This is a genomic window from Streptomyces inusitatus (genome assembly GCF_014651115.1).
Lineage (GTDB): Bacteria > Actinomycetota > Actinomycetes > Streptomycetales > Streptomycetaceae > Streptomyces > Streptomyces amakusaensis.
The window spans coordinates 678,840-736,169 of the sequence record NZ_BMWG01000001.1; the positions used below are offsets into that span (position 1 = coordinate 678,840).

The 57,330-nt window shown below is 68.3% G+C and carries 52 protein-coding genes and 1 tRNA gene; 21 read left to right on the forward strand and 32 right to left on the reverse strand.

Translation table 11 applies throughout. The features are described from left to right. Positions 1-111: 111 nt before the first annotated feature. The 10 genes from IE247_RS34135 to dnaA form a co-directional block, all read right to left on the reverse strand. Positions 112-246, reverse strand: coding sequence for a DLW-39 family protein (locus IE247_RS34135; protein WP_003958712.1), 135 nt, complete (start codon positions 244-246; stop codon positions 112-114). A 192-nt stretch (positions 247-438) separates the two neighbouring features. After that, positions 439-512 (reverse strand) — tRNA-Ile (locus IE247_RS03030). 82 nt (positions 513-594) lie between these two features. Then, the gene (locus tag IE247_RS03035; RefSeq protein ID WP_190121235.1) at positions 595-1,242 is read right to left on the reverse strand and encodes a DUF3566 domain-containing protein; all 648 of its coding nucleotides are present in this window, start codon (positions 1,240-1,242) and stop codon (positions 595-597) included. A 4-nt stretch (positions 1,243-1,246) separates the two neighbouring features. Further along, complete coding sequence (gene gyrA / locus IE247_RS03040) at positions 1,247-3,895, reverse strand: DNA gyrase subunit A (protein ID WP_190121236.1); 2,649 nt, start codon at positions 3,893-3,895, stop codon at positions 1,247-1,249. A gap of 41 nt (positions 3,896-3,936) precedes the next feature. Next, entirely contained in the window at positions 3,937-6,000 is a 2,064-nt protein-coding gene (gene gyrB / locus IE247_RS03045) for a DNA topoisomerase (ATP-hydrolyzing) subunit B (protein ID WP_308433184.1), read from the reverse strand. A gap of 380 nt (positions 6,001-6,380) precedes the next feature. Further along, positions 6,381-6,962, reverse strand: coding sequence for a DciA family protein (locus IE247_RS03050; RefSeq protein ID WP_190121238.1), 582 nt, complete (start codon positions 6,960-6,962; stop codon positions 6,381-6,383). Beyond that, positions 6,959-8,131 carry a DNA replication/repair protein RecF gene (gene recF, locus IE247_RS03055; RefSeq protein WP_190121239.1) on the reverse strand — a complete coding sequence of 391 codons (1,173 nt, stop codon included), beginning with the start codon at positions 8,129-8,131 and terminating at the stop codon, positions 6,959-6,961. The genes IE247_RS03050 and recF overlap by 4 nt, the downstream gene beginning before the upstream one ends. A gap of 31 nt (positions 8,132-8,162) precedes the next feature. Beyond that, positions 8,163-9,041, reverse strand: a complete 879-nt coding sequence (gnd, locus tag IE247_RS03060) for a phosphogluconate dehydrogenase (NAD(+)-dependent, decarboxylating) (RefSeq protein ID WP_190121240.1) — start codon at positions 9,039-9,041, stop codon at positions 8,163-8,165. 126 nt (positions 9,042-9,167) lie between these two features. After that, a complete protein-coding gene (dnaN, locus tag IE247_RS03065) occupies positions 9,168-10,298 on the reverse strand; it encodes a DNA polymerase III subunit beta (protein ID WP_190121241.1) in 1,131 nt (376 codons plus the stop codon). 1,028 nt (positions 10,299-11,326) lie between these two features. Beyond that, positions 11,327-13,084, reverse strand: coding sequence for a chromosomal replication initiator protein DnaA (gene dnaA, locus IE247_RS03070; protein WP_190121242.1), 1,758 nt, complete (start codon positions 13,082-13,084; stop codon positions 11,327-11,329). A gap of 379 nt (positions 13,085-13,463) precedes the next feature. Here dnaA and rpmH point away from each other — a divergent pair, with 379 nt between their 5' ends. The 9 genes from rpmH (at position 13,464) to IE247_RS03115 (ending at position 20,144) form a co-directional block, all read left to right on the forward strand. Further along, complete coding sequence (gene rpmH / locus IE247_RS03075) at positions 13,464-13,601, forward strand: 50S ribosomal protein L34 (RefSeq protein WP_190121243.1); 138 nt, start codon at positions 13,464-13,466, stop codon at positions 13,599-13,601. Positions 13,602-13,619: 18 nt separating this feature from the next. Next, positions 13,620-13,991, forward strand: coding sequence for a ribonuclease P protein component (gene rnpA / locus IE247_RS03080; RefSeq protein WP_190121244.1), 372 nt, complete (start codon positions 13,620-13,622; stop codon positions 13,989-13,991). Then, positions 13,988-14,347, forward strand: a complete 360-nt coding sequence (gene yidD, locus IE247_RS03085) for a membrane protein insertion efficiency factor YidD (protein WP_190121245.1) — start codon at positions 13,988-13,990, stop codon at positions 14,345-14,347. Before rnpA ends, yidD begins: the two co-directional genes overlap by 4 nt. 3 nt (positions 14,348-14,350) lie before the next feature. Then, positions 14,351-15,598, forward strand: a complete 1,248-nt coding sequence (gene yidC / locus IE247_RS03090) for a membrane protein insertase YidC (protein ID WP_190121246.1) — start codon at positions 14,351-14,353, stop codon at positions 15,596-15,598. Between the two features lie 14 nt (positions 15,599-15,612). Continuing rightward, entirely contained in the window at positions 15,613-16,140 is a 528-nt protein-coding gene (locus IE247_RS03095; protein ID WP_190121247.1) for a Jag family protein, read from the forward strand. A gap of 114 nt (positions 16,141-16,254) precedes the next feature. Then, a complete protein-coding gene (rsmG, locus tag IE247_RS03100; RefSeq protein ID WP_190121248.1) occupies positions 16,255-16,971 on the forward strand; it encodes a 16S rRNA (guanine(527)-N(7))-methyltransferase RsmG in 717 nt (238 codons plus the stop codon). 329 nt (positions 16,972-17,300) lie between these two features. Then, positions 17,301-18,377, forward strand: a complete 1,077-nt coding sequence (locus IE247_RS03105; RefSeq protein ID WP_190121249.1) for a ParA family protein — start codon at positions 17,301-17,303, stop codon at positions 18,375-18,377. Positions 18,378-18,391: 14 nt separating this feature from the next. After that, entirely contained in the window at positions 18,392-19,384 is a 993-nt protein-coding gene (locus IE247_RS03110) for a ParB/RepB/Spo0J family partition protein (protein ID WP_190121420.1), read from the forward strand. A gap of 142 nt (positions 19,385-19,526) precedes the next feature. After that, the gene (locus tag IE247_RS03115) at positions 19,527-20,144 is read left to right on the forward strand and encodes a GNAT family N-acetyltransferase (RefSeq protein ID WP_190121250.1); all 618 of its coding nucleotides are present in this window, start codon (positions 19,527-19,529) and stop codon (positions 20,142-20,144) included. A gap of 91 nt (positions 20,145-20,235) precedes the next feature. Here IE247_RS03115 and trxA read toward each other — a convergent pair whose 3' ends face one another. The 7 genes from trxA to IE247_RS03150 all read right to left on the reverse strand — a co-directional run bounded on the left by trxA (position 20,236) and on the right by IE247_RS03150 (position 29,900). Further along, positions 20,236-20,571, reverse strand: a complete 336-nt coding sequence (gene trxA, locus IE247_RS03120; protein WP_190121251.1) for a thioredoxin — start codon at positions 20,569-20,571, stop codon at positions 20,236-20,238. A gap of 45 nt (positions 20,572-20,616) precedes the next feature. Beyond that, the gene (trxB, locus tag IE247_RS03125; protein WP_190121252.1) at positions 20,617-21,591 is read right to left on the reverse strand and encodes a thioredoxin-disulfide reductase; all 975 of its coding nucleotides are present in this window, start codon (positions 21,589-21,591) and stop codon (positions 20,617-20,619) included. A 126-nt stretch (positions 21,592-21,717) separates the two neighbouring features. Continuing rightward, positions 21,718-22,620 carry an RsmA family anti-sigma factor gene (locus IE247_RS03130; RefSeq protein ID WP_190121253.1) on the reverse strand — a complete coding sequence of 301 codons (903 nt, stop codon included), beginning with the start codon at positions 22,618-22,620 and terminating at the stop codon, positions 21,718-21,720. Next, positions 22,617-23,318 carry an RNA polymerase sigma factor SigM gene (sigM, locus tag IE247_RS03135; RefSeq protein ID WP_190121254.1) on the reverse strand — a complete coding sequence of 234 codons (702 nt, stop codon included), beginning with the start codon at positions 23,316-23,318 and terminating at the stop codon, positions 22,617-22,619. The genes IE247_RS03130 and sigM overlap by 4 nt, the downstream gene beginning before the upstream one ends. Positions 23,319-23,342: 24 nt before the next feature. After that, positions 23,343-25,055, reverse strand: coding sequence for a protein kinase family protein (locus IE247_RS03140; RefSeq protein WP_190121255.1), 1,713 nt, complete (start codon positions 25,053-25,055; stop codon positions 23,343-23,345). 117 nt (positions 25,056-25,172) lie between these two features. Beyond that, positions 25,173-27,494 carry a murein biosynthesis integral membrane protein MurJ gene (gene murJ, locus IE247_RS03145; RefSeq protein ID WP_190121256.1) on the reverse strand — a complete coding sequence of 774 codons (2,322 nt, stop codon included), beginning with the start codon at positions 27,492-27,494 and terminating at the stop codon, positions 25,173-25,175. A 45-nt stretch (positions 27,495-27,539) separates the two neighbouring features. Next, positions 27,540-29,900, reverse strand: coding sequence for a DUF6049 family protein (locus tag IE247_RS03150; protein ID WP_190121257.1), 2,361 nt, complete (start codon positions 29,898-29,900; stop codon positions 27,540-27,542). Positions 29,901-30,126: 226 nt separating this feature from the next. Between IE247_RS03150 and IE247_RS03155 the strand changes: the two genes are divergently transcribed. Beyond that, positions 30,127-31,575, forward strand: a complete 1,449-nt coding sequence (locus IE247_RS03155) for a CCA tRNA nucleotidyltransferase (protein WP_190121258.1) — start codon at positions 30,127-30,129, stop codon at positions 31,573-31,575. Positions 31,576-31,671: 96 nt separating this feature from the next. On the opposite strand, the gene IE247_RS03160 is transcribed toward IE247_RS03155, so the two are convergent. The 3 genes from IE247_RS03160 to IE247_RS03170 form a co-directional block, all read right to left on the reverse strand. Then, positions 31,672-32,940, reverse strand: a complete 1,269-nt coding sequence (locus IE247_RS03160; protein ID WP_190121259.1) for an MFS transporter — start codon at positions 32,938-32,940, stop codon at positions 31,672-31,674. 102 nt (positions 32,941-33,042) lie between these two features. Beyond that, positions 33,043-34,125: an inositol-3-phosphate synthase gene (locus IE247_RS03165; protein ID WP_190121260.1), complete on the reverse strand. Its 1,083-nt coding sequence runs from the start codon at positions 34,123-34,125 to the stop codon at positions 33,043-33,045. Positions 34,126-34,176: 51 nt separating this feature from the next. Continuing rightward, positions 34,177-34,893, reverse strand: coding sequence for a PadR family transcriptional regulator (locus IE247_RS03170; protein ID WP_190121261.1), 717 nt, complete (start codon positions 34,891-34,893; stop codon positions 34,177-34,179). Between the two features lie 359 nt (positions 34,894-35,252). Between IE247_RS03170 and IE247_RS03175 the strand changes: the two genes are divergently transcribed. After that, positions 35,253-38,039 carry a transglycosylase domain-containing protein gene (locus IE247_RS03175; RefSeq protein ID WP_190121262.1) on the forward strand — a complete coding sequence of 929 codons (2,787 nt, stop codon included), beginning with the start codon at positions 35,253-35,255 and terminating at the stop codon, positions 38,037-38,039. A 151-nt stretch (positions 38,040-38,190) separates the two neighbouring features. Then, the gene (locus tag IE247_RS03180) at positions 38,191-39,711 is read left to right on the forward strand and encodes a glycosyltransferase family 87 protein (protein WP_190121263.1); all 1,521 of its coding nucleotides are present in this window, start codon (positions 38,191-38,193) and stop codon (positions 39,709-39,711) included. Here IE247_RS03180 and IE247_RS03185 read toward each other — a convergent pair. The 3 genes from IE247_RS03185 to IE247_RS03195 all read right to left on the reverse strand — a co-directional run bounded on the left by IE247_RS03185 (position 39,708) and on the right by IE247_RS03195 (position 42,379). Beyond that, positions 39,708-40,745 carry an alanine racemase gene (locus tag IE247_RS03185; protein WP_190121264.1) on the reverse strand — a complete coding sequence of 346 codons (1,038 nt, stop codon included), beginning with the start codon at positions 40,743-40,745 and terminating at the stop codon, positions 39,708-39,710. The genes IE247_RS03180 and IE247_RS03185 overlap by 4 nt on opposite strands. Positions 40,746-40,819: 74 nt before the next feature. Continuing rightward, positions 40,820-41,938, reverse strand: a complete 1,119-nt coding sequence (locus tag IE247_RS03190; protein WP_190121265.1) for a lipid II:glycine glycyltransferase FemX — start codon at positions 41,936-41,938, stop codon at positions 40,820-40,822. A 132-nt stretch (positions 41,939-42,070) separates the two neighbouring features. Then, the gene (locus IE247_RS03195) at positions 42,071-42,379 is read right to left on the reverse strand and encodes a hypothetical protein (protein ID WP_190121266.1); all 309 of its coding nucleotides are present in this window, start codon (positions 42,377-42,379) and stop codon (positions 42,071-42,073) included. Between the two features lie 279 nt (positions 42,380-42,658). Here IE247_RS03195 and rpsF point away from each other — a divergent pair, with 279 nt between their 5' ends. The 4 genes from rpsF (at position 42,659) to rplI (ending at position 44,381) form a co-directional block, all read left to right on the forward strand. Next, positions 42,659-42,949: a 30S ribosomal protein S6 gene (gene rpsF, locus IE247_RS03200; RefSeq protein WP_006604399.1), complete on the forward strand. Its 291-nt coding sequence runs from the start codon at positions 42,659-42,661 to the stop codon at positions 42,947-42,949. Positions 42,950-43,023: 74 nt separating this feature from the next. Then, complete coding sequence (locus tag IE247_RS03205; protein ID WP_190121267.1) at positions 43,024-43,623, forward strand: single-stranded DNA-binding protein; 600 nt, start codon at positions 43,024-43,026, stop codon at positions 43,621-43,623. Between the two features lie 57 nt (positions 43,624-43,680). Then, on the forward strand, positions 43,681-43,917 hold the full coding sequence (gene rpsR, locus IE247_RS03210) for a 30S ribosomal protein S18 (protein WP_003956534.1): 237 nt from the start codon (positions 43,681-43,683) through the stop codon (positions 43,915-43,917). A 17-nt stretch (positions 43,918-43,934) separates the two neighbouring features. After that, positions 43,935-44,381 (forward strand): 50S ribosomal protein L9, encoded by a 447-nt coding sequence (rplI, locus tag IE247_RS03215; protein WP_190121268.1) that lies wholly within the window; start codon positions 43,935-43,937, stop codon positions 44,379-44,381. 116 nt (positions 44,382-44,497) lie between these two features. Here rplI and IE247_RS03220 read toward each other — a convergent pair whose 3' ends face one another. Then, positions 44,498-45,835: an MATE family efflux transporter gene (locus IE247_RS03220; RefSeq protein ID WP_190121269.1), complete on the reverse strand. Its 1,338-nt coding sequence runs from the start codon at positions 45,833-45,835 to the stop codon at positions 44,498-44,500. Positions 45,836-46,277: 442 nt separating this feature from the next. Between IE247_RS03220 and dnaB the strand changes: the two genes are divergently transcribed. Then, entirely contained in the window at positions 46,278-47,744 is a 1,467-nt protein-coding gene (dnaB, locus tag IE247_RS03225; RefSeq protein ID WP_190121421.1) for a replicative DNA helicase, read from the forward strand. Between the two features lie 187 nt (positions 47,745-47,931). Here the strand turns inward: dnaB and IE247_RS03230 are convergent, their stop codons facing one another. Beyond that, complete coding sequence (locus tag IE247_RS03230; protein ID WP_190121270.1) at positions 47,932-48,303, reverse strand: MerR family transcriptional regulator; 372 nt, start codon at positions 48,301-48,303, stop codon at positions 47,932-47,934. A gap of 68 nt (positions 48,304-48,371) precedes the next feature. Between IE247_RS03230 and IE247_RS03235 the strand changes: the two genes are divergently transcribed. From IE247_RS03235 to IE247_RS03245, 3 genes are all read left to right on the forward strand, one after another. Continuing rightward, a complete protein-coding gene (locus IE247_RS03235; RefSeq protein WP_229868522.1) occupies positions 48,372-49,601 on the forward strand; it encodes an MFS transporter in 1,230 nt (409 codons plus the stop codon). 101 nt (positions 49,602-49,702) lie between these two features. Then, complete coding sequence (locus IE247_RS03240; RefSeq protein ID WP_190121271.1) at positions 49,703-49,912, forward strand: DUF6243 family protein; 210 nt, start codon at positions 49,703-49,705, stop codon at positions 49,910-49,912. Between the two features lie 129 nt (positions 49,913-50,041). Further along, a complete protein-coding gene (locus IE247_RS03245; RefSeq protein WP_190121272.1) occupies positions 50,042-51,421 on the forward strand; it encodes a serine hydrolase domain-containing protein in 1,380 nt (459 codons plus the stop codon). A 111-nt stretch (positions 51,422-51,532) separates the two neighbouring features. Here the strand turns inward: IE247_RS03245 and IE247_RS03250 are convergent, their stop codons facing one another. From IE247_RS03250 to IE247_RS03280, 7 genes are all read right to left on the reverse strand, one after another. Next, on the reverse strand, positions 51,533-51,985 hold the full coding sequence (locus tag IE247_RS03250; protein WP_190121273.1) for a GNAT family N-acetyltransferase: 453 nt from the start codon (positions 51,983-51,985) through the stop codon (positions 51,533-51,535). Positions 51,986-51,995: 10 nt separating this feature from the next. Then, positions 51,996-52,454, reverse strand: coding sequence for a MarR family winged helix-turn-helix transcriptional regulator (locus tag IE247_RS03255; RefSeq protein WP_190121274.1), 459 nt, complete (start codon positions 52,452-52,454; stop codon positions 51,996-51,998). A gap of 113 nt (positions 52,455-52,567) precedes the next feature. Beyond that, positions 52,568-53,428 (reverse strand): GNAT family N-acetyltransferase, encoded by an 861-nt coding sequence (locus IE247_RS03260; RefSeq protein ID WP_190121275.1) that lies wholly within the window; start codon positions 53,426-53,428, stop codon positions 52,568-52,570. A gap of 143 nt (positions 53,429-53,571) precedes the next feature. Further along, positions 53,572-54,051, reverse strand: coding sequence for an NUDIX domain-containing protein (locus tag IE247_RS03265; protein WP_190121276.1), 480 nt, complete (start codon positions 54,049-54,051; stop codon positions 53,572-53,574). 52 nt (positions 54,052-54,103) lie between these two features. Beyond that, positions 54,104-54,994, reverse strand: a complete 891-nt coding sequence (locus IE247_RS03270) for a LysR family transcriptional regulator (protein WP_190121423.1) — start codon at positions 54,992-54,994, stop codon at positions 54,104-54,106. 239 nt (positions 54,995-55,233) lie between these two features. Continuing rightward, positions 55,234-56,370 (reverse strand): cystathionine gamma-lyase, encoded by a 1,137-nt coding sequence (locus IE247_RS03275; protein ID WP_190121277.1) that lies wholly within the window; start codon positions 56,368-56,370, stop codon positions 55,234-55,236. A 6-nt stretch (positions 56,371-56,376) separates the two neighbouring features. Beyond that, positions 56,377-56,754 (reverse strand): phage holin family protein, encoded by a 378-nt coding sequence (locus tag IE247_RS03280; protein WP_190121278.1) that lies wholly within the window; start codon positions 56,752-56,754, stop codon positions 56,377-56,379. A 51-nt stretch (positions 56,755-56,805) separates the two neighbouring features. Here IE247_RS03280 and IE247_RS03285 point away from each other — a divergent pair, with 51 nt between their 5' ends. Beyond that, entirely contained in the window at positions 56,806-57,123 is a 318-nt protein-coding gene (locus IE247_RS03285) for a cupin domain-containing protein (RefSeq protein WP_190121424.1), read from the forward strand. Positions 57,124-57,330 lie beyond the last annotated feature (207 nt).

Genomic DNA, 57,330 nt, shown 5'->3' on the forward strand with positions numbered 1-57,330 from the left:
GCCGAGAACATAAGTTCCGCCAACACAAATAAACAAAACCTGCCCCCCCGGGCACGGCCCGGGGCCCCGGCCGCCCACGGCGCCCGGGGCCTCGCTCAAGACTGCTACGTCTCACACACCCGAACCTGCGGGCACGGAGTCGGTCGCCTCCGTCCACAGATCCTGCTCGGCGCGATCCGCCTGGATCTGGCGGTACACGAGGAGCCCGCCGATGGCGGCCAGTGCGACCAGGAGAAGCTTCTTCACCGCGCGACCTCGTCTTTCCTTGACGTATGAGGACTTCTGCCGCTCGACTATACACACCGACCGATACCGATCAGTGACCTGAGTACCCCGTAATCACGGCCCCGCCCCGGCCCCCGACAACCCTCGGCCGACCGCCGCGCCATATGCGATCGGCCCGTACGGAGTAACTCCGTACGGGCCGATTCACAACTGTGGGGCTAACAGGATTTGAACCTGTGGCCTCATCCTTATCAGGGATGCGCTCTAACCAACTGAGCTATAGCCCCGCCGCGCTCTGCGCTGACCTCTGAAGATTAGCGCACGTCCGGCGCAGCTCCCAAATCCGTTCCCCGCCGGAGGGGGGAAGAGCTACTCGTCCTCGGCCAGCGTCAGCTCGACGCCGCCCACAAAACCGGCCGAGAGGTTGTAGATGAACGCTCCGAGCGTGGCCAGCGCGGTGGCGAGCACCACATCGATCACGGCGACGACGGAGGTGAAGATCAGCACTCGCGGCAGCGAGAGGAACGACTGAAGATCAAAGCCGCTGCTCTCGGTGGAGCCGGTGGCCTCGCTGATCGTGCCGCCGACCGTGGAGAAGACGCCCATGGCCTCCATGACCATCCAGAGCACCGCGGCGGCGATCACCGTGCAGATGCCCAGCGCGATCGAGAGCAGGAAGCTGACCTTCATCACCGACCACGGGTCGGCCTTGGCCACCCGCAGCCGCGCCTTGCGGGTGCGCGGTGTGGTCCGTGCGCCCGTACGAGGCAGTCGCATGCCCGCCTCGGTGCCGTCGTCGCCCTGGGGCGTCTGATACGCCTGGGGCGGGCGGTAGGGCTGCCCCGCGACCGGCTTACGGGCCGGCTGGTCGCCGCCGAACATCTCGTACGGGGGCTTGGCCCCCCGGCTCTCCGTCACCGTATCCCCCTGGGATTCCGCGGCAGAGCCACGGGCACCGCTCGATTTAGCTGTTCCTGCCGCTCCTGCGGCCGAACCGGCGCCCGTGGCTCCACTCACGCTCTTACTCCTCGTGCTCCCCGGCCGAGGGCTCCGTGCCCTCGACTGCCGCCTCGACCGCACCGGTGTCGGCCTCGTCGGTCCCTGCTGCCTCGTCGGTCCCGTCGACCTCTTCGGCCTCACGCCCTGCCTCGGCGTTGCGAGCGATACCGACCACGGCATCGCGCTTGCCCAGGTTGATCAGTTGAACGCCCATGGTGTCACGGCCGGTCTCCCTGACTTCATTGACTCGCGTACGAATCACACCGCCGCCGAGGGTGATGGCGAGAATCTCGTCCGTCTCCTCGACCACCAGCGCGCCGACGAGAGAACCACGGTCCTCCACGATCTTGGCGGCCTTGATACCGAGGCCTCCACGACCTTGGACGCGATATTCGTCCACTCCGGTTCGCTTCGCGTAACCACCATCTGTGGCGGTGAAGACGAACGTACCCGGCCGGACGACATTCATCGACAGAAGCTCGTCCCCTTCACGGAAACTCATCCCCTTGACGCCCGAGGTCGCACGCCCCATCGGGCGAAGCGCGTCGTCCGTTGCGGTGAACCGGATGGACTGGGCCTTCTTGCTGATGAGCAGCAGATCGTCCGCGGCGGAGACCAGCTCCGCGCCGATCAGCTCGTCGTCGGCGCCGCTCTCGGTCTCCCGGAGGTTGATCGCGATGACGCCGCCCGAGCGGGGCGAGTCGTAGTCCTTCAGCGGGGTCTTCTTGACCAGGCCGCCCTTGGTGGCCAGCACCAGATAGGGCGCGGCCGCGTAGTCGCGGATGGCGAGGATCTGGGCGATCTGCTCGTCCGGCTGGAAGGCGAGCAGATTGGCCACATGCTGACCCCGCGCGTCCCGGCCGGCGTCGGGCAGCTCGTACGCCTTGGCGCGGTAGACCCGCCCCTTGTTGGTGAAGAAGAGCAGCCAGTGGTGGGTGGTGGAGACGAAGAAGTGGTCGACGATGTCGTCTTCCTTGAGCTTCGTTCCCCGGACGCCCTTGCCGCCGCGCTTCTGCGAGCGGTAGTCGTCCGTCTTGGTGCGCTTCACATAGCCGCCGCGCGAGATGGTGACGACGATGTCCTCTTCGGCGATCAGGTCCTCGATGGACATGTCACCGTCGAAGGGCACCAGCATGGAGCGCCGGTCGTCGCCGAACTTCTCCACGAGCACGGCCAGCTCTTCGCTGACGATCCGGCGCTGCTTCTCCGGGGAGGCGAGGATCGCGTTGTACTCGTTGATCTTGGCCTGGAGCTCGTCGTGCTCCGCGACGATCTTCTGGCGCTCCAGGGCGGCCAGCCGGCGCAGCTGCATCTCCAGGATGGCGTTCGCCTGGATCTCGTCGATGGCGAGCAGCTCCATCAGGCCGCCGCGCGCGATCTCGACGGTGTCGCTGCGCCGGATGAGCGCGATGACGTCGTCGATCGAGTCCAGCGCCTTGAGCAGACCGCGGAGGATGTGCGCCCGCTCCTCCGCCTTGCGCAGCCGGAACTTGGTGCGCCGGACGATGACCTCGATCTGGTGACTCACCCAGTGGCGGATGAAGGCGTCCAGCGAGAGGGTGCGCGGCACCCCGTCGACCAGGGCCAGCATGTTCGCGCCGAAGTTCGTCTGGAGGTCGGTGTGCTTGTAGAGGTTGTTCAGCACGACCTTGGCGACGGCGTCGCGCTTGAGCACGATGACCAGGCGCTGTCCGGTACGGGAGGAGGTCTCGTCGCGGACGTCGGCGATGCCGCCGATCTTGGCGTCCTTCACCAGGTCGGCGATCTTCTGCGCGAGGTTGTCCGGGTTGACCTGGTACGGAAGCTCCGTGACCACCAGGCACTGGCGGTTCTGGATCTCCTCGACCTCGACGACCGCGCGCATCGTGATGGAGCCGCGACCGGTGCGGTACGCCTCCTCGATGCCCTTGCGGCCGACGACGAGCGCGCCGGTCGGGAAGTCGGGGCCCTTGATGCGCTCGATCAGCGCGTCGAGCAGCTCCTCGTGGCTGGCGTCCGGGTGCTCCAGCGCCCACTGGGCACCGGCCGCGACCTCGCGCAGATTGTGCGGCGGGATATTGGTCGCCATACCGACCGCGATGCCCGCCGAGCCGTTGACCAGCAGGTTCGGGAAGCGCGCCGGGAGGACCGTCGGCTCCTGGTTGCGGCCGTCGTAGTTGTCCTGGAAGTCGACGGTCTCCTCGTCGATGTCCCGGAGCATCTCCATCGAGAGCAGCTTGAGCTTGCACTCGGTGTACCGCATGGCGGCGGCCGGGTCATTGCCCGGGGAGCCGAAGTTTCCGTTGGAGTCCACCAGCGGCATACGCATCGACCACGGCTGGGCGAGTCGCACCAGGGCGTCATAGATGGAGGAGTCGCCGTGGGGGTGGTACGTACCCATGACGTCGCCGACGACGCGGGCGCACTTGTAGAAGCCCTTCTCGGGCCGGTAGCCGCCGTCGTACATCGCGTAGAGCACCCGGCGGTGGACGGGCTTGAGGCCGTCCCGCACATCGGGGAGCGCACGCGAGACGATGACGGACATCGCGTAGTCGAGGTACGAGCGCTGCATCTCGGTCTCAAGCCCGACGGGCTCGATACGCATCGCGGGCACCTCGGTGCCGTCGGCGCCGGCGATCGCCGGTCCGGTCGCGGGGTCGGTGGGAGCAGGGGTGGGTGTCTCGTCGGCCATTGCTGGTCTTCGGTCCTTTCGTGCGGTCAGCTGAGGCCGACTCAGATGTCGAGGAAGCGGACGTCCTTGGCGTTGCGCTGGATGAAGGAGCGCCGGGCCTCGACGTCCTCACCCATCAGCACCGAGAACAGGTCGTCCGCCTGTGCGGCGTCGTCCAGGGTGACCTGGCCGAGTACGCGGTGCTCCTGGTCCATGGTGGTGACCCGCAGCTCCTCGGCGTTCATCTCGCCCAGGCCCTTGAAGCGCTGGATCGAGTCCTCGCGGATCCGCTTGCCCTGCTGCTTGCCCAGCTCGACCAGCGCGTCGCGCTCGCGGTCGGAGTAGGCGTACTCGAAGTCGTCGCGACCCCACTTGATCTTGTACAGCGGGGGGCGGGACAGGAACACGTGCCCGGCCTCGACCAGCGGACGCATGAAGCGGAAGAGGAAGGTCAGCAGCAGGGTGTTGATGTGCTGACCGTCGACGTCGGCGTCCGCCATCAGGATGATCTTGTGATAGCGGAGCTTCTCGATGTCGAAGTCCTCGTGGACCCCGGTGCCGAAGGCCGAGATCAGCGCCTGGACCTCGGTGTTCTGGAGGATCTTGTCGATCCGGGCCTTCTCGACGTTCAGGATCTTGCCCCGGATGGGCAGGATGGCCTGGTACATCGGGTTGCGGCCGGACTTCGCCGAGCCGCCGGCGGAGTCGCCCTCGACGATGAAGATCTCGCACTTGGTGGGGTCGTTCGACTGGCAGTCGCTGAGCTTGCCGGGCAGCGAGGCGGACTCCAGCAGCCCCTTGCGGCGGGTCAGATCACGGGCCTTGCGGGCGGCGACCCGGGCCGTCTGCGCCTGGATCGACTTGCGGATGATGTCCGCGGCCTCGTTGGGGTTGCGGTCAAACCAGTCGGTCAGGTGCTCGTGCACGACCTTCTGGACAAAGGTCTTCGCCTCGGTGTTGCCCAGCTTGGTCTTGGTCTGGCCCTCGAACTGGGGCTCGCCCAGCTTGATCGAGATGATCGCCGTCAGACCCTCGCGGATGTCCTCGCCGGAGAGGTTGTCGTCCTTCTCGCGCAGCAGCTTCTTCTCCCGGGCGTACCTGTTGACCAGGCCCGTGAGCGCCGCGCGGAAGCCCTCCTCGTGCGTACCGCCCTCATGCGTGTGGATGGTGTTCGCGAAGGAGTAGACCCCCTCGGTGTACTGCGAGTTCCACTGCATCGCGATCTCGACCGAGAGGAGCCGCTCGCGGTCCTCCGACTCGATGTCGATCACGGTGGGGTGGATCAGCTCGCCCTTGCGCGAGTTCAGGTACTTCACGAAGTCGACGATGCCGCCCTCGTAGTGGTACGTGACCGTGCGGACCTGCTCCTCGGTCGGCTGCTCGGCGGTGTCCGCGCCCACGACGGCCTTGGCCGACTCGCGCTCGTCGGTGAGCTTCAGCGTCAGGCCCTTGTTGAGGAAGGCCATCTCCTGGAAGCGACGCGCCAGCGTCTCGAAGGAGTACTCGGTGGTTTCAAAGATGTCGCCGTCGGCCCAGAAGGTGACCGTGGTGCCGGTCTCGTCGGTGACCTCGTTGCGCGCCAGGGGCGCGGTGGGGACGCCGAGCTTGTAGTCCTGGGTCCAGCGGTAGCCGTCCCGCTTGACCTCGACCGCGACCTTGGAGGAGAGCGCGTTGACGACGGAGACGCCGACGCCGTGCAGACCGCCGGAGACCGCGTAGCCGCCGCCGCCGAACTTGCCGCCCGCGTGCAGGACGGTGAGCACGACCTCGACGGCCGGCTTGTTCTCGGACGGAACGATGCCCACGGGGATGCCGCGGCCGTTGTCCACGACGCGCACGCCGCCGTCGGCGAGGATCGTGACGTCGATGGTGTCCGCGTGTCCGGCCATCGCCTCGTCGACGGAGTTGTCGACGACCTCTTGGACCAGGTGATGAAGCCCACGCTCACCGGTCGAGCCGATGTACATGCCGGGGCGCTTGCGGACCGCGTCCAGCCCTTCGAGGACGGTGATCGCGCTGGCGTCGTACGCAGCAGTGACCTCGCCGCTTCCGCCGGCGGGGGTGGACGGGATGTTCTCGTTGGGGTTGCCGGAATCGGCCACGAAGCGCCCTTTCTGGCACAGCACAAGCCGTTCTCCGGGCAAGCGGGAGCGGCTGCGTCGTTCGACATGTTCCGCAAGATGGCGGGATTGGCCACCAGTCTACCGGTACGGCCGACAGTCATGGGGGTTTGCCGGTAGCTGAGTCCCCATGTGCCGCCCTGAAAACCGTCGGTCCGACTCCCCATATTCAGGAAGGGGCTCCAGGAGGCTCACACCGGCATTGAGCGCTTCAGCCTGTCAAGAGCCGGACAGGGTGGGAGCGGGCGGTCGAAAGAGCGGCCGGACAGCACTCGGCCGGGGCCCGGCCAGGACCTGGCCAGGACCCGGCCGGGGCTCGACAGTAATCGGAAGATGTCATTCCGAAGTGATGGAAAGCGGCGAAACGGACAGCGGTCGAGACCGGCTCATCCGTAGGTGTCGCCCGGGCCCACACTGCCGGGGGCCCGCAGCGGTCCATAGTTCCGGCGCGGCCCGCCCGGGCCCAGCACCTTGATCACCCTGACGGTGCCGTGGCCGAGGTCCTCGTTCAGCCGCGCCACCAGACGCGGGGCGAGCAGCCGCAGCTGGGTCGCCCACGCCGTCGAGTCGCACTGCACCGTGAGGACGCGCTCCTCGGGATCCTCGTCGTACTTCAGCGGCACACAGTGATTCGCCAGATCCTCGCCGACGATCTGCGGCCAGCGACCCATCACCCCGCCGACGGCGGCGGGCGTCTCCCAGCCGCGCTCGGTGATCAGCCGGTTGATCGCGGCCCCCAGCGCCAGCGGATCACGGCCGTCCGCCCGCGCGCCGGAGCGCAGCCCGCCGCCGCGCCGGGCCTGCTTCTTCTCCTGGGCCGCCGCGCCCCGGGCCCGGGCCTGCTCCTTGGCCGCGCGCAGCGCGACCCGCGCGAGATCCACACCGGAGGGCTCCGGGGCACTCTGCTTCTCCGCGCCTGAGGCCCCGCCCCTGGCGTTGCCCGTGGAGTCGCCTGTGGAGTCGTTCATACCCGCGCCACCTCTCCGCCGGACACGGCGTACCGCGCCCCGGTCAGCACGCCCGGGACATCGTCGTCCACGGCCGCGGTCACCAGCACCTGCTCTCCCGGAGCCACCAGTTCCGCCAGCCGTTCGCGCCGCCGGGCGTCCAGCTCGGCGAAGACGTCGTCCAGGACGAGCACGGGCTCGCTGCCCTCGGCGCGCAGCAGCTCGTAGGAGGCCAGCCGCAGGGCCAGTGCGTACGACCAGGACTCGCCGTGGCTGGCGTACCCCTTCGCGGGCAGCTGTCCCAGCTTGAGCACCAGCTCGTCGCGGTGCGGGCCGACCAGCGTCACCCCGCGCTCGATCTCCTGCTTGCGCGCGCCGGCCAGCGCGGCCGTCAGCCGGGCGTACAGCTCCTCGCGACCGGTCGGGCCGCCGGTCCCGCCATCGGGCCCGACGCCGGTTCCGGCGTCGGCCGCCGCGTCGGCGGAGGAGCGGTACTCCAGCGCGAGCGGGCCGCCGCCGGGCGCCAGCGACTCGTACGCCTTGTCGGCCAGCGGCTGAAGCACCGAGATCAGCTCCAGGCGCTGGAACAGCAGCTCCGCGCCGACCCGAGCCAGATGCTGGTCCCACACATCGAGCGTCGACAGATCCGCGCCGGACTTCGCCCCGCCGTGCCGGCGGGCCATCGCCGCCGATTTCAGCAGGGTGTTCCGCTGCTTCAGCACCCGCTCATAGTCGGAGCGGACGCCGGCCATCCGGGGCGAGCGCGCCGTGATCAGCTCGTCCATGAAGCGCCGCCGGTCGCCGGGGTCGCCCTTGACCAGCGCCAGATCCTCCGGGGCGAAGAGCACCGTCCGTACGATCCCCAGCACATCGCGCGGTCTGACCTGCGAGGAGCGGTTGATACGGGCCCGATTGGCCTTCCCGGGGTTCAGCTCCAGCTCTACCAGCTGGGAGCGGTCGCCCTGGGTGACGGCGGCGCGGACCACCGCGCGGGGAGCGCCGACCCGTACCAGCGGAGCGTCCGAGGAGACGCGGTGGCTGGCGAGTGTCGCCAGATAGCCGACCGCCTCGATCAGATTGGTCTTGCCCTGTCCGTTGGGCCCCACGAACGAGGTGACGCCCGGATCGAGAGGGACCTCGACCCGGGCGTACGAGCGGAAGTCGGCCAACGACAGATGCGTGACATGCATGGGTACGGGCCGACCTCCCCCGGCTCAGGGACTACTTCTTGTTCTCCACCGCGTGGCCGCCGAACTGGTTGCGCAGCGCGGCGATCATCTTCATCTGCGGGGAGTCGTCCTGACGGGAAGCGAACCGCGCGAACAGCGAGGCGGTGATCGCGGGCAGCGGGACGGCGTTGTCGATGGCGGCTTCCACGGTCCAGCGGCCCTCGCCGCTGTCCTGGGCGTAGCCGCGCAGCTTCTCCAGGTGCTCGTCGTCGTCCAGCGCGTTGACCGCCAGGTCGAGCAGCCAGGACCGGATGACCGTGCCCTCCTGCCAGGAGCGGAAGACCTCGCGCACATCGGTGACCGAGTCGACCTTCTCCAGCAGCTCCCAGCCCTCGGCGTAGGCCTGCATCATGGCGTACTCGATGCCGTTGTGGACCATCTTCGCGAAGTGTCCGGCGCCGACCTTGCCTGCGTGGACGGAACCGAACTCACCGGCGGGCTTGAGCGCGTCGAAGATCGGCTGCACCTTGGCGACGTGGTCGGCGTCGCCGCCGTACATCAGCGCGTAGCCGTTCTCCAGGCCCCAGACGCCGCCGGAGACGCCGCAGTCCACGAAGCCGATGCCCTTGATGCCCAGCTCGACGGCGTGCCGCTCGTCGTCGGTCCAGCGCGAGTTTCCGCCGTCCACGACGATGTCGCCGGGGGAGAGCAGCTCGGCCAGCTCATCGATGGTGGACTGGGTCGCGGCGCCTGCCGGGACCATCACCCACACGACCCGGGGGCCCTGGAGGCCGTCCACGAGTTCCTGGAGGCTGTGGACGTCGGCGAGGTCCGGGTTGCGGTCGTAGCCGATGACGGTGTGGCCCGCGCGGCGGATGCGCTCGCGCATGTTGCCGCCCATTTTGCCGAGGCCGACGAGGCCGAGCTGCATCTCAATGTCCTTAAGCGTCGAATGCCGATGCGTAAACCGCTTCCGAGCCTACGCCGGAGTCCGGTGTGCAGCCCGACGGGTCCGTCCCGGTGGGAGCGGACCCGTCGTGGTCGTCCTGTGCGGGGCTCAGCCGGAGAGCCGCACGGGCATGATCAGGTACTTGTAGGCCTCGTCCGCCTCGGCGTCCAGCGCGGGCCTGCCGCTGAGCAGCGCCGGCTTGGTGGAGGTGGTGAACGACAGCTGGGCGACCGGGGAGTCGATCGCGCTCAATCCGTCGAGCAGGAAGGTCGGGTTGAAGGCGATCGAGATGTCGTCGCCGTCGAGCTGGGCGTCGACACGCTCCACAGCCTGTGCGTCGTCGCTGGAGCCGGCCTCCAGGATCAGCACGCCCTGCTCGAAGCTCAGCCGGACCGGGGTGTTCCGCTCGGCGACGAGCGCCACACGCTTCACGGCCTCGACGAACGGCGCGGTCTCGATGACCGCCACCGAGTTGAACTCGGTCGGGAAGAGCGTCCGGTACTTCGGGAGATCGCCTTCGAGCAGCCGGGTGGTGGTGGTGCGGCCGGCGCCCTCGAAGCCGATGAGGCCTTCGCCAGCACCAGAGCCGGAGAGCGCCAGGGTGACGGTGTCACCGCTGGTCAGGGCCTTGGCGGTGTCCAGGAGCGTCTTGGCGGGCACCAGGGCGACGGCGGAGGCGTCCGGGTTCTCCGGCTTCCACAGGAACTCGCGGACCGCGAAGCGGTAGCGGTCGGTGGAGGCCAGGGTGACGGTCTCGCCCTCGATCTCGATGCGCACACCGGTGAGCACCGGGAGGGTGTCGTCACGGCCGGCGGCGATGGCGACCTGGGCGGCGGCGGAGGCGAAGATCTCGCCGGGCACGGTGCCGGTCGCGGTCGGCATCTGCGGCAGTGCCGGGTACTCCTCCACGGGGAGGGTGTGGAGGGTGAAGCGCGAGGAGCCGCAGACCACGGTCGCCCGTACACCGTCTGTGGAAATCTCCACCGGGCGGTTGGGGAGGGCGCGGCAGATGTCGGCGAGCAGCCGGCCCGAGACGAGGACGGTGCCGTCCTCGTCGACCTCGGCCTCGACGGAGACCTTGGCCGAGACCTCGTAGTCGAAGCTGGAGAAGCTCAGCGCGCCGTCCTCGGCCTTCAGCAGGAGGCCCGCGAGCACGGGCGCCGGCGGACGGGCCGGGAGGCTCCGGGCCACCCACGCCACCGCCTCCGCGAGTACATCGCGCTCAACCCGGATCTTCACCGGAACCGCCTCCTGCTGTTGCTGGCTCGCCTTGCTGGCCTTCGTCGTCGGCTGTGTCGCCGGGGACCAGTCTGACGCACCGCACTGACAGTCGGCGCTGCTCGGGGTCAAGTCGTGATCCGGGGTGTCGCGGCCCACCGGGCCGAGTTGTGCACAGGACCTTCTTCGAAGCCAATTCCCCGGTAACTCTAAGTGGGAGTAGTAGTAGGGCCTGTGGAAACCGTGGATAACCCCGTTTTCGCAGGTCAGGGCCTGTTTTTTATCCACCGACCCTGTGGGTGGAACCGGTGGACAACCCACTGCTTCTGTGGACACCGGAAAGTTCTGCACAGGCCATGCACAGCCCGGGGGTAGTTCTCCCCAGCTCTGTCCCCAGCTTTACCCACGTTCCCCACAGCCCAATCCACCTCCCCGGTGTGACGGCTTTCACTCGACACGGTGAGAGCGGCCCGAATGTTGCCGAACAGTGGACAGCGATGTGGACAAGCTGTGGGCAACCCGCCGGAGCCTGTGGGTTGCCGGTGGACAACTTTGATCACAGGCTGTGGACAGAAAGTTTGTCCACAGCCTGTGGATCGAGGTTTGCCACAATTCCACAGGGGGCTGACCTGCTGGGATGATCTTCAGCTCGGCCCGGCTGTGGACAGAGTCTGGACAACTTCCCAGTCCCCAGGCTGTGGATGGAGAATTCTCCCCCAATCTGTGGAGAAGTTCGTGCCTCGGCCCGGTATTCGAACAGCGCGGAGGGCCCGGGGCGGCGACCCGGCCGCCGGGAACGGGCGCGGAGACGGCCCGGGAGGGGTTTCGGAGGCCTCCTCAGAGGCCTCCCGGAGGTGTCCCGGGGCCGTTCCGGGAGTGCTCTGAAGGGCTCCTGGAGCACGCGCGAACGACGAGAAGCGCCCCGGGAGTCCGCCTCCCGGGGCGCTTCTGGACGACTTCTGGACGGCTCTCGGCCGACTTCTTGGCGGCCTCTTGGCGGCCTCTTGGCGGCCTCTTGGCGGCCTCTTGGACGGCTTCCGGCGGCTGCGTCAGCCGTTCTTGATGCGGTTGGTGAGTTCGGTCACCTGGTTGTAGATCGAGCGCCGCTCGGCCATCAGCGCCCGGATCTTGCGGTCCGCGTGCATCACCGTCGTATGGTCCCGGCCGCCGAACTGCGCGCCGATCTTCGGCAGGGAGAGGTCCGTCAGCTCACGGCAGAGGTACATCGCGATCTGCCGCGCCGTGACCAGCACCCGGCTCCGGGAGGAGCCGCAGAGGTCCTCGACCGTCAGCCCGAAGTAGTCCGCCGTCGCCGCCATGATCGCGCCGGCGGTGATCTCCGGGGCCGAGTCCTCGCCGCCCGGGATCAGATCCTTCAGCACGATCTCGGTGAGCCCGAGGTCGACCGGCTGACGGTTGAGCGAGGCGAACGCGGTGACCCGGATCAGCGCGCCCTCCAGCTCGCGGATGTTGCGCGAGATCCGGGACGCGATGAACTCCAGCACCTCCGGCGGGGCGTTCAGCTGCTCCTGGACGGCCTTCTTCCGCAGGATCGCGATCCTGGTCTCCAGCTCCGGCGGCTGCACATCGGTGGTCAGACCCCATTCGAAGCGGTTGCGGAGCCGGTCCTCCAGCGTCATCAGCTGCTTGGGCGGCCGGTCGGAGGAGAGCACGATCTGCTTGTTGGCGTTGTGGAGCGTGTTGAAGGTGTGGAAGAACTCCTCCTGCGTCGACTCCTTGCTCGCCAGGAACTGGATGTCGTCGACCAGCAGGATGTCCACATCGCGGTACCGCTTGCGGAAGGTGTCGCCCTTGCCGTCGCGGATCGAGTTGATGAACTCGTTGGTGAACTCCTCCGAGCTCACGTACCGCACCCGGGTCCCCGGGTAGAGGCTCCGCGCGTAGTGCCCGATCGCGTGCAGCAGATGGGTCTTGCCGAGCCCCGACTCCCCGTAGATGAACAGCGGGTTGTACGCCTTCGCCGGGGCCTCGGCGACCGCCACGGCGGCCGCGTGCGCGAACCGGTTGGAGGCGCCGATGACGAAGGTGTCGAAGAGGTACTTCGGGTTCAGCCGGGCCTGCGGCTCGCCCGGCCCGGGGGCCGGCGAGGGCTGGGCCCCCAGCGGTCCGGTCGCGCCGCCGGAGCCGCCCCGGTGCGCCGGGGAGGAGTCCGGCAGTTCGCGGCGCTCCGGGCGCTCGTACCCCTGCCGGTCGGACGGCTGCGGCGAGCGGTAGTCCTGCTGGGGCTGATGGGGCCGGGTGGTCGCGTAGGGATCGCGGTCCTGGAAGCCCCCGAGCCTCGGTTGCTGCCAGGAGAGATCCTCCTGACCGCGGGGCCAGGCTCCGGGCTCGGGCCGCTGCTGCTGATAATCGGGGTACGCGGGACGGATCTCCGGCAGCCCGTCCTCCGGGGCGTGGTGCCCGTATCTGCCGTAGGGCTCGTCGCGCTGGTAACCCTGGGGGTCGTCGTGCTGCTGTCCCGGGTACGGGGGGTTCTGCTGGGGGCCGCCCGGCTGCGGGGCGCTCGGATCGCCCGCCGAGTCGTCGACGGTGATCGCGATCCGGATCTGGCGTCCGCACTCGCGGCTCAGCGTCTCGCTGATCAGCGGGGCGAGCCGGCTCTCCAGCACCCGCTTCCCCCACTCGTTGGGGGCGGCGAGCAGCGCGGTGTCCGAGACCAGGGCGAGCGGCTGGCAGCGCTCGATCCACTGCTTGTCCTTGGGTTCGACGCCCTGGTGGCCCTCGGCGAGGAGCTGTTCCAGCACGCGTGGCCACACTGCGGCAAGCTCGGCAGGTACGTCAGCCACAGGGGGCACGCTCTCTCGCAGGTCCCACGAATGTGTGGTTCTCGGGACGGGGACGGGGCCGGAAGGACAGGCAAGGACAGAAAGGAAAAGTTCCGGAGTTCAGCCAAGGTAGTCAGGCCGGGGCGACTGGTTCAAGTTGTTGTCCACAGCCTGTGCACAGTGGACCCCGCCGTGAGGCTGGTTTGACCGGATGGCGTAGCCGCGCGTACCGTGACCAGGTCGAGTTGTCGATGGCTGCTGCCGCCTGCCTCCGATGGGCAAACATCACGCTCTGTGATTGTGAAGCGGTGCACACGGGCGTAAACGCGAGCTTCTCGTGGGCGCACGGTGACAGCCAGGCGATGTTTCGCCGCCTACGAGCCATTACTGGAGCCCCCGAGTGAGCAAGCGCACCTTCCAGCCGAACAACCGTCGTCGCGCGAAGACCCACGGTTTCCGTCTGCGTATGCGTACCCGCGCCGGCCGCGCGATCCTCGCGTCGCGCCGCGAAAAGGGTCGCACCCGCCTGTCCGCCTGACCGCGCACAGGTCATGACGTGCTGCCTACCGAGAATCGGCTGAGGCGGCGCGAGGACTTCGCGACCGCGGTACGACGGGGTCGGCGGGCCGGGCGCCCGCTTCTCGTCGTCCATCTACGCAGCGGTTCACCGGACCCGCACGCGCCTGGGGAGAGCGCTCCCCAGACGTGTGCGGGTTTCGTCGTGAGCAAGGCAGTGGGTGGCGCGGTCGTACGCAACAGAGTCAAGCGCCGACTGAGGCATCTGATACGCGACCGGCTCGCCGAGCTGCCCCCCGGTAGCCTGGTGGTCGTACGAGCGCTGCCCGGTGCGGGCGACGCCGATCATGCACAGCTGGCCCGAGACCTGGATGCCGCCCTCCAGCGGCTGCTGGGAGGGGGCGCGCGATGAAGTACCCGCTGCTGGCCCTGATCAAGCTGTACCAGTGGACGATCAGTCCCATGCTGGGGCCCGTCTGCAGGTACTACCCGTCGTGTTCCCACTACGGATACACGGCCATCGACCGGCACGGTGCGGTCAAGGGCACGGCTCTCACCGCCTGGCGGATCCTGCGGTGCAATCCGTGGTCGCCGGGCGGTGTGGACCATGTGCCGGCCCGTAAGCGTCCGCGGTGGCACGAAATGCTGCGTGATGCCGTGCGCGGCCGCAAGGGCGGGAACTCCGCCGCCGATGTGCCTACCCGGGGGTCGTCCACCGAACCCCCGAGTCCGGCCGCAGAGACCTCGCCCCATGCTCAAGGAGCCTGATTAGTGGACACGATTGCCAGTTTCTTCAGCTTCATCACCACACCTGTTTCGTGGATCATCGTCCAGTTCCACAAGCTCTACGGGGCGGTCTTCGGTCCTGACACGGGCTGGGCCTGGGGACTGTCGATCGTTTCGCTGGTCGTCCTGATCCGTATCTGTCTGATCCCGCTCTTCGTGAAGCAGATCAAGTCGATGCGGAACATGCAGGCGCTCCAGCCGAAGATGAAGGCGATCCAGGAGCGTTACAAGAGCGACAAGCAGCGTCAGTCCGAAGAGATGATGAAGCTGTACAAGGAGACGGGCACCAACCCGCTCTCCTCGTGCCTTCCGATTCTGGCGCAGTCGCCGTTCTTCTTCGCGCTCTACTACGTGCTCTCGAACATCGCCTCGGGCAACACCGTCGGCGTGATCGACAAGGCGCTGCTCGACAGCGCGCGGCAGGCGCACATCTTCGGCGCCCCGCTCGCGTCCAAGTTCATGGACAGCCCGAGCAAGGTCGAGGCGCTCAACGCCACGCTGCTCGATGTGCGCATCGTCACGGCCATCATGATCATCCTGATGTCCGCGTCGCAGTTCTACACGCAGCGCCAGCTGATGCAGAAGAACGTCGACCTCACGGTCAAGACGCCTTACATGCAGCAGCAGAAGATGATGATGTACATCTTCCCGGTGATCTTCGCCGTCATGGGTGTCAACTTCCCCGTCGGTGTCCTCGTCTACTGGCTGACCACCAACGTGTGGACCATGGGCCAGCAGATGTACGTGATCAACCAGAACCCCACCCCCGGCAGCAAGGCCCAGGACCAGTACCTCCAGCGTCTGCTGAAGTCGGTCGGCGCGCGGGGCGAGGTCCGGTCGCGGCGCAAGCGCAATGTCGTCCAGGCGATCGTGGCCAAGGGCCCGGACCGCAACGACAACGAGCGCAAGTTCATCAGCGGTCTCGCCAAGGCCGGCTACGCCGCCCAGGCGGACGGCACGGTGGCCAAGAGTGAGACGCCGGAGATCGAGACCGAGGGCGGTGCCGCCGCCAAGCGGCAGCAGCCCAAGCGGCAGACCAAGGCGAAGCGGCAGACGGCCGGTGCCCAGGGCACGGCCAAGGCCGACGACTCCGAGGACAAGCTCTCGCTGAAGAAGGATTCGCCGCAGGACGCGAAGCCGAAGACGGCGGGCAAGCCCGCCGCACGCCAGCAGCCCAAGGCGGGACAGCGCAAGGGCCAGCAGCGGCCCAAGCACCCGTCGTCCAAGAAGTAAGAAGGAGTCCATCAGTGACGGAAGGCACCATCCCCGCCGCCGCCGAGGAAGCCGCCGCCGAGGAAGGCGACACCCTCACCCGCCTTGAGCAGGAGGGCGAGATCGCCGCCGACTACCTTGAGGGTCTGCTCGACATCGCCGATCTCGACGGCGACATCGACATGGACGTCGAGGCCGACCGCGCGGCTGTCTCGATCATCAGCGAAGCCCCCGGCCGTGACCTGCAGAAGCTCGTGGGCCGTGACGGTGAGGTTCTGGAGGCACTCCAGGAGCTGACCCGTCTCGCCGTCCACCGGGAGACCGGTGACCGCAGCCGGCTGATGCTGGACATCGCGGGCTTCCGTGCCCAGAAGCGCACGGAGCTCGCCCAGCTGGGCGCCAAGGCCGCCGACGAGGTGAAGAGCACCGGTGAGCCGGTGAAGCTGAGCCCGATGACGCCCTTCGAGCGCAAGGTCGTGCACGACGCGGTCGCCGCCGCAGGTCTGCGCAGTGAGTCCGAGGGCGAGGAGCCGCAGCGCTTCGTCGTCGTACTCCCCGCCTGATCCTTCATCGATCATCGGCCCCGTCTGTATCGCAGGCGGGGCCGATCTTTGTCAGCCTGATAGTCAGCCACCAGGTCCACATTGCGACAGAGCGGTACGGAAGGAAGGTCCCCCGTGACGGAGGCAGCAGAGCTTCCCCAGGCGCCCGAAGCGGCGCGGACGGTTTTCGGAGATTTCTATCCGGAAGCCGTGCGCTATGCCGAGCTGCTGGCCGATGCCGGAGTGAAGCGCGGTCTCATCGGACCGCGTGAGGTTCCGCGGCTGTGGGAGCGCCACATGCTCAACTGCGCCGTGCTCTCCGAGGTGGTGCCGGAAGGCGTCTCGGTCTGCGACGTGGGCTCCGGGGCCGGACTGCCCGGTATTCCCCTGGCGCTCGTACGGCCCGATCTGAAGATCACCCTCCTGGAGCCGCTGCTGCGGCGGACCAACTTCCTTCAGGAAGTGGTCGAGCTGCTGGGCCTGGACCATGTGACCGTGGTGCGCGGCCGGGCCGAGGAGGTCCTCGGGACCCTTCCCCCGGTGCATGTGGTCACCGCTCGCGCCGTCGCCCCGCTGGACCGGCTGGCGGGCTGGGGCGTTCCACTGCTCCGCCCCTACGGCGAGATGCTCGCGCTCAAGGGCGACACGGCCGAGGAGGAGCTGAAGAGCTCCCGTGCCGCACTGAGCAAGCTCGGTGTGGTGGAGACCTCGGTCCTGCACGTCGGTGAAGGGCTTGTCGACCCGCTCTCCACCGTGGTGCGCGTCGAGGTCGGGGAGAGCCCCGGCGGCGTACGATTCGCCGCCAAGCGCGCCAAGGCGGCCCGGACCAGCCGTTCCCGCCGCCGACGCTGAGCCGGTGCCGACCGGTGCCGACCGGGGCTGCCGAGGTCTCGCGGAGTCGCGGTCGACCGATGCTCGGGGGAGGGCCGGGGGCGGCTCGGGGCGATGCTCCATACAAGCTGGCAACGCACACGGCCCGGAGTGTCGTAGGGATGTAGTCCTGCGGCCCGTGCATCGTGTTTCACGTGAAACGTCGCTCACTGCTGCAAGGAATCATCAGCCGCGGGCGTGCCGTCGCCCCGATCCGGAGCCGGAAGCCCCCCGCGCGGGCCATGGAGTTGTCCACAAAGGTGGATTCATCCACAGAAGCACAGGCCTCGTTGGTTCATGACCCCGAAAGCATGGCAGGCTCTGTTCATCGCGAGCCTGTAGTCGAGGAAGGTGAATCCTTGCGGTCCGACGCCAACATCGCGGGACCGATGACCGATCCGGTCCCCGGCCCCCGTACCGAGTCGCCGGGAGAGGATGTTTCACGTGAAACACCGCCCCCGATGGACGACACTCCCATCGGCAGAGCCGCTCAGCTCGCCATGGAGACCATGGGGCGTGCCGGTGAGGGCCTGCCCCGGCCTGAGCAGACCCGCGTCATGGTGGTGGCCAACCAGAAGGGCGGCGTAGGCAAGACCACGAGCACGGTCAACCTCGCCGCCTCGCTGGCACTGCACGGCGCACGGGTTCTCGTGGTCGACCTCGATCCGCAGGGCAATGCCTCCACGGCGCTGGGGATCGACCATCACGCCGAAGTCCCCTCCGTCTATGACGTCCTGGTGGACAGCCGGCCGCTCTCCGAGGTGGTCCAGCCCGTCCCGGACGTCGAAGGACTCTTCTGCGCCCCCGCCACCATCGATCTCGCCGGTGCGGAGATCGAGCTGGTGTCGCTGGTGGCGCGGGAGAGCCGACTTCAGCGGGCGATCCAGGCCTATGAGCAGCCCTTGGACTACATCCTCATCGACTGTCCGCCCTCGTTGGGTCTGCTGACCGTCAACGCGATGGTGGCAGGTGCCGAGGTGCTCATCCCCATTCAGTGCGAGTACTACGCGCTGGAGGGGCTGGGGCAGTTGCTGAGGAACGTGGATCTGGTGCGGGGGCATCTCAACCCGGCACTGCATGTGTCGACGATCCTTCTGACCATGTACGACGGTCGGACCCGGCTCGCTTCCCAGGTGGCGGAGGAGGTCCGCAGCCACTTCGGCGAGGAGGTGCTGAGGACCAGCATTCCCCGCTCGGTCCGTATCTCGGAGGCCCCGAGCTATGGGCAGACGGTGCTCACCTATGACCCGGGCTCCAGTGGCGCCCTGTCATATCTGGAGGCCGCCCGCGAGATCGCCCTGCGCGGAGTCGGAGTTCAGTACGATCCGCAACCCGCCCATCTGGGCAATCAGAACAGCCAGCAGAACATCTCGGAGGGGATCCAGTGAGCGTACGTAGAGGGTTGGGGCGGGGGCTCGGTGCCCTGATCCCTGCGGCTCCTCAGGAGAGGCAGCCGTCTGCCACAGGTGCGGCGGGTTCGGTATTGACCCTCCCGGTACCGCAGCAGTCGGAGCCGGAAGGGCCGTACTTCGCCGAAGTACCGATCGATGAGATCACCCCCAACCCGCGCCAGCCCCGGAAGGAGTTCGACGAGGAGACCATCGTCGAACTCGCGGCTTCCATCAAGGCAGTGGGGCTTCTTCAGCCGGTCGTCGTCCGGAAGCTGGGGGGCGAGAAGTACGAACTGATCATGGGTGAGCGCCGCTGGAGGGCCTGCGAGGCCGCCGGTCTTGAGCGGATCCCCGCGATCGTCCGGCACACGGAGGACGAGAAGCTTCTGCTGGACGCGCTGCTGGAGAACCTCCACCGCGCTCAGCTGAACCCACTGGAAGAGGCCGCCGCCTACGACCAGCTGCTGAGGGACTTCAGCTGCACCCATGACCAGTTGGCCGACCGGATCGGGTACTCCCGCTCCCAGGTCTCCAACACCCTTCGTCTGCTTCGGCTGCCGACCGCGGTGCAGAGCAGGGTGGCCGCGGGAGTCCTCTCGGCCGGTCATGCGCGGGCACTGCTCGGGGTGGAGGACCCCGAGGAGCAGGAACGGCTCGCGAAGCGCATTGTGGAGGAAGGTATCTCCGTACGCTCGACCGAAGAGATCGTGAAGCTGATCAACTTCGACTCGGAGCTCTCCGCAGAGCAGGAGAGCACCCCCAAGCCGAAGGGCCCGAGGGCCGGAGGCAGGGTCTCACCCGCGCTTTCCGATCTCGCCTCCCGGCTCTCCGACCGCTTCGAGACCCGAGTGAAGGTCGACCTCGGACAGAAGAAGGGGAAGATCGTCGTCGAGTTCGCCTCGATGGACGATCTGGAGCGCATCCTCGGCACCCTCGCCCCGGGTGAGGGACGGGTCCTGGAGCAGGGCCTCGGCATCGACCCGGACGCGGAGGACGAAGGCTGAGCCTTCTCTGCGAGGCCAGGGGCGGGTGGTGTTCGGGTGGTCCACCGGACACCGCCCGCCCTTTGTGCTGAGGCAGTACCCCCTCCGAGAACAGGTCGATACGATCGCTTCGGTGTCGGGAAGGAAGCGAGGAACAGCCTCCATGGGGCGTCGGCTTGTACCCCTCACGCTGGACAATCTGTCGGAGCTGCCCAGCCGCTGCCGGGCCTGTGTCTTCTGGGAACTCGACCCGGTCAGTGGGGAAGCGGCGGTCAAGGCCGGCCGGTCCGAGCCGGAGAAGGAGGCCTGGATCTCGGCCGTCCTGCTGGAGTGGGGCTCCTGCGGCCGTGTGGTCCATGTCGACGATGTGCCGGTCGGATTCGTTCTCTACGCCCCTCCGGCCTATGTGCCGCGCTCCACGGCCTTTCCGACCAGCCCGGTCTCGGTGGACGCCGTACAGCTGATGACCGCCTGGATCAATCCCGGATACCAGGGCCAGGGGCTCGGCAGAGTCATGGTCCAGACCGTGGCCAAGGATCTGCTGCGGCGCGGATTCCGTGCCATCGAGGCATTCGGAGACGCTCGGTGGAAGGCCCCCGCCTGTGTGCTCCCGGCCGATCATCTGCTCGCGGTGGGCTTCAAGACGGTCCGCCCGCACCCCACGTCCCCCCGGCTGAGGCTGGAGCTGCGGACCGCGCTCTCCTGGAAGGAGGACGTCGAGATGGCCCTCGACCGGCTGCTGGGCGCTGTCCAGAAGGATCCGGCGCTCAGACCGCTCTGAGCCGGATACGCGGAAGGGGCTCACCCGTGGAGGGTGAGCCCCTTCGATGTTTCACGTGAAACATCAGCCGCCGGAATTGGCGGCGCTGCCGCTAGTTGCCGGCGATGAAAGGCTCAAGGTCGCGAACGATCGCGGCCTTGGGCTTGGCGCCGACGATGGTCTTGGCGACCTCGCCGTTCTGGTAGACGTTCAGCGTCGGGATGGACATGACGCCGTACTTGGCGGCGGTGGCCGGGTTCTCGTCGATGTTGAGCTTGACGATCTCGATCTGGTCACCGTGCTCGGCCGCGATGGCCTCCAGGGACGGCGCGATCTGGCGGCAGGGACCGCACCAGGCGGCCCAGAAGTCCACCAGTACGGGCTTGTCGCTCTTCAGGACGTCCTCTTCGAAGCTGGCATCGGTAACGTTCTTCAGCTGGCCGGCCACGGCGGCCTCCTTCTGTCTCGGGGGGAGGTAGGGGGGAACTGCGGATCAGACCGCGGAGGTCTTCTCCGGCTCGGCGACCTTCTCGCTGTCGGCGAGTGCGGCGAGGTAACGCTCGGCGTCCAGTGCTGCGGAGCACCCGGTCCCGGCGGCGGTGATGGCCTGCCGGTAGGTGTGGTCGACCACATCGCCCGCGGCGAAGACGCCGGTCAGGTTGGTACGCGTGGACGGTGCCGCAACCTTCAGATAGCCCTCGTCGTCCAGGTCGAGCTGACCCTTGAAGAGTTCCGTCCGGGGGTCGTGGCCGACGGCGATGAACAGGCCGGTGACGGCCAGCTCGGAGGTCTCGTCCGACTTGGTGTTCCGCAGCGTGAGGCTGCTCAGCTTCTGGTCGCCGTGGATTCCGACGACCTCGCTGTCCCAGGCGAAGGAGATCTTCGGGTCGGCGAAGGCGCGCTCCTGCATCGCCTTCGAGGCGCGCAGGCTGTCACGCCGGTGCACGATGGTGACCGACTTGGCGAAGCGGGAGAGGAAGGTCGCTTCCTCCATCGCCGTGTCACCGCCGCCGATCACAGCGATGTCCTGGTCCTTGAAGAAGAACCCGTCGCAGGTCGCGCACCAGGAGACGCCACGGCCGGAGAGCGCGTCCTCGTTGGGCAGTCCGAGCTTGCGGTGCTGGGAGCCGGTCGTGACGATGACGGCCTTGGCCCGGTGTACCGTGCCGGCCGTGTCGGTGACCGTCTTGACGTCGCCCGTGAGGTCGACGGAGACGATGTCGTCCGGAATCAGCTCGGCGCCAAAACGCTCGGCCTGGGCCCGCATGTTGTCCATGAGGTCCGGACCCATGATGCCGTCGCGGAACCCAGGGAAGTTCTCCACATCGGTCGTGTTCATCAGCGCGCCGCCTGCGGTGACAGCGCCCTCGAACACCAGCGGCTGCAGTGATGCGCGCGCGGTGTAGAGCGCCGCCGTGTAGCCGGCCGGCCCGGAGCCGATGATGATGACGTTACGGACGTCGCTCACGGGTTGATTCCTCGTCTCTGAAGACTGTGCTGCTGTCTACTGGGCCGAGTCAATGACTCTCATCCCACCCAACGGATCCTAAGGGGCTTGCATTCCCAGGATCGCAGCGCAGCGCGTGAGAACGCCTCAGTGGCGAGGGTAAGCGTCCTTGAGGAGGAGCTTTCCGGTGGACGAGGGAGCGGAATCCGCGCATGTGGAGGCGACCACATAGGCCTGGACACGCAGATCGTCCGTCTGGTCGGGGAAGACCACCAGATAGGCGCTCTCGCCGTTGTACACACCGGGCTCGGCCGCCAGGGGACTGTCGGCGCGGCCGGTGGCCCGCTGAACACAAGGGGGTACGGTCGGTGTGTTCTCCATCTGGGCGGCCGGGGAGTGTTCCTCGGTGCCGAAAGTCTTCGAGCTCCTGACCCTCGCCTCGGGGACGGGGGAACCGGCCTCGGCGAGGGCACGCACCCGGGTATCGAGGCCGGGGGCGGAGAAATCCGTGCCGGGGGCGGACGCCGACGGACGGCCCTGGCTCTCCGAGACAGCTTCCTGACTGTCGCCGCTCTTGTCCGTCAGGGCCGCCGGGAAGAGCAGTGCACCCACACCGAGGGCGGCCGCTGTGAAGAAGGCGCCGATGACCGCGGTGGCGCGTCGGCTCCGGCGCTTGCGGCCGGGACCGGTCGTCCCCTTGGCCTGTCCCGTCGGGCGGCTCGGGGAGCTGGGCTCACGCTGGTGGACGATGGGCGATGTTTCACGTGAAACACGCGCGGCGGCGTCGGGCGCGGTCGAGTCCAGCAGGGCCTCGGCGGCCAGGGCCGCGTCGATCCGCTCGGCGATGTCCACCGGCATCCGAGCGCTCCCGGGGAGCGTGCCGAGCAGCCCCCGGATCTCCTCCAGAGAGGCTTGGACATCGGCACAGAGCGCACAGGCGTCCAGATGGAGCCGGAGAGCGTTGCTCTGTGACGGGGGCAGCAGTCCTTCGGTGAGATCGGAGATCTCCGAGACGTCCGGGTGCTGAGTCATATCGGCCGTGGATGTCATGTGAGCCCACCTCCGCCCTTCGCAGCGGCAGGGTCAGGCCCTGCGTCCCTTTGTCCCGATGCCGGTGGGACGGAATCCCCCGGCGTCCGGTTCCTTCCCCTGCCGGGTTCGCTCCTATCCCCGGCGTCACCGCGCAGATGGGTGAGCATGGGCAGCAGTCGTGCCCGTCCCCGTGCGCAGCGGCTCTTGACGGTCCCGACCGGCACCTCAAGGATCCGGGCCGCCTCCGCGACCGGGTATCCCTGCATGTCCACCAGCACCAGCGCGGCCCGCTGATCGGCGGGAAGCTTCGCCAGCGCGGCCAGAAGCTCCCGATTGAGGTCCTGGCGCTCGGCCGGAGCCTCCGCGGACTCATGCGGCTCCAGGAGCCGCTCAAGGCGCTCGGTGTCGTCGACGGGGGAGGTCTTGCGGGAGGCCGCCTTGCGGGCCCGGTCGAGACAGGCGTTCACGGTGATCCGGTGGAGCCAGGTGGTGACGGCGGACTGGCCCCGGAAGGTGTGGGCGGCGCGGAAGGCGGAGACGAAAGCGTCCTGCACCGCGTCCGCCGCCTCCTCACGGTCCCCCAGCGTGCGCAGGGCGACCGCCCAGAGCCGGTCACGGTGTCGTCTGACAAGCTCACCGAAGGCATTCGGGTCCCCCGCCACATGGCGGCCCAGGAGATCCTGGTCGCTCGTGTCGCGGCGTATCGAGTCGTCCAACGGTGAGCCCCCTCCCTGCTGCCGTCAGCTGACGATCTTGATCTCCGCGACCTTGCCCCGGAACTGACCGGGGCCCGACGGCGGGAGGTCCGTCAGCCAGACCAGAACGTACCGTGACCGCACCGGCTTGCCGGGCTTGAGGGCCACATTCGTTCCGGTCCCCTCGGCGACGGTGTCGAACCCGGTCGAGAGCGTGGGCTGTGACACGGCGCTCTCGGGCGCCGCCCGCAGCTGCACCGTGGTGTCGCCCCCCAGGAAGGACACATCGACCGTGCCGATCTGCTGGACCTTGCCGAGGTCGAGGACGATGCCGAGACCGTCCTTGAGCCGACCGAAATCCGGGCTCGTGTACCAGTTGGTGGTCCAGGACGTGTTGGGATCGCCGTCGTAGCTGTTCACTATCTCGGCCGGCTTCTCGGAAGGCGGCTGGCCGTACGGGTCGAAATCACTGGCACTGACGATGGCGACCGGCTTGCCGGAAGCGGCGGCGGTGTCCTTGCCGTCGTTCTTCTTGTCGTCCTCGGACTGCGAGACACCCGGGTCCACCCGGTTGTTGTCCCGCTGGATCAGCTCGTCGGCGATCTGCCAGCTGCCGAGACCGAGAGCGGCGATCAGGAGGGCGGCCACGCCCCACTTCAGCACCTTCCCGGTACGGCTCTCCAGCGCGGCCGGATGGGTGGGCACGGGCTGGGTGACGGCCGGTCCCGGCCGGGCGGCGGGGCGCCCGTAGGTGCCCTGCTGGTAGGTGGTCCGCTGATACTCGGGCGGAGAGGCGAAGGCGGTCTCCGGCGGGCGGATGCGCGGCATCGCGGCGATGGCCTTGGCCAGCTCGTCGGGCGTGGTGCAGGGCGGCTCCTGGCGGGAGGCGGTCGCACCGTCATTGACCAGGGCGCGCATGGCCAGCTCGGAGAGGCCCCGGTGGATGCCGGCCCGCACCTGGTCCGGCGGGAGCAGCCCGATGCCCTTGGGCAGCCCGGAGAGCCCGTACGCGTTGTTCTCGTAAGGCCAGCGCTGGGTCAGGGCCGCGTACAGCAGCGCGCCGACCGCCTCCGTGTCGGTGCGCTGGGGACGCTCGGCGGTGATGCCGCGCAGGGCCGCGCTCACCGCGAGTCCCCGGATGCGGTACTGACCGGTGGAGGTCCGCAGCACGGCCCCGGGGGTGAGCCTCAGATGGGACAGGCCCTCACGGTGGGCGGCGGCCATGGCCTGAGCGAGCTGCTCGACGAGCTGGTAGGCGGCGTGCGGCTCCATCGGGCCCATGGAGAGCAGAGTGGTCAGCTCGGTCGCGTCGGGCAGCCACTCATGGACGACGTAGACGAGGTCGTTCTCCTCGACGGCGTCCAGCACCTGGACGAAACGCGGGTCTCCCAGCAGCGCGGCGGAGCGTGCCGCGGCGAGTACGGAACGGGCGCGGGGGTGGTCGGCGGGGAGCAGATGCACTCCGACGGCGCGGCGCAGCTTCTCGTCCACGGCTCGCCAGCTGCTGAAACCGTCCAGACGGGTGATGCACTCCTCCAGGCGGTAGCGCCTGGCAAGTCTGTGCCCGCTGTGCAGCTCGGGCGTGGCGATGGAGGGCTCGGCGCTCTTGCGCTCGCCGCCCGTGTCCGGCGTCTTCTTCTCCGCCGTGTCCTGAGTCTGAGCCGCCCCGTCGGTCGTGGCCTTGTCCGCCTGCGCGGTCAGCGGTTCGTCTCCGCTGTTGTCGGCCACGTCGACGGCAGCCGTGCTACGTTCCGCCACCGTCGTTCCTGCCTCCCCATCCGTTGCGCATAACCAACAGCCAAAGCCAATTGTGCCCACAGTCCGCTGCTATGCACGACACGCGACGGCGGACGATGGTTGTGCGAATTTCCGGGGCTAGCGTCCGAGGCGGCCGCGCACCATGCCGACGATGGAGTTCAGCTCCGCGATGCGCATCCGCTTCGCGGCGAGGAAGAAAACGCCCAGCAGGATGATTCCGCCGCCGACGAGCGCGGCCAGGGAGCCGAGCGCGCCACTGCCGAGGGCCTGGAGGATGGCGTAGGCCGCCGCGCCGCCGAGGGCGGCGGCGGGGACGGAGGCGATGCAGAGACGGGCGTAGGTGCGCATGACGTGCGAGCCGTCCAGGTCACCCCCGAGGAGCTTCTTCAGCCTGCGCCAGGCGACGCCGACGCCGACCATGTAGGCGAGGCCGTAACCCGCGGCCATGCCGACGACGGCCCAGCGCGCCGGGAGCAGCATGAAGCTGGCGACGGAGGCCGCGGCGTTGACCAGGGCGACGATGACCGTGTTGTAGAAGGGGGTCCGGGTGTCCTCGTACGCGTAGAAGCCGCGGAGCACGATGTACTGCACGGAGTACGGGATGAGTCCGAGGCCGAAGGCCATTAGAGTGAATCCGATGCCCCGGGCGCCGTTGCCCGAGCTGGCGTACAGCAGGGTCGCCATGGGCACACCGAGCGCCAGGAAGGCGAAGGCGCAGGGCACGATCGCGACCGCCGAGGTGCGCAGCCCGTAGGAGATGTCGTCGCGCACGGCGGCCGGGTCGTCGTCGTGGGCGGCCCGGGAGATCCTGGGCAGTACGGCGGTCATCACCGAGACCGTGATGATGGCCTGCGGCATCTGCCACAGCAGCAGCGCGTAGTTGTACGCGGTGATGCCGACGCCGTCGATGCCGTCCTTGGCGGCCTCCGAAGCGGCCCAGGTGGCGAGCTGGGTGACGACGATCATTCCGAGCTGGTTGGCGAGGACGAAGAAGAAGGTCCACTTGGCGAGCCCGAGGGCCTTGCCCAGGCCCTGGCCCTTCCAGTCGAAGCGCAGCCGCATCTTGAAGCCGGCGTCCCGCAGATACGGGATCATCGCCAGGGACTGGACGACCAGTCCGAGCAGGGTGCCGATGGCGAGCAGCCGGACGCCCTCCGGCGTGATGGTCGACTCGCCGACCTCGGTGTCGGTGAATCCGCCGAACGCCCAGATGAACGCGCCGAAGGTCGCGATGATCACGATGTTGTTGAGGACGGGGGTCCACATCATCGCGCCGAAGCGGCCGCGGGCGTTGAGGATCTGGCCGAGTACGACGTGGACGCCCATGAAGAACAGGGTGGGGATGCAGTACTGGGCGAAGGTGACCGCGACTTCCATCCGCTGCGGATCGGAGGCGATCGGGTTGGACAGCATCCGGATCAGCAGGGGCGCGGCCAGCACACAGAGGGTGGTGACGCCTCCGAGCATCACCACGACCAGGGTCAGCAGACGGTTGGCGTAGGCCTCGCCGCCGTCCTTGTCGTTCTTCATCGCCCGGACGAGCTGGGGGATGAAGACGGCGTTCAGAGCGCCGCCGCCGGCCAGCACGTAGATCATCGTGGGCAGGACGTTGGCGACCTGGTAGGAGTCGTTGAGGGTGCCGACGCCGATGGCGGCGGCCATCACCAGCGTCCGCAGGAAGCCGGTGATCCGGGAGACGATCGTGCCCGCGGCCATGACGGCGCTGGACTTCAGCACGCTGGAGGCCCGGCCGCCCGAGCTCTTGGGCGGCGGCGGAGGCGCGGGAGCGGGTTCCGTGGCGGGTGCGGGCACGGTCTGCACCGTGCTCTGCTGGTCCCGGAAGAGATGGGCGAAGGCGTCCTGCCCCTGGCCCTGCTCACGCTCCGGCTCGCCGGCTCGGGTGACCAGTTCGTCGACACCGGTGTACTGCGTGGTCCTGGCGTCGTCGCCGTACGGGAGATGGCGGGAGGGGCCGGCGGGCTCGGGCGGCGGCGTCTGGGCCCAGACCCGCGGGTCGGGAGCGTACTGCGGCGCGGGCGGCTGCTGGTACAGCGGCGGCGGCTGCTGGTAGGTGCCCGGGGGCGGCGGCGGGTGGGAGGCCCGGTCGTAGAGCGCCTCGGCCACCGGGTCCTGCGCGGACAGATCCTGCGCCCGGTACGGGTCCGGGGCGTAGGCGTCCTGGAGATAGGGGTCCGGGGGGTACTGCTCCTGGGCGTGCTGACCCAGGGCCCGGGGGTCCTGCGGGTAGGCGTCCTGGACCTGGGGGTCCTGGAGGTAGCCGTCCTGCGGGTACGCGTCGTGAGCCTGCGGGTCCTGGAGATAGGGATTCTGGGCGTACGGATCCTGGGCGGCGGGGTCGGAAGCGGGCTGGGGCGGAACCTGGCCCGCCGGGTCCGTGCCCGCGCCCTGACCGCGGTCACCGTCGTACGGCGCGTTCATTGCTACCCCACCTCATCGTCCCGGGCCGGCCGGCCACGACATCGCTCAACGGTCCACTTTCTCACCCGGGGCCGATGGGTTGCCGCTTTCCGGTCCGGTGTCCGGTGTCGGGTCACTCGCCTGCCCGGGATCCGAGCCGCCGGCGTCCCCTCCGGAGGGCCGCGCTCCGTCCGAGGGGCCGTCCTCGCCGCTCCCGCCGTCCGCGTCGTTCCCGGGTTCGGTGCCGGTGTCCTTCTCCGCCTGCTCCTGAGCGGAGGCCCGCTTGCGCTGGGTGTACATCCGCACACCCGCCAGGACGAGCAGCAGAACACCTCCCGCGATCACGAGCATCACCGTCGGAGTGATCTCGGAGACCTTGACGGTGAACCGCATGGGCTCGCCGTATGGCTTGTTGTCCTCGGTGTAGAGCTGGGCCGTCATCCGCACCTGGCCGTTCACATGCGCCAGGGCGTCGAACTTCACGGACTGGCTGTGACCGCCCTTCACCGTGATCGGCTGCTCGGCGACGCTCTTGTCGTCCAGGCTCAGACGGGAGGAGTTGTCCGAGCTGAGCCGCAGAACCAGATGATCGACATCCTGCACCAGCCGGTTCTGCACGGTGATCGGGATCGTGGCGCTCTGTCCGGACAGAGTGATCTGCGACTTCTTGATCAGCTGTACTTCTCCGGTGAGAACCTGGAGGTTCTCCCGCACGCTCTGGCGATACAGCGCGGCGGCGGCGCGGTGGCCCCGCCAGGACGTGGACATCTCCCGGTCGATGGCCCGGCCGAAGGGCGTCTCCACCCGGTCCATCTGCGTCAGGATGACGGTGAACTTGTCCAGGGCTTCCTGCGTCCTGCGGATGTCCTGGAACGCCTCGACCGGCAGCTCGCGCGCGCGCAGCTCGCGGGGGTACTCCGAGGCCGCCGGAATCCGGGTGTTCGCGCTGGTGTCGGGCTTGAAGGCGGAAGCCGCGACCAGGCCCATCGGCTGGGTCCAGTGCTCGGCCTTCAGACCGCCCAGGGCCCGGGCCATCGACTGCGCCTGGGACACGGTCGGCATCCGCTGGGGGGCGACGACCAGGCTCCGCTGCTTGTCCGTGTTCTGAAGGGTGACCGCCAGCGTCTGGGCGAGGAACTTCTGGATCGCCAGAGTCGACGTGTCGGTGTTCAGCATGTCGCCCTGGAAGGCCTTGGAGAGCCGGGCGTCGGCGACCACCGCCGTCGTTCCGCCGCCGATCGGGCGGGCCGCGCTGGCCGTGTAGTTCAGATCGTCCCGCAGGCTGTCGCTCCGGGCGATCACCTTGTCCGCGCCCGCCGAGGTGGCGACATCCACGATCGATGAGTCGATCGCACCGTCCACGGGCCAGGCGAAGTCGGTGGACGGCTTCTCGTGAATGATCGTTTCCACGGTCCGCTCGGCGACCTGGGTGGCCTGCTGGAGATGGCTGAGCGAACCAGGGACGTTCTTCCCCCGGTGTGCCAGGGACGCCAGATCGGGGTCGGCGAACGGCAGCGCGACCACCTCGCGGCCCTTGACCGCCGACTGGAGATCGGTCAGCCACCGCTTGGCGACGTCCTGATTCTTCCCCGCGACCGTGTCGTCGCCCTGCTTGACCTCGTACTCCTCCGTCATCGCATTGACGGTGGAGAGCAGGTCGGGATCTATCACCCAGGTCACGGGAAGACCCCGGCCGAGCGAGACGAGCTGCCCGAGCCTGCCTTCCGGAGCCAGCTCCTCGGCCAGCGACTCGTCCTCGAACACCGGGCTCTGCTGCTTGTCCGACCGGGTCTCGGAGGTGAGATGCGTCGTGGAGATCAACGGCCAGAGATAGGTGAGCCGGGTCTTCTTCTCCAGCGCCTCGGGCTGCCAGGGAAGGAAGGTCCGCTCGATCCCCAGCACCTGCCCGTACTGAGCGCTCGGAGTCCGTCCCGTCAGGGATACACCGAGCTGGTAGACACCGTCGTCACCGAGGTTCAGCTCGGAGACCGGGACGGTGAGCGAGAAGTCCCGGCTGATGCCGGAGGCGAGCTTGGGCAGCTTCACGGTGAATTCGTCGCCGACGGGCGCGCCGTCGGCCACGGAGTTGTAGCCGGTCCGCTGGGCGGCACGGTCGATACCGGTCCTGCCGATCAGCCGCGGACCCACCCGAAGGTCGATCTCCGCGTCGCTGACCGTCTGCCTGCCCTTGTTCACCACGGTGCCGGTGATGGTGAGCTTGTCGTCCTTCAGCGGGGTGGACGGCGCGACTGTGGTGAGCGACACATCCACCGTGCGCGAGCCCGAGGGCGCTTTGGGGGCGGCCTGCGCCGGGCCGCCGATCAGGCCGGCCACGAGCGGCACGCCGACGAGCGCGGAGGCTGTACGGCGCAGCCACCGGCGGGCAGGAGAGGGGGAGGTCTCCTGGAAGTCTGCCGCCTCGGCCACGCGCACGTCCGTCCTCGTCGTCTGATGCCGTTGGTCGCTGTCGCTCTATTGCGTCCACGCATGGTAACGAGGTGCGGCGCGCCGAAGTGCCGCGGACTGCCTCACAAGATCGCCGGGGCTTCCGGGCGGGTCCCGGGCCGGGGCCGCGGTGGCCCGGCGGGAAGGGCCGGGCGGCGGTCGATAAAGCGGGACGCCGTGGCCTGTGGGACACGTACCCTCTTCTGTTGTGCCGAACGCCAATGAAGACAGCCCCATCGCACTGAGCCAGGTGCAACGCCGTGCGGTTGCGGAACTACTGCGTGTAGCGCCCGTGGCCGATGATCTCGCGCGCCGTTTCCAGGACGCCGGGTTCAGTCTCGCCCTGGTCGGCGGATCGGTCCGGGACGCCCTGCTCGGCCGGCTCGGCAATGATCTGGACTTCACCACGGACGCCCGCCCCGAGGATGTTTTGAAGATCATCCGCCCATGGGCGGATTCGGTCTGGGACGTGGGGATCGCCTTCGGCACGGTCGGCGCACAGAAGAGCGGCTACCAGATCGAGGTCACCACCTACCGCTCGGAGGCCTACGACAGGACGTCCCGCAAGCCCGAGGTCTCCTACGGCGACTCCATCGAGCAGGATCTCGTCCGCCGTGACTTCACCGTCAACGCGATGGCCGTCGCCCTGCCGGAGAAGGAGTTCATCGACCCGCACCACGGTCTTGAGGATCTCGCCGCCCGGGTGCTGCGGACGCCGGGCACCCCCGAGGAGTCCTTCTCCGACGACCCGCTGCGCATGATGCGCGCCGCCCGGTTCGCCGCCCAGCTCGACTTCGAGGTGGCACCCGAGGTGGTCGCCGCCCTGAAGGACATGGCCGAGCGCATCGAGATCGTCTCCGCCGAACGGGTCCGCGAAGAGTTCAACAAGCTGGTTCTCTCCACGCACCCCCGCAAGGGCCTGGCGCTGCTCACCGACTCCGGTCTCGCCGCGCATGTGCTGCCCGAGCTGCCCGCGCTCCGCCTGGAAAGCGACGAGCACCACCGGCACAAGGATGTGTACGAGCACTCCCTGACCGTTCTGGAACAGGCCATCGACCTGGAGGAGGACGGGCCGGATCTGGTGCTCAGGCTGGCCGCGCTCTTCCACGACATCGGCAAGCCGAGGACACGGCGGTTCGAGAAGGACGGCCGGGTCTCCTTCCACCACCACGAGGTGGTGGGCGCGAAGATGACCAAGAAGCGCATGATCGCGCTCAAGTACTCCAACGAGATGGTCAAAGACGTCTCACGGCTGGTGGAGCTGCACCTGCGGTTCCACGGCTACGGGACCGGGGAGTGGACCGACTCGGCCGTACGGCGCTATGTGCGTGACGCGGGCCCCCTGCTGACCCGGCTCCACAAGCTGACCCGATCGGACTGCACCACCCGCAACAAGCGCAAGGCGAGCGCCCTGTCCCGGGCCTACGACGGGCTGGAGGAGCGGATCGCGCAGCTCAAGGACCAGGAAGAGCTCGATGCCATCCGGCCCGATCTGGACGGCAACCAGATCCAGGAGATCCTCGGCGTGGGTCCCGGCCCGATGATCGGCAAGGCGTACGCATTCCTGCTGGAGCTGCGCCTGGAGAACGGCCCCATGGAGCGGGACGCGGCGATCGCGGCGCTCAAGGAGTGGTGGGCGGCCCAGGAATCGCAGTGATCCGTCTGCACGGACCGCTGTTGTGTTTCACGTGAAACACAACAGCGGAAGCGTCGACAGGGGCGATGTTTCACGTGAAACATCGCCCCTCACTGGTTACCGCGTATCGCTAATGCGACGCCACCGCGCCATGGTGACCGCGATCCCTGCGTAGATCAGCGCCACCAGCACGACCAGCTGCGCCGAGCGTCCGTCGGGGGGCAGGATCAGCGCCGCCACTCCGGCCGCCCCCACGAACGCCACATTGAACAGCACGTCGTAGAGGGAGAAGACCCGTCCGCGATAGGCGTCGTCCACCGTGGTCTGGACGACGGTGTCGGTGGTGATCTTCGACCCTTGGGTGATGAATCCCAGGACGAACGCGGCGATCAGCATCGGCACCGGGGCGAAGGGCAGCCCGAGCGCGGGTTCCAGCACCGCGGCCGCCGCCGCGCAGAGCACCAGCCAGCCGAACCGGCCGAACCGTCCGATGGCCCAGGGAGTCACCACGGCGGCCACGAAGAACCCGGCTCCGGAGACAGCCAGGGCCAGCCCGAGCAGCGCCAGGCCGTCCTGCTCCCGCTCGTACCAGGCATAGCGGCAGAGCATCAGGACCATCACGGTCAAGGCCCCGTAGTTGAAGCGCATCAGAGTCATCGCGACCAGCACCCGGGCCGCCGCCGGACGCTCGCTCAGATGCCTCAGCCCGTCGGTCATGCCGCGCGCGGTGGAGGCGACAGCAGCGATGAGCCGGGGTTGCTCCACCGCCGTGTCCGGCCCGAGCAGTCGGCGGTCGATCCTGAGCGAGGCGAGCGCCGAGCAGAGATAGAGCCCGGCACCGAGCAGTACGACCGCCGCGTCGGAGTCCTCCGACACCAGCCGCACCACAAAGGCGAGCCCGCCGCCCGCGGTCGCCGCCAGAGTGCCGGCCGTCGGCGAGAGGGAGTTGGCCATGACGAGCCGGTCCTGGTCGACGACCCGGGGCAGCGCGGCCGACAAGCCGGCCAGCACAAAGCGGTTGACCGCGGTGACGGAGAGGGCCGAGACATAGAAGAGCCAGTCGGGCACGGAGGCGAGGATCAGCAGCGCGGTGCCGATCGCGAGGACGGCCCGCAGCAGATTCCCGTACAGAAAGACCTGACGCCGCTCCCAGCGGTCCAGCAAGACCCCCGCGAAGGGGCCGATCAGGGAGTACGGCAGCAGCAGGACGGCCATGGCGGAGGCGATGGCCGCCGGTGAGGTCTGCTTCTCCGGGGAGAACACCACATAGGTGGCGAGCGCGACTTGATAGACGCCGTCGGCCGACTGGGAGAGGAGCCGGACCGCGAGCAGTCGGCGAAAGTCGGTCAGGCGCAGGAGTACGCGCAGATCACGCACGACAGGCATGCGATCAAGCGTCACACACGCGGAGGGTCCCCGGGCAGGCGACCCGGGGACCCTCTGTGGCCGATCGGCCTAACGCCGCGAATCCGGCGCGCTGTCGAATGCTTAGCGCTCGACCTCGCCCTTGATGAACTTCTCGACCTGGTCGCGAGCCTCGTCGTCGAAGTACTGCACCGGCGGGGACTTCATGAAGTACGACGACGCCGACAGGATCGGGCCGCCGATGCCGCGGTCCTTGGCGATCTTCGCCGCGCGGACCGCGTCGATGATGACGCCGGCGGAGTTCGGGGAGTCCCAGACCTCCAGCTTGTACTCCAGGTTCAGCGGAACGTCACCGAAGGCACGGCCCTCAAGGCGGACATACGCCCACTTGCGGTCGTCCAGCCACGCGACATAGTCGGACGGGCCGATGTGGACGTTCTTCTCGCCCAGGTCGCGGTCGGGGATCTGCGAGGTGACGGCCTGCGTCTTCGAGATCTTCTTGGACTCCAGCCGGTCCCGCTCCAGCATGTTCTTGAAGTCCATGTTGCCGCCGACGTTCAGCTGCATCGTGCGGTCCAGGATGACACCCCGGTCCTCGAAGAGCTTCGCCATCACACGGTGCGTGATGGTCGCACCGACCTGCGACTTGATGTCGTCACCGACGATCGGGACGCCCGCCTCGGTGAACTTGTCGGCCCACTCCTTGGTGCCGGCGATGAAGACCGGCAGAGCGTTGACGAAGCCGACCTTGGCGTCGATGGCGCACTGTGCGTAGAACTTCGCGGCGTCTTCGGAACCGACGGGCAGGTAGCAGACCAGAACGTCCACCTGCTTGTCCTTGAGGACCTGGACGATGTCGACCGGAGCCTCCGGGGACTCCTCGATCGTCTCGCGGTAGTACTTGCCCAGACCGTCGAGGGTGTGACCGCGCTGCACGGTGACACCGGCGCTCGGCACGTCGCAGATCTTGATGGTGTTGTTCTCGCTGGCGCCGATGGCGTCCGAGAGGTCGAGGCCGACCTTCTTGGCGTCCACGTCGAAGGCGGCCACGAACTCGACGTCACGGACGTGATAGTCGCCGAACTGGACGTGCATCAGACCCGGCACCTTGCCGTCCGGGTCGGCGTCCTTGTAGTACTCGACGCCCTGCACCAGCGAGGCGGCGCAGTTGCCCACGCCGACGATGGCTACGCGAACCGAACCCATTCCGGTTGCTCCCTGTGTGATCTCGGATGAAGCCCTGCGGATCGCTGGACTTCAGTTGACTGAGCCGTCGGACGGATCCGGCGGGGTGGCGGGCCGGGAGGAAGTGCTCCCGGTGGATCCGTCGCCCGTGTGCCGGGGCAGGCCGCCCGACGGCCCAGATGTGCTGTCCTGCTGAGCAGAGCCGTCGGTGGCGGACTGTCGCTGATCCCGCCCCGCCCGCTCGCTCTCGATGAGCTCGTTCAGCCAGCGCACTTCGCGCTCCACGGACTCCATGCCGTGCCGCTGAAGCTCAAGGGTGTAGTCGTCGAGGCGCTCCCGGGTGCGGGCCAGGGAGGCGCGCATCTTCTCCAGACGCTCCTCCAGCCGGCTGCGCCGGCCTTCCAGCACCCGCATTCTCACCTCGCGCTCCGTCTGTCCGAAGAAGGCGAAACGAGCCGCGAAGTGCTCGTCCTCCCAGCTGTCCGGACCGGTGTGCGAGAGCAGCTCCTCGAAGTGTTCTTTCCCCTCCGCCGTCAACCGGTAGACGATCTTGGCGCGTCGCCCTGCGAGTGAAGCCGCGAGGGCGTCCTCGGGAGCGCTCCCCGGTTCCTCGATCAGCCGGCCGTTGGCGACCAGCGTCTTGAGGCAGGGATAGAGGGTTCCGTAACTGAAGGCCCGAAAGATTCCCAGCGAGGTATTGAGCCGTTTCCGCAGCTCATACCCGTGCATCGGGGCCTCGCGGAGCAGGCCGAGCACGGCGAACTCAAGGATGCCGGAGCGTCTGCTCACCGCCGCCCTCCTTCGCCGTCTCAGCCACCTATGTCGTGCTGATGTATCGACTCGATACATCAGCACGATAGGCCCGTGTTCCTGCTGCGACAAGGGGGGTCATCGTGAACGGCGTCACATCGTAAATTTGTGGTGAGCAACTTGCCTGATTTGGGGTGAACTTCGGACCTGGGACAGTTTCGAGCCTGCGTAGTCTGTGCGGATGCAGACCCCCGGGAACCAATTGACGCCGGGAGGCGTCGTCGCCGTGGATGCACAGCGGATGAGACCTCTCCCGGGCTGGTCCGTATCCATTTCGGGGGGACCGGAACTCACCTGCCGCTTCCAGGCGTCTCGCCTGCCCGAGGAGTAGTCGTTCGATGAGCGAGCACCGTCGCAAACCGCCGCAGCCGCAAGGTGGCGGGCGTGCGGCCGCCAGACGCGCCACCCAGCAGCCCTCCGGCCGCCGTGCGGCCCAGCCCAGAGACACCGGCACGGGTTTTGGGTCCGTGCCGCACAGCGAGGATCAGTCCTACGGCGGCCGTGCGGAAGCGCGCCGCGCCGCGCAGCGCGGCGGCCGACGAAGGGTCGACCCGGGCGCCGGCGCGGGCGCGGGTGGCCATGGCGGTCGCGGCGGTGGCCGGCGTGGTGGCCCGGGCGGTGGGCACGAGGGCCGCGGCGGCGGGCCCGGCAAGAGGCGGCTGGTCGACTATCCGCGTGACGGCAAGTACGGCTGGCGTCGCTGGGTTCCGTCGTGGAAGCTCGTCACCGGCCTCTGCCTGGGCTTTCTCGGCAGTCTGATGACCGCTGCCACCATCGCCTACGCGATGGTGGGGGTGCCCGACCCCAATAAAATGGCGGAGGCCGAGAACAACGTCTACTTCTGGGACGACGGCACCCAGATGGCCGCCACCGGCGGTGAGGTCAACCGGCAGAACATCGGTCTGAACAAAATTCCCCAGGACATGCAGAACGCCGTGATCTCGGCGGAGAACAAGACCTTCTGGAACGACTCGGGCATCGATCCGCGAGGCATCAGCCGGGCCCTGCTCAACATGGCCAAGGGGCAGGACACCCAGGGCGGCTCCACCATCACCCAGCAGTACGTGAAGAACGCGCGGCTCGGCGACCAGTCGCAGACCTTGAGCCGTAAGTTCAAGGAGCTGTTCATCTCCATCAAGATCGACAGCAATGTGAAGAAGAACGAGATCATGGCCGGCTATCTGAACACCTCGTACTACGGGCGCGGCGCGTACGGGATCCAGGCCGCCTCCCGTACGTACTACGGGAAGGACGCCGAGGATCTGGACGCCAGCGAGTGCGCCGTCCTCGCCTCGCTGCTGAAGGGCGCCACCTGGTACGACCCGGCGGGCGCCGTCGACATCAACACCGCCGCGACCAAGGAGAAGAACTACGACCGCGCGACGAAGCGCTGGCGCTGGATCCTCGACGAGATGGTCAAGGACGGGCATCTGGACGCCGCCAAGCGCGATTCCTTCGTCGAGGCCGGATTCCCGATGCCGGACCCGGTGAAGAAGGGCGCGAAGCTCGGCGGGCAGATCGGCTATCTGGTCGATCTGGCCAAGGCCAACTTCCTCGCCAACAACGACAGGGGCATAGACGCCGCCGAGCTGGCCCAGGGCGGTTACGAGATCCACACGACCTTCAACAAGGAGAAGGTCAAGAAGCTTGAGGCTGCGGTCACCGATGTCCGCGAGCGGAACATCGACGCCAAGAAGCGCCCGAAGACGGACACCCATGTCCAGTTCGGCGGCGCGTCGGTGGAGCCGGCGACCGGAAAGATCGTCGCGATCTACGGCGGCGAGGACGCGACCAAGCACTTCACCAACAACGCCAACACGACCGGCGCCCAGGTCGGATCGACCTTCAAGCCGTTCGTCCTGGCCGCCGCCATGCGCGACGGCGTCCGTGACCCGCGGCTGGGCATTGAGCAGTCGCTGGAGCAGCGCACACAGATCAACCCGGACAAAACCGTTTACAACGGTAAGAACAAGCTCCGGATCAAGAATTACAACGGCTCGGTGTGGCGGAACGAGAAGGGTGAGGAACTCTTCCAGGTCAACGACGGTGATGAGGACTACATAGACATCAATCTCCGAGAAGCCATGATCGTCTCCGCCAACTCGCCCTTTGTGCAGCTCGGCATGGACGTCGGCATCTCCGAGGTCCGGCGCGCGGCCGAGGACTCGGGACTGCTCCCCGAGTCGCTCAACAAGTCGAACGTCCCGTCGTTCTCGATCGGCATCTCGACCCCGAGCGCCATCCGCATGGCCAGCTCGTACGCGACCTTCGCGGCCGAGGGGGAACAGCGGGAGCCCTACTCCGTCACCTCGGTCAAGAAGCGCGGCGCGACGATCTTCAAGCACAAGGACGAGCCCGTCGGGGCCTTCACGGCGAACATCGCCAACAATGTGACCGATGTGCTCAGGGACGTCGTCGAGGACAAGAAGGGCACCGGCCGCAACGCGCGCATCCCGGGCCGCCACGTCGCAGGCAAGACCGGCACCACCGACGGCAACAAGTCGGCCTGGTTCGTCGGCTACACCCCGCAGCTGTCGACCGCCATCGACATGTACCGGCTGGACGACAACGAGAAGAACGCCAACCGGGGCTTCCTGGAGATGTTCGGCACGGGCGGCCAGGACAAGATCCACGGCTCTTCGTTCCCGTCCGAGATCTGGCAGCGCTACATGGCGGACGCGCTCAAGAACGCACCAGTGATGAAGTTCCCGAAGGCCGAGCCCATCGGTGAGGCGGTCTGGGGCGGCGGTGCCAGCAGCCCGACTCCGACTCCGTCGATGACGCCTTCGCAGACTCCGTCCCAGACCCCCTCCCAGACGCCTTCGCAGACTCCGTCCCAGACCCCCTCCCAGACCTGTAGTCCCTGGGACGAATGGTCCTGCGGCGAGGAGGACGGCGGTGCCGATGGTGGGCAGCCGGGTGGTGGCGCGAACGACGGCGGTGCCGATGGTGGGCAGCCGGGTGGTGGCGCGAACGACGGCGGTGCCGATGGCGGGCAGCCGGGTGGTGGCGCGAACGACGGCGGTGCCGATGGTGGGCAGCCGGGTGGTGGCGCGAACGACGGCGGTGCCGATGGCGGACAGCCGGGTGGTGGCGCGAACGACAGCGTGGGCATCTTCGGCTGACCTGTAGCGCCACAGCGGCGCACCCACCCGGCTCCGGCCGGGAACCGAGGGCCGCGGCGTCCGGCGCGCTCGGTCCGTGCTTGATGCACGGGCCGGTGCCGGACACCGCGGCCCTCGTGGCGTCCCCCGTCCGTACGGCAGGATGAGCACCATGCCCAGCGCAGAAGAGACGATCGTGTACGAGGACCGGCCGGATGTACGGCCCACCCGGCGGGATCCCGTCGCGGCGTCCGGCAGCGAACTGATCGGCGGCCCGGCCGGCCGCTGGGCCCTGCGCGCCCCCAGCGGCTGGCTCACGCCGGTACGTGTCGTGTCCCTGGTGGCCATCGGCATGTTCGCGCTGGGCATGGTCCAGAAGATGCCCTGCTACAACTGGGCCTGGTTCCGCGGCGTGAACTCGCAGTACACCCACGCCTGCTACTCCGACATCCCGCATCTCTATGTGGGGCGCGGCTTCTCCGAGGGGCTCATCCCGTACGTCGACCGGCTCCCCGGCGACATGGCCTTCCTTGAGTACCCGGTGCTGACCGGACTGTTCATGCAGATCGCCGCCTGGCTCGACCTGAGCGGCGGACCGATCCAGGAGCAGCAGCAGACGTACTGGATGATCAACGCGGGCATGCTGATGATCTGCGCCGCGGTCGTCGCGGTCTGTGTGACCCGCACCCACCGCCACCGCCCCTGGGACGCGCTCCTGGTGGCACTGGCCCCCGCCTTCGCGCTCACCGCCACCATCAACTGGGATCTGCTGGCCGTGGCGCTCACCGCCGCCGCGATGCTGATGTGGTCCCGGGGCAGGACGGTGGCCTTCGGCGTCCTCATCGGTCTGGCGACCGCCGCCAAGCTCTATCCCGCTCTTCTGCTGGCCCCGCTCTTCCTGCTCTGCTGGAGGTCCGGCAAGTGGCGCGAGTTCGCCACCGCGACCTTCGCCGCGGCGAGCACCTGGCTGCTGGTGAATCTGCCGGTGATGCTGCTGGCCCCCGAGGGCTGGAAGAAGTTCTACACCTTCAGCCAGGAGCGACAGGTCGACTTCGGATCCGTATGGCTGATCCTCAACCAGCGCGCCGATGCCGCGATCGAGCCGGAGACGGCGAACAACTACGCGATGCTGCTGATGGTGCTGATCTTCGTGGGCATGGCGGCGCTCACGCTGTACGCCCCGCGCAGGCCGCGCTTCGCACAGCTCGCCTTTCTGGTCGTCGCCGCGTTCATCCTCACCAACAAGGTCTACTCGCCCCAGTACGTCCTGTGGCTCATCCCGCTCGCCGCGCTGGCCCGGCCCCGGTGGCGCGACTTCCTGATCTGGCAGGCCTGCGAGGTGATGTACTTCCTCGGGATCTGGATGTACCTCGCGTACACGACCGGGGAGAAGCACCAGGGACTGCCGGCCGAGGGCTACCACGTGGCGATCGCCCTGCATCTGCTCGGCACGCTCTATCTGTGCGCCGTGGTCGTACGCGACATCCTGATGCCGGACCGGGACGTCGTACGGCAGGACGGCTCGGACGACCCGTCGGGCGGAGTGCTCGACGGGGCCGACGACGTCTTCGCGCCCGGGCGGAAGGACGACTCACCCCACCACCCGGCCACAGCGGTCAGGACCCAGTGGGGAACAGCCGCCCAGAGCCCCGAGAAGGAGCCCGCCGCCGGGCCTCCCTCGGACAGAACCTAGCCCTGGCGGTCCACCAGCCGGTCGAACTGGGTCGTGGTGTGGCGCAGATGCGCCACCAGCTCGTCGCCGACCCTCGGCTCCTGCGCGTCCGAGGGCACGAACAGGATCGACACCTGCATGTGCGGCGGCTCGGCGAACCAGCGCTGCTTGCCCGCCCAGACGAACGGCGAGAGGTTGCGGTTGACGGTGGCCAGACCGGCGCGGGCGACGCCCTTGGCACGCGGCATCACGCCGTGCAGCGCCTTGGGAGCCTCCAGGCCCACTCCGTGGGAGGTGCCGCCTGCGACCACGACCAGCCAGCCGTCGGAGGCGGCCTTCTGCTGGCGGTAGCCGAAGCGGTCCCCCTTGGAGACCCGGGTCACATCGAGAACACTGCCGCGGTACTCGGTCGAGTCGTGGTCGCCGAGCCACAGCCGGGTGCCGATACGGGCGCGGAACCGGGTCTGCGGGAACTGCTGCTGAAGCCGTGCGAGGTCCTCGGCGCGCAGATGGCTCACGAACATGGTGTGCAGCGGCAGCCGGGCCGCCCGCAGCCGGTCCATCCAGGCGATGACCTCCTCGACCGCGTCGGATCCGTCCGTGCGGTCCAGGGGCAGATGGAGAGCGAAACCCTCCAGCCGGACATCGTCGATCGCGCCCGTCAGCTGGGCCAGATCCTGCTCGGATACGCCGTGCCGCTTCATCGAGCTCATGCACTCGATGACGACCCGGGCCCCCACCAGCGCGTGCACCCCGTCGACCGAGGAGACGGAGCGGACCACCCGGTCGGGCAGCGGAACAGGCTCCTCGCCCCGGCGGAAGGGCGTCAGGACGAGCAGATCGCCGCTGAACCAGTCCTTGATCCGGGCCGCCTCGTAGGTGGTGCCCACGGCCAGCATGTCCGAGCCGAAGCGGGAGGCCTCTTCCGAGAGCCGCTCATGGCCAAAGCCGTAGCCGTTCCCCTTGCACACCGGCACCAGACCGGGGAAGGAATCGATCACGGACTTCTGGTGCGCCCGCCAGCGCGCGGTGTCGACGTACAGGGAGAGCGCCATGGCCGGCCCGGAACCTTTCTGATGGCAGCGATGTGTCTGAGAGGAGTACGAGATGTACGAGGTTACGGCGTGCGTCAGCGGCGCGACATATACATGTCGAGCGCCTTGTGGAGAAGCTTGTTGAGCGGGAAGTCCCACTCGCCCACGTACTCGACGGCCTCTCCGCCCGTACCGACCTTGAACTGGATGAGACCGAAGAGATGGTCGGTCTCGTCGAGGGAGTCGCTGATGCCGCGCAGGTCGTAACAGGTCGCGCCCATGGCGTACGCGTCGCGCAGCATCCGCCACTGCATCGCGTTCGAGGGACGGACCTCACGCCCGATGTTGTCGGAGGCGCCGTAGGAGTACCAGACGTGCCCTCCGACGACGAGCATCGTCGCGGCGGACAGGTTCACTCCGTTGTGGCGCGCGAAGTACAGCCGCATCCGGTTGGGGTCCTCGGTGTTGAGGACCGACCACATGCGCTGGAAGTACGAGAGCGGGCGGGGCCGGAACCGGTCGCGGATCGCGGTGATCTCGTAGAGCCGCTGCCACTCCTCAAGGTCGTAGTAGCCGCCCTGGACCACCTCGACACCGGCCTTCTCGGCCTTCTTGATGTTCCGCCGCCACAGCTGGTTGAAGCCCTTGAGGACATCGTCGAGCGAGCGGTTCGCCAGAGGCACCTGGTACACGTAACGGGGCTGGACATCACCGAAGCCGGCGCCGCCGTCCTCGCTCTGCTGCCAGCCCATCTTCCGCAGCCGGTCCGCCACTTCGAAGGCGCGCGGCTCGATGTGCGTCGCCTCGACGTCCTTCAGCCGCTTCACATCCGGGTCCTGGATGCCGGACTTGATCGCGGGCGCGTCCCAGCGGCGGATGACCACCGGCGGGCCCATCTTCACGGAGAACGCGCCCTGCTGCTTGAGGTGGGCGAGCATCGGCTGAAGCCAGTCGTCCAGATTGGGCGCGTACCAGTTGATCACCGGGCCCTCGGGCAGATACGCCAGATACCGCTTGATCTTCGGAAGCTGGCGGTACAGGACCAGGCCCGCTCCGACGAGCCGGCCCGTCTTGTCGAACCAGCCCAGATTCTCCGAGCGCCACTCCGTCTTGACATCAGCCCACGCCGGGACCTGGCAGTGACTTGCCGATGGCAGTGACTGGATGTAAGCCAGATGCTGCTCTCGGCTGATGGTCCTCAGGGTCAGGCTCATGCGGGGCGCTCCTCGGCAGGTGTGTCCCCATGGGTCAGGGGCTCCGGCTCTCGCGCCGAAGCCTACTGGGCCCGGGGAGCGCCCCAAATGGCCGCTCTGCCCTGGGGCCTGCCGCAAGACAGGCCCCGGCGGTCAGCCGAAGACCCCGCCGAAGAGGCCGCCGTGGGCCATCCCGAGGAAGAAGCCGAACGCGGATGCGCCCAGACCGATGATCAGCGCTGTTCGTTCGCGGGTCGTCACGGAGATGAACTGGCCGTACGCACCGGTGAGGATTCCCACCAGCCCCGCCCATGAGCTGAGCAGATGCAGATGGTGGAACAACGACGAGACGAAGGCGATGACGCCCAGCACCAGCGTCACCGCGACCAGGGTGTCCTGGAGGGGGTGAGGCTTGCCGTCCGTGGCGAAGAGGGAGGTCTGACGTCGCACTGCCTGTGCCATCTGGCACCTCCTGGCGTTGATCGGAACGCCGCGCATCGTAGCGCCGCGCACATCCGATGTGTACAGATTGTTCCCCTCAGCCTCCGGATTTCAACCGGAAGCACCTCTCCGGGTACGCTGTACGGTCTGCACTGGTGTCTGTCCTGGCGAGAGCCGGCGAGAGTCCGTCGCCCGCCGCTGTCAGTGGCGGCTGATTGACTCGGACACCCTTGCTACGCATCACGACCCTCCTGCCACGGAACGACCGTGGCCGCTGAGTCCAAAGGAGGTGGGTTCCACATGCGTCACTACGAAGTGATGGTCATCCTCGACCCCGATCTGGAGGAGCGCGCTGTCTCCCCGTTGATCGAGAACTTCCTCTCCGTCGTCCGTGAGGGCAACGGAAAGGTCGAGAAGGTCGACACCTGGGGCCGTCGTCGTCTCTCTTACGAGATCAAGAAGAAGCCCGAGGGCATCTACTCGGTCATCGACCTTCAGGCCGAGCCTGCGGTCGTCAAGGAGCTCGACCGCCAGATGAACCTGAATGAGTCGGTCCTCCGGACCAAGGTCCTCCGTCCCGAGACCCACTGAGCTTCTAGCTCAGCGGACATCGGGTTCGAGTAGCAGTAAGCAGCCAGAAGCAATCCCGCCGAGAGGTTCACCCAATGGCAGGCGAGACCGTCATCACGGTAGTCGGCAATCTTGTCGACGACCCCGAGCTGCGCTTCACCCCGTCCGGTGCGGCGGTCGCGAAGTTCCGTGTCGCGTCCACTCCCCGCACCTTTGACCGTCAGACCAATGAGTGGAAGGACGGCGAAAGCCTCTTCCTGACCTGCTCGGTCTGGCGTCAGGCGGCGGAGAACGTCGCCGAGTCGCTCCAGCGCGGCATGCGTGTCGTCGTGCAGGGCCGGCTCAAGCAGCGGTCCTACGAGGACCGCGAGGGCGTCAAGCGCACGGTCTACGAGCTGGACGTCGAGGAAGTCGGCCCCAGCCTCAAGAACGCCACGGCCAAGGTCACCAAGACCACCGGTCGCGGCGGCCAGGGTGGCTACGGCGGCGGTCAGCAGCAGGGCGGCGGCAACTGGGGCGGCGGCCCCGGTGGTGGCCAGCAGGCCGGCGGCGGTGCTCCCGCCGACGACCCGTGGGCCAGCAGTGCGCCGTCCGGCGGTCAGCAGGGCGGCGGCGGAGGCAGCTGGGGCGGAAGCTCCGGCGGTTCCTCCGGCGGCGCTTCTGGCGGCGGCTACTCGGACGAGCCCCCCTTCTAGGGATCACTCCCCAGGGGTGCTCGTGCCCCCACTTCTTGATCACACAGGAGAAACACCATGGCGAAGCCGCCTGTGCGCAAGCCAAAGAAAAAGGTCTGCGCGTTCTGCAAGGACAAGACCGTGTACGTGGACTACAAGGACACGAACATGCTGCGGAAGTTCATTTCCGACCGCGGCAAGATCCGTGCCCGCCGCGTCACCGGCAACTGCACGCAGCACCAGCGTGACGTCGCCACGGCAGTCAAGAACAGCCGTGAGATGGCGCTGCTGCCCTACACGTCCACCGCGCGCTAAGGGAGGGTGACCGAAACATGAAGATCATCCTCACTCACGAGGTCACTGGCCTCGGTGCCGCCGGCGACGTAGTCGACGTCAAGGACGGCTACGCCCGCAACTACCTGGTCCCGCGTGGTTTCGCGATCCGCTGGACCAAGGGCGGCGAGAAGGACGTGGCGCAGATCCGCCGCGCCCGCAAGATCCACGAGATTGCGACCATCGAGCAGGCCAACGAGGTCAAGGCCAAGCTTGAGGCCGTCAAGGTGCGTCTGGCTGTTCGCTCCGGCGACGCCGGCCGTCTCTTCGGCTCCGTCACCCCGGCCGACATCGCCACGGCGATCAAGTCCGCGGGTGGCCCGGAGGTCGACAAGCGTCGCGTTGAGCTCGGTGCGCCGATCAAGACCCTGGGCTCGCACCAGGTGTCCGTGCGTCTGCACCCCGAGGTTGCCGCGAAGCTCGGCATCGAGGTCATCGCCGCCTGAGTGCGTGCGTGACTGAGTTGTAGGAAGGGCCGCACCCATCGGGTGCGGCCCTTCTCTCTCTCCGCGGCTCGCCGTGTTTCACGTGAAACACAGTCGGGGCCGATGGCGGGAGTCGCTCAGCGAGTGGCGCCCGTGACGATCCAGCGGCCGGAACGGGTCCGCAGCCACAGGGTCGCCATCCGGACCGTCATCATCAGCGCCATGGCCCACCACAGTGCGGTCAGCCCACCCCCGAAGAGCGGGATGAGCAGGGCCACGGGCGTGAAGATCGCCAGTGTCACCAGCATCGCCCCCGCCAGATAGGGGCCGTCGCCCGCTCCCATCAGCACACCGTCGAGGACGAAGACGACTCCGGCGATGGGCTGGGTCAGCGCGACGACCAGCAGGGCCGGGAGAAGGACGTCGTGAACGGCCGAGTCGCCGGTGAACAGCGGGACGAAGAGCGGTCGGGTGGCCACCAGCAGAAGGCCCAGCGCCACTCCGGAGGCGATACCCCACTGGACCATACGGCGGCAGACCTGCCGCGCCCCCTGGGCGTCGCCGGCTCCCAGATACCTTCCGATGATCGTCTGCCCGGCTATGGCTATCGCGTCGAGGGCGAACGCCATCAGGCTCCACAGGGAGAGGGCGATCTGCTGGGCGGCGACCTCGGCGTCCCCCATCCGGGCCGCTATGGCGGTCGCGATCATCAGAATGGCCCGCAGGGAGAGTGTGCGGACCAGCAGAGGGACACCTGCCTGGGCGCTGGCTCTGATGCCCGCCGCGTCGGGTCGCAGGGACGCGTGATGCCGGCGGGCGCCCCGCACGACCACGATCAGATAGGCGGCGGCCATCGCGTACTGGGCGATGACCGTGCCCCAGGCGGAGCCGGCGACGCCGAATCCGGCTCCGTAGACGAGGAGCGCGTTGAGGATGGCGTTCGCGGTGAAGCCCCCGATGGCCACATAGAGCGGTGTCCGGGTGTCCTGGAGACCGCGCAGCACCCCGGTCGCGGCGAGGACGATCAGCATGGCGGGTATGCCGAGGCTGGAGATCCGCAGATAGGTGATGGCGTGGGGGGCGGCGGTGTCGGAGGCCCCGAAGGCATCGATGAGCCAGGGGGCGGAGGGCAGGGTGAGAGCGGTGACGATCGTGCCCAGGATGATCGCCAGCCAGATGCCGTCCATTCCCTGGCGGATGGCGGCGGGGAGGTCGCCCGCGCCGACGCGCCGGGCCACGGCCGCCGTGGTGGCGTAGGCGAGGAAGACGAAGATGCTCACGGCGGTCATCAGGAAGGCGGCCGCGATGGCGAGACCCGCCAGCTGGGGCGTGCCGAGATGGCCGACGATGGCGCTGTCGACCATCAGGAAGAGCGGCTCGGCGACGAGGGCCGCGAAGGCGGGGACGGCGATGGCGACGATCTCTCGGTCGTGGCGTCGCCGGAGCGCCTTGGATGTCGCGGGGGCCTGGGTCATGCGCTCAATGTAATCTTCCACAGGTAAGAGATGCAACACATCTATGACTCTTACATTGGGTGCTGGTGGAGGCTCGCGTGTGGGCCGTTTGTTCTGATCTTGGCCCGGTCGGGAAAGTTTTTCTCCCCCACAGCCAGTGGATGGAAAACATGCAGGTCAGAGGCTGCATGATGAGTCGAGCATGATTTTGTCCACAGCGCTGTCCCCCGGTCCGTGCACAGGTTCCGGCAGGTTCTCCACAGCATCTGGTCGCTCGTCCACATGGCCTGTGGATAACCAGATTGGCTGACGGTGCCGGGGGGCCTACCGTGGACCGTCGCCCGACGCGCCGGAAGCGGAGTTGGGCCACTCAATTTGTCAGTGCCGTGCCGTAGAAAGAGGGGCACGGCGAGGTCCGCTGAGCGGACGGTAGGAGGTGGCCCGGTTGAGCATTTCCGAGCCCTTGGACGACCCGTGGGCGGCCGACGGCGGCCCCGGTGATCGCCTGCCCGTCTCCCGCCAGCGCCGTAACGGCCAGCGCGGCGGCCGGGACGATCAGCAGGAGCGCGGCGGCGACAGCGGAGGCTGGGAGGGCGGCTCCCCCGGCTTCGAGCGGGTGCCGCCCCAGGATCTGGACGCCGAGCAGTCGGTGCTGGGCGGCATGCTCCTCTCCAAGGACGCGATCGCCGACGTCGTGGAGATCATCAAGGGCCATGACTTCTACCGGCCGGCCCATGAGACCGTCTACACGGCCATCCTCGACCTCTACGCCAAGGGCGAGCCGGCCGACCCCATCACCGTCGCCGCCGAGCTGGTCAAGCGCGGCGAGATCACCCGGGTCGGCGGAGCGCCCTACCTCCATACGCTCGTCCAGTCCGTGCCGACCGCGGCCAACGCCTCGTACTACGCGGAGATCGTCCATGAACGGGCGGTGCTCCGGCGGCTGGTGGAGGCCGGCACCAAGATCACGCAGATGGGCTATGCGGCCGACGGCGACGTCGACGAGATCGTCAACTCCGCCCAGGCCGAGATCTACGCCGTCACCGAGCAGCGCACCAGCGAGGACTATCTGCCGCTCGGCGAGATCATGGAAGGCGCGCTCGACGAGATCGAGGCCATCGGCTCCCGCAGCGGTGAGATGACCGGCGTCCCCACCGGCTTCACGGACTTCGACTCGCTGACCAACGGTCTGCATCCCGGCCAGATGATCGTCATCGCGGCCCGCCCCGCGATGGGAAAGTCGACGCTCGCGCTGGACTTCGCCCGCGCCTGCTCGATCAAGAACAACCTCCCCAGCGTGATCTTCTCGCTGGAGATGGGGCGCAACGAGATCGCGATGCGCCTGCTCTCCGCCGAGGCCCGGGTGGCACTGCACCACATGCGCTCCGGCACCATGACCGACGAGGACTGGACCCGGCTCGCCCGCCGTATGCCCGATGTCTCGCAGGCCCCGCTCTACATCGACGACTCGCCCAACCTCTCGATGATGGAGATCCGGGCCAAGTGCCGGCGGCTGAAACAGCGCAACAACCTCAAGCTCGTCGTCATCGACTATCTCCAGCTGATGCAGTCCGGCGGCTCGAAGCGCGCCGAGAGCCGCCAGCAAGAGGTCTCGGACATGTCCCGAAACCTCAAGCTGCTCGCCAAGGAGCTTGAGGTCCCCGTGATCGCGCTCTCCCAGCTGAACCGTGGACCCGAACAGCGCACGGACAAGAAGCCGATGGTCTCCGACCTGCGTGAGTCCGGCTCCATCGAGCAGGACGCCGACATGGTCATCCTGCTGCACCGTGAGGACGCGTACGAGAAGGAGTCTCCCCGCGCGGGCGAGGCGGACCTGATCGTCGCCAAGCACCGTAACGGACCCACGGCGACGATCACGGTGGCGTTCCAGGGCCACTACTCACGCTTTGTGGACATGGCACAGACCTGACCGAGCGAGTTGGTCGGGTAGGTGCGGCGCATCACTGCGCCGCACCCCCCTCAGAACCGGACGTGCACCTCACGATGCATCCGGCTCAAGCGGGCCGCGGCTCGCGAGTTAGATTCCTTTTCGGTCGCGGATGCGGAGAAGCTGACCGATTAGCCGGCAATAGGCTCAGCAGCAGACCCGGCATCGGTTAGGAGGCTCGGATATTGCGGCTTACGGCGTCGAGGTAGTCGGTGATGGCTCGGTGGTTCTTGGTGAGACATTCGATTTTTTCGGCCATACGATCGCGTTCGCGTTCGAGCGTTGCGACCATGTCTGGCGTGACGTAGGGCATGTGGATCGTGCGGGGGGTGTTCAGGCAGGGCAGGATCTGCTTGATGATTCGTGTGGGTAGCCCTGCATCGAGCAGGCCTCGTACCTGGAGAACCCGGTCGACGACGTACTCCTCATAGTCCCGGTATCCGTTGGGCAGTCGATTCGCCTCGATCAGTTCCTGCTCCTCGTAGTAGCGCAGCAACCTCATCGGAGTCCGGGTGCGCGTCGACAGCTCACCGATCCGCATATCCCTCTCCTCGCCCTCTGTGACTGGCGTTCTGTGACTCGGCGCACACCGAGTTGACCTTCACACTGATGTCACCCATCGATGGTAAGGCCATGACACGACCAGACACTCTGCCACCTCGCTCGACAACGAACGCCCGGCTCCCGCTGGCGGGTCTTCTGGCCTTGGCCGCCACCGGGTTCATTACGCTCCTGACCGAGACGATGCCCGCCGGGATGCTTCCCGAGATGAGCAGAGACCTGGGTGTGAGCGAGAGTGCTGCCGGGCAGAGCGTCACCGTCTTCGCGATCGGGGCGATCCTCGCCGCGATCCCGCTCACCAAGGCGACGATCGGCTGGCCGCGCCGACACCTGCTGCTGGTGGCGATCGCAGGACTCGCGATCGCCAACACCATCACCGCGCTCTCCGAGAGCTTCGCACTTACGCTGGCCGCCCGGTTCCTCGGCGGCATCGTCGGAGGGTTGCTCTGGGCGCTGTTGGCCGGGTACGCGGTACGGATGGTTCTCCCACATCAGCGCGGCAAGGCAATGGCGATCGCGATGGCGGGCGCAATCGTTGCCCTGTCCGTCGGAGTTCCTGCTGCGGCGCTTCTGGCCAAGCTCGTCGAATGGCGATACGCGTTCGGGATCATGACCGTCCTCACGCTCGCGTTGATCGTGTGGGTCATCGCGGCGGTGCCGAGCTTCCCCGGACAGCCCAAGGGCTCACGGCTCCCGCTCACCCATACCTTCCGCATTCCCGGCGTAGCGCCCGTGCTCCTCGTGACCCTCACGTTCGTGCTCGCCCACAGCATCCTCTACACCTACATCGCCCCGTTCCTCACGCCGCTCGGCATGGCAGGTCAAGTCGACACCGTGCTGCTCACCTTCGGCCTGGTGTCGCTGGTGAGCATCTGGATCGCCGGAGCGCTCGTCCATCGCCACCTGCGCCTCCTCACGATCCTCGCGTGTGCGCTCTTCGCGACATGCACGCTGCTGCTCGGCATCTTCTCCGGCGTGCCTACGCTCGTCTACGCCGGCGCGGCGCTCTGGGGGCTCGCGTTCGGCGGCACCTCCACCCTGTTGCAGACCGCGGTCGCCGAAGCGGCAGGCGACGCCGGCGATGTCGCCCAAGCACTCCTCACCACCGGATGGAACGTCGGAATCGCCGGTGGTGGCATCATCGGAGGCCTCGTCCTCAGCGGATTGGATGCAGCCTGGCTGAGCTGGGTCGCGCTCGCACTCCTCGTCCCCGCACTCGCCGCTGTGCTCACGGCGCGCGAACACGGGTTCACCAAGGGAGAACTCGGCAGCCGCTGAACCACCGCTGCCCGCGACCCAAGAAATGCCATGGCTTTGAGACTGTCCTTCAGGACCCTGCGGAATCCGTAGATCACTTCACATCATTACCGGGAGAACCCGTGACCGTGAGCAAGAACATCAACAACCCCGTGGGCATGGGCGGTGGCCAGCGCAAGAGGCTGTCCCGCGCCGAGCGGCAGAACAATGGTCCGCACCGCAACCTCGACCGCCAGGGCGCCGCCGACCAGAAGGCGGAGCTGCTGCGCAAGATGCGGGAGAAGGCGGCCGAGGGCGCCGGGCAGGCGGGCGACGACACCGCGCAGAGCTGAGGCACCGCCGCCGCAGGGGCGGCACCGCACGGGCAGGGCCCGGACCGCGCGTCGCGGTCCGGGCCCTGCTGTCGTACCGGGCGGCAGGGCAAGATCGACGCGGCCCGGGGAGTCCGGTAGACCTGGATCATGACTTCACCTCTGACAGCGCTGCTCCCGGCCACGGAGCGCGCTCTGCTGCATCGCGTCGCCACCGCCCAGTCGGAGGGACGCACGCCCTCGCTCGTCGCCGGAGTGGCACGGGAGGGAGGGACGGTGTGGTCCGGGGCCCGCCCTTCGGCGGAGGAGGCCCGGGCCACCGACACTCAGTACCGGATCGGCTCCATCACCAAGACCTTCACGGCCGTGCTGGTGATGAGACTGCGGGACGAGGGGCTGCTCGATCTCGGCGATCCGCTGGAGAAGCACCTTCCCGGGACCGGGGTGGGGGAGGTGACGATCGCCCAGCTGCTCGGTCACAGCGCCGGGCTGAGCGCGGAGTCCCCCGCGCCCTGGTGGGAGCGGACTCCGGGAACGCTGCGGCCCGAACTCACCGACGTCCTGGGCGAGCAGACGCGTATGCACCCCGTCGGTCGCCGCCACCACTACTCCAACCCCGGATACACGCTCCTCGGCTCTCTGGTGTCCGCGGTGCGCGGCGACACCTGGGAGAACGTCCTGCGGAACGAGATCCTTGAGCCGCTCGCCCTGAACCGTACGAGCGTGGAGCCGCAGAGCCCCAGCGCCGAAGGCTGGGCGGTGCACCCCTGGGCCGATGTGCTGATCCCCGAGCCTTCTCAGGACCTCGGGCTGATGGCTCCGGCCGGCCAGCTCTGGTCCACTGTCGGGGATCTCTGCCGGTTCGCGCTCTTCCTCGCGGAGGGAGACGAACGGGTGCTCCGCGCCGAATCGGTCAGGGAGATGCGGACCCCCTCGGTTCCCGCCGAGGCCGGGGAGTGGGAGGCCACCTACGGCCTGGGCGTGCAGATCGTACGGAGCGACGGCCGCACCCTGGTCGGCCACGGCGGCTCGCTGCCGGGATTCCTCGCGGGCCTCTGGGTGAGCGTGGAGGACGGGGTCGCCGCCGCCGTGCTCACCAATGCCACCTCCGGGCCGTTCCCCAGCCTTGTGGCGGCCGATCTCGTACGGATCGTGGCCGAGGCCGAGCCGCGTATCCCCGAGCCGTGGCGTCCCCTGCCCGAGATCGATCAGGAGCTGCTCGCCCTCACGGGCCCCTGGTACTGGGGAACCCACTCCTTTGGGCTGAGGCTTCGCGACGACCGGGGGCTGGAGCTCCGGCCACTCGGCGGCGGCGGCCGGGGTTCGGGCTTCGTCGCCGGGGCGGACGGCGTCTGGATCGGTCAGGACGGCTATTTCGCGGGGGAGACGCTGCGCGTGGTGCACCGGGAGGACGGCTCGGTCCAGCACCTCGATCTCGGCTCGTTCGTATTCACGCGGCAGCCCTATGAGCTGGACGCGGGTGTTCCCGGCGGCGTCGACGGCGAGGGATGGCGCGGGCTCCAGCCGTGAGACACGGACGATGTTTCACGTGAAACAGCCACACGCTGTTTCACGTGAAACAGCGTGTGCCGGATGCCGTGTGCCGGGTCGCCCGTGGATCGGAGACCCGGCACTCCCCGGTCAGAGCTGGAGCTTGAACCCGATGTGGGACGGCTCGAAGCCCAGCCGCTCGTAGAAGCGGTGGGCGTCCGTACGGGAGACGTCCGAGGTCAGCTGCACCAGCAGACACTCCTGGCGGCGGGCTTCCTCGACGGCCCACTCGATGAGCACCGTGCCGAGGCCGCTGCCGCGCTCATCGGCGTGGACACGGACGCCCTCGATGACCGCTCGGGTGGCTCCCCGGCGGGAGAGCCCGGGGATGAAGGTGAGCTGAAGGGTGCCGACCACGCGGTTCTCACGGACCGCGACGGTCAGACGCTGCTGCGGATCCCGGGCGAGCCGCTCGAAGGCGGCGGCGTACGGGGCCAGGTCATGGGGAGACTCGCGCCGAGCGCCCAGCGGATCGTCCGCGAGCATGGCCACGATCTCCGGAAGGTCGTCGGCCGACGCGGGCCGTATCTCCAGATCGTTCATGATCCATAGGCTAGGCCGGGGACTGAAACTTCTCGACCGTTCTGACCAGGGGCGCGAGTACGGGATTTTCGGCGGCGGAGTCGAAGGCCTCGCGCAGCGCGATGTCATGGATGGGCCGTGCCTCGGCGAGCAGGCTCCGGCCCTCCTCGGTCACCTCGGTGTAGATGCCGCGGCGATCGGTGTCGCAGAGATGGCGGCGCAGCAGACCGCGGTCCTCCAGCCGGGTGACCAGCCGGGTCGTGGCGCTCTGACTGAGTACGACTGCCTCGGCGACCTGTTTCATCTGGAGATGCCCGCCGGATCCCTTGTGCTGGCGGCTGAGGACGTCGAGGAGGGAGAACTCCCGTACGCTCAGACCGTGCTCGCTCTCCAGAGCGCGTTCGACATGGCTCTCGACCTTCCCGTGGAGCAGCGAGAGGGCGCACCAGCCCTGTGAGAGCGAGGCGAGCGCGGGGTCGGCAGTGGCCATTCGATGTCCTCCTCCGTGCCCGGGTGGCTTGCCATCAGGGTAGAGGAGATGCGCAAAATGCCGCGCCTGCAATCAATTTTTGGTGGGTTGGATTCTCCTGCTCGGGCGGGAGGTCAGCCGAGCGCGACGGAGAGAGGGGCGAAGCGCCGGGTCCAGTCGCCGGGGAGAGCGTCGATGCCGTGGTTCATCACCGCGTTGAAGGTGACGGTCTCCAGCCCGTTCCCCCGGAGCCAGCTCAGCAGTTCCTCGTGCCGTACGTCGATGTCGGTGCGCAGGGGCCGGTCGGTGCCCGGGGCCAATGAGCTGATCAGGGACTTCGCCGTCTCGGTGTCCCGGGCGATCAGCGGGCCGACGACATGGGTGTCCATGTTGGGCCAGGCGGCCGCGTAGCCGGTCAGCGCGCCGTCCTGCTCCGCCACCCGGATCTGGTCGGCGAAGGCGGGCAGCCGCGCGATCATATGGGTGCGGTCCAGGCCGAAGACCTCGCTGTCCAGACGGACGATCGCGGACAGATCCTCGGCGGTCGCCGGCCGGGTGGACACCGCTCCGGCTTCCGCGCCCGCTCCGGGGTCGAGTCGGCCCCGGACCATCTCGGACCGTCCCACGACGGTGAACCCCAGCCGCTCGTAGAGAGGCCGGCCGCTCGGCGTCGCGTACAGGGTGAGCGGGGTGCCCCCGGCCCGCTCCAGCACATACCGCATCAGACGGCGGCCGATGCCCTGCCGGGCGTGGTGCTCGGCGACCAGGACCATGCCGATGGCGGAGAGACCGGGCCCGTACGAGGTCACCACACAGGAACCGGCCAGCCCTTTGCCCGAGGGGTCGTCCATGCCGTACGCCGTCCCCGCTGTGAGCAGCAGACCCCACTTGTGTTCCTCGCGCGGCCAGCCGCGGTTCTCGGAGAGATCGGCGCAGGAGACGAGATCGTCCAGGGTGAGGCGGCGAATGGGCAGCTCGGGCAGTGGTGTCGGCATGGCATCAGGCTGGCCGAAGCGATGATCGCTCGTCCAGTGCTTTCCCGGAAGTGATCGCATCGCGGATGAGCCAATCCGCCGGGGTGTCCGATCGCGTCCGAACGGAGGCCGTACGGCATCGACAGCGACCGGACTCGCCGGGGTCAGCCCAGGTCGGGCGCGTGCATCGCCCGGACGCCCTCGATATTGCCGTCGAGGTAGTGCCGGAGCGACAGCGGGACGAGATGGACGGCGGCGATCCCCATCCGGCTGAAGGGCACCCGTACGATCTCGTACTCCCCGCAGGGCGCGTCGATCTCCGGGCCGTGCCGTCGCGCGGGGTCCATGGAGGCGAGCCGGCAGACGAAGAAGTGCTGCACCTTCACCCCGGTCACTCCGCCCCCGGCGATGTGCTCGACGGTGTCCACGAAGCAGGGCACCACATCGGTGACCTTGGCTCCGAGTTCCTCGTCCACTTCTCGGTGGAGGGCGTCGATCACGGTGTTGTCCTCGGACTCGACCCCGCCGCCCGGCGTCAGCCAGTAGGGATCCACACCGGGCTTGGTGCGCTTGATCAGGATGAGATCGTCGCCATCGAGCAGGATGGCGCGGGCGGTGCGCTTGACCACGGGACGTTCGGTCATGACTGGAAAATGGCCCGTACCGGCCGTTCTGAAACTCTTCCCGGCCCTGCGGTCACCAGTCGACCGCGGCGCGCAGCAGCCACTCGTGTGCCCGTGCGATGTGGGGAAGCGCGAGCGTACCGGTGCGTACGACGAGGAAGTAGGTGCGCAGCGGAGGCACCGGGGGGTCGAGGAGGGCCACCAGGCGGCCCCGTTCGAGGGCCTCCTCGCAGAGATAGCGGGGGAGCACCGCGAGCCCGGCCCCCGAGGCGGCGCTTTCCAGCACGGCCCGCAGGTCAGGGGCTATGACGGCCCCCGCGGCGGCCGGCCGGGAGTCGAAGACGGCGGACCAGTAGCGCGAGACCAGCGGCAGGGACTCGTGGACCTCCACCACCGGCAGCTGGGCCAGCACCACATGGCCCTCGCGCAGTACGCCGGGCCCCAGCCGCGCCGCCCAGCGCGGGGATGCCACCAGGACGTGTTCCTCGTCGCAGAGCGGGGTGGCGGTCAGCAGCCCGCCGCGCGGCCGTGCCGTGGTGATGGCCAGATCGTGGTGTCCGGCGGCCAGTCCCTCCAGGGTCTCCTCGGCGTTGCCGAAGGAGACCCGCAGCGCCAGCCCTTCGGAGACCAGCGGGGTGAGGGCGGGCAGCGCGCGCAGCGAGGTGAACTCGGGGAGGCCCGCCAGATGCAGGGTCCGGACACCGGAGTGCTCGTCGAGACCGGTCTCGACGATCTCGACCAGGGCGTCGAGATGGGGCGCGGCCCGGTGGGCCAGTTCGTCGCCGATGGTGGTCGGGGTGACGCCGCGGGCCCGGCGCAGGAACAGCGGCCGTCCCAGCTGCCGTTCCAGGGTGCGGATCTGGCCGGTCACGGTGGGCTGGGAGAGTCCGAGGAGCGCCGCGGCCCGGGTGAAGGATCCCGCCCGGTGCACGGTGACGAAGGTGCGCAGCAGGGCCAGATCCATTCCGAGCCCCTCCCGAGCGACTGCGACTGTGGCCACGAATCGAACAACTATAAATAAGTCGATAGGTCGCTGTCGCTACTGTGATTGGACACTGACGCAGAGTCAACTAGCCTGGGTCGCGCGGTTCTTCGGGGGGATGAACCGGGACGGTCCGAGCCACGAGGGGGGAGGCTCGGACCGTCCGTCAGGACGTCCGCGGACCCGGGCCGCCCAGGGCGGCTCCCGAGCCCGCCCGGCGGCTACCCGGCCGCCTCGTCCAGTGCCCGCAGGACGTCCGCCACCAGATCGGCCGTGTCCTCCGCGCCCGCCGAGAAGCGGATGAAGCCCTCCGGCACCGCGTCGCCGCCCCAGCGCCCGCGCCGTTCCGCCGACGAGCGCACTCCGCCGAAGCTCGTCGCGTCGTCCACCAGCCGCAGCGCGTCCAGGAACCGCTCGGCGTGCCCCCGGTCGGGCAGGACGAAGGAGACCACCCCGCCGTACCGCCGCATCTGCCGGGTGGCGAGGGCGTACGACGGATCCGTCGGCAGCCCCGGGTGACGCAGACCGGTCACCTCCTCGCGCGGGCCGAGCGCCAGGGCGACCGCCAGCGCGTTCGCGCACTGCCGGTCGCTCCGCAGCTGAAGCGTGGCGAGCGAACGATGGGCGAGCCATGCCTCCATGGGCCCGGGAATCGCCCCGACGACCTTGCGCCAGCGCCGCACCTCCGCGGCCCGCTCGGCGTCGCGGCAGCTCACATGCCCCAGCAGGATGTCGCCGTGGCCCGTCATCCCCTTGGTGTCACTGGCCACCGAGAAGTCCGCGCCCAGCTCCAGCGGACGCTGTCCCATTGGGGTCGCGAGAGTGTTGTCGACGGCGACCAGCGCTCCCTGGGCGTGCGCAGCGGCCACGAGCCGGCGTATGTCGCAGACGTCGAGCCCCGGATTGGACGGGGTCTCGATCCACAGCAGCCGCGCGCCGGCCAGCACGGACAACTGGGCGTCGTCGCCGGTCGGCGCGGTTCTGACCTCGATGCCGTACGCCTGGAGCTGCTCCCGGACCAGCGGCAGCGCCTGATAGCCGTCGCTGGGCAGCACCACCGTGTCCCCGGACCTCAGCTGGGAGAAGAGCACGGCGGAGATCGCGGCCATCCCGGAGGCGAAGGTCACGGTCTCGACGGCCTCGCCGGGCGACTCCAGCTCCCCGATCGCCCGTTCCAGACGGGTCCAGGTCGGATTGGAGTCCCGGCCGTAGGTGTACGGCCCGGTCGGCTCGCCCGGCAGATGGAAGTGGGCCGCGAAGACGGGACCCGGCAGGGTCGGCTCGTACTTCACCGGCTCGGGCAGCCCCGCCCGTACCGCCCGTGTGCCGTCTCCCACCACCGGCTCTGTGGCGCTCATACGCGCTCAGTCCCCATCGGGCAGGGCGACGTTCAGCGCCCAGGAGACGACCGAGATGATCAGACCGCCCAGTACGGCGGTCCAGAAGCCGTCGACGTGGAAGGAGAGATCCAGCTGATCAGCGAGCCAGGAGGTCAGCATCAGCATCAGCGCGTTGACGACCAGCGTGATCAGACCCAGCGTGAGGATGAACAGCGGCAGCGTCAGCAGCTTCAGCAGAGGCTTGACGAGGAAGTTGACCAGTCCGAAGAGCAGCGCGACGACCAGCAGGGTGCCGGCCTTCTTGGCGGTGCTCTCACCGCTGAGGGTGATGCCGCCGACCAGCCAGATGGCCACGGCCAGCGCACCCGCGTTGGCGAGCGTCTTGACGAGGAAATTCAACATGTGTCTGATCGTGACAGACGTGATCGGAACGACGGCAGGGGCGGACGCACGATGAAGGCTTTCCGGCTGGACGAGCTGGAGGCGGAGCGAGCCGCCAACGACGGCGCGTATCTGCAGTTCCTGCGGGAGCGGAATATGTCGGTCGGCCTCTACGCGCTGGAGGCCGGGGAGCTGGACACCCAGCGGCCCCATCAGCAGGACGAGGTCTACCTCGTGGTGAGCGGTCGCGCGGCCATCACGGTCGGCCCGGAGACGACGCAGGTCGGAAGAGGCAGTGTGATCTATGTGCCGGCCGGGGTGCCGCACAAGTTCCACCACGTCACCGAGGCCCTGCGGGTGATGGTGGTCTTCTCTCCTCCGGAAAGCTGATGCCCGCGCTCCGGTCTCCGGCTTGAAGCGGAGGAGCACCCCCGGCACTCCCTAAGGGTTCGGTCAGGGGAGAGCAAGGGCTCGCGGGCCCCCGTTCTCCCCGCCGCCCGCCTAGCATCGGGAACACGAGGGAGATCTCGGGGGACTCAGCGGACACAAGCGGACACAAGCGGATACAAGCGGACGCAGAGGAAGAGGTAGCACGAT

Excerpts from the sequence above, each read along its gene's own strand:
- gyrA (WP_190121236.1), bottom strand. The coding sequence starts at position 3,895 with ATGGCCGACGAGACACCCACCCCTGCTCCCACCGACCCCGCGACCGGA.
- IE247_RS03050 (WP_190121238.1), bottom strand. The coding sequence starts at position 6,962 with ATGAACGACTCCACAGGCGACTCCACGGGCAACGCCAGGGGCGGGGCC.
- recF (WP_190121239.1), bottom strand. The coding sequence starts at position 8,131 with ATGCATGTCACGCATCTGTCGTTGGCCGACTTCCGCTCGTACGCCCGG.
- gnd (WP_190121240.1), bottom strand. The coding sequence starts at position 9,041 with ATGCAGCTCGGCCTCGTCGGCCTCGGCAAAATGGGCGGCAACATGCGC.
- yidD (WP_190121245.1), top strand. The coding sequence starts at position 13,988 with ATGAAGTACCCGCTGCTGGCCCTGATCAAGCTGTACCAGTGGACGATC.
- IE247_RS03105 (WP_190121249.1), top strand. The coding sequence starts at position 17,301 with ATGGCAGGCTCTGTTCATCGCGAGCCTGTAGTCGAGGAAGGTGAATCC.
- IE247_RS03115 (WP_190121250.1), top strand. The coding sequence starts at position 19,527 with ATGGGGCGTCGGCTTGTACCCCTCACGCTGGACAATCTGTCGGAGCTG.
- IE247_RS03130 (WP_190121253.1), bottom strand. The coding sequence starts at position 22,620 with ATGACATCCACGGCCGATATGACTCAGCACCCGGACGTCTCGGAGATC.
- murJ (WP_190121256.1), bottom strand. The coding sequence starts at position 27,494 with ATGAACGCGCCGTACGACGGTGACCGCGGTCAGGGCGCGGGCACGGAC.
- IE247_RS03160 (WP_190121259.1), bottom strand. The coding sequence starts at position 32,940 with ATGCCTGTCGTGCGTGATCTGCGCGTACTCCTGCGCCTGACCGACTTT.
- IE247_RS03165 (WP_190121260.1), bottom strand. The coding sequence starts at position 34,125 with ATGGGTTCGGTTCGCGTAGCCATCGTCGGCGTGGGCAACTGCGCCGCC.
- IE247_RS03175 (WP_190121262.1), top strand. The coding sequence starts at position 35,253 with ATGAGCGAGCACCGTCGCAAACCGCCGCAGCCGCAAGGTGGCGGGCGT.
- IE247_RS03180 (WP_190121263.1), top strand. The coding sequence starts at position 38,191 with ATGCCCAGCGCAGAAGAGACGATCGTGTACGAGGACCGGCCGGATGTA.
- IE247_RS03185 (WP_190121264.1), bottom strand. The coding sequence starts at position 40,745 with ATGGCGCTCTCCCTGTACGTCGACACCGCGCGCTGGCGGGCGCACCAG.
- IE247_RS03190 (WP_190121265.1), bottom strand. The coding sequence starts at position 41,938 with ATGAGCCTGACCCTGAGGACCATCAGCCGAGAGCAGCATCTGGCTTAC.
- IE247_RS03195 (WP_190121266.1), bottom strand. The coding sequence starts at position 42,379 with ATGGCACAGGCAGTGCGACGTCAGACCTCCCTCTTCGCCACGGACGGC.
- rpsF (WP_006604399.1), top strand. The coding sequence starts at position 42,659 with ATGCGTCACTACGAAGTGATGGTCATCCTCGACCCCGATCTGGAGGAG.
- IE247_RS03205 (WP_190121267.1), top strand. The coding sequence starts at position 43,024 with ATGGCAGGCGAGACCGTCATCACGGTAGTCGGCAATCTTGTCGACGAC.
- rpsR (WP_003956534.1), top strand. The coding sequence starts at position 43,681 with ATGGCGAAGCCGCCTGTGCGCAAGCCAAAGAAAAAGGTCTGCGCGTTC.
- rplI (WP_190121268.1), top strand. The coding sequence starts at position 43,935 with ATGAAGATCATCCTCACTCACGAGGTCACTGGCCTCGGTGCCGCCGGC.
- IE247_RS03220 (WP_190121269.1), bottom strand. The coding sequence starts at position 45,835 with ATGACCCAGGCCCCCGCGACATCCAAGGCGCTCCGGCGACGCCACGAC.
- IE247_RS03230 (WP_190121270.1), bottom strand. The coding sequence starts at position 48,303 with ATGCGGATCGGTGAGCTGTCGACGCGCACCCGGACTCCGATGAGGTTG.
- IE247_RS03235 (WP_229868522.1), top strand. The coding sequence starts at position 48,372 with ATGTCACCCATCGATGGTAAGGCCATGACACGACCAGACACTCTGCCA.
- IE247_RS03245 (WP_190121272.1), top strand. The coding sequence starts at position 50,042 with ATGACTTCACCTCTGACAGCGCTGCTCCCGGCCACGGAGCGCGCTCTG.
- IE247_RS03250 (WP_190121273.1), bottom strand. The coding sequence starts at position 51,985 with ATGAACGATCTGGAGATACGGCCCGCGTCGGCCGACGACCTTCCGGAG.
- IE247_RS03255 (WP_190121274.1), bottom strand. The coding sequence starts at position 52,454 with ATGGCCACTGCCGACCCCGCGCTCGCCTCGCTCTCACAGGGCTGGTGC.
- IE247_RS03260 (WP_190121275.1), bottom strand. The coding sequence starts at position 53,428 with ATGCCGACACCACTGCCCGAGCTGCCCATTCGCCGCCTCACCCTGGAC.
- IE247_RS03265 (WP_190121276.1), bottom strand. The coding sequence starts at position 54,051 with ATGACCGAACGTCCCGTGGTCAAGCGCACCGCCCGCGCCATCCTGCTC.
- IE247_RS03270 (WP_190121423.1), bottom strand. The coding sequence starts at position 54,994 with ATGGATCTGGCCCTGCTGCGCACCTTCGTCACCGTGCACCGGGCGGGA.
- IE247_RS03275 (WP_190121277.1), bottom strand. The coding sequence starts at position 56,370 with ATGAGCGCCACAGAGCCGGTGGTGGGAGACGGCACACGGGCGGTACGG.
- IE247_RS03280 (WP_190121278.1), bottom strand. The coding sequence starts at position 56,754 with ATGTTGAATTTCCTCGTCAAGACGCTCGCCAACGCGGGTGCGCTGGCC.
- IE247_RS03285 (WP_190121424.1), top strand. The coding sequence starts at position 56,806 with ATGAAGGCTTTCCGGCTGGACGAGCTGGAGGCGGAGCGAGCCGCCAAC.